This window comes from Pseudorhodobacter antarcticus (genome assembly GCF_900110135.1).
Taxonomy (GTDB): domain Bacteria; phylum Pseudomonadota; class Alphaproteobacteria; order Rhodobacterales; family Rhodobacteraceae; genus Pseudorhodobacter; species Pseudorhodobacter antarcticus.
On record NZ_FOCO01000014.1, the window covers coordinates 1 to 55,681 of the forward strand.

At 60.5% G+C, this 55,681-nt stretch carries 53 protein-coding genes, 1 tRNA gene and 4 pseudogenes (1 of these 58 cut by a window edge); 24 read left to right on the plus strand and 34 right to left on the minus strand.

From position 1 onward, the window contains the following. A pseudogene (locus BMY36_RS19455) lies at positions 1–158 on the plus strand (IS5/IS1182 family transposase); the annotation flags it as partial. A 301-nt stretch (positions 159–459) separates the two neighbouring features. Here the strand turns inward: BMY36_RS19455 and BMY36_RS19905 are convergent. The 7 genes from BMY36_RS19905 to BMY36_RS08850 are packed head-to-tail and all read right to left on the minus strand — an operon-like array spanning position 460 to position 5,939. Next, positions 460–657, minus strand: coding sequence for a hypothetical protein (locus BMY36_RS19905; RefSeq protein ID WP_156215275.1), 198 nt, complete (start codon positions 655–657; stop codon positions 460–462). A 2-nt stretch (positions 658–659) separates the two neighbouring features. After that, positions 660–1,586, minus strand: a complete 927-nt coding sequence (locus BMY36_RS08825; RefSeq protein WP_050520854.1) for an isoaspartyl peptidase/L-asparaginase family protein — start codon at positions 1,584–1,586, stop codon at positions 660–662. Then, positions 1,583–2,488, minus strand: a complete 906-nt coding sequence (locus BMY36_RS08830; RefSeq protein ID WP_050520855.1) for a polysaccharide deacetylase family protein — start codon at positions 2,486–2,488, stop codon at positions 1,583–1,585. Before BMY36_RS08830 ends, BMY36_RS08825 begins: the two co-directional genes overlap by 4 nt. Beyond that, positions 2,485–3,240 (minus strand): SDR family NAD(P)-dependent oxidoreductase, encoded by a 756-nt coding sequence (locus BMY36_RS08835; RefSeq protein WP_050520856.1) that lies wholly within the window; start codon positions 3,238–3,240, stop codon positions 2,485–2,487. Before BMY36_RS08835 ends, BMY36_RS08830 begins: the two co-directional genes overlap by 4 nt. Next, on the minus strand, positions 3,231–4,247 hold the full coding sequence (locus BMY36_RS08840) for a ketopantoate reductase family protein (RefSeq protein ID WP_050520857.1): 1,017 nt from the start codon (positions 4,245–4,247) through the stop codon (positions 3,231–3,233). Before BMY36_RS08840 ends, BMY36_RS08835 begins: the two co-directional genes overlap by 10 nt. After that, a complete protein-coding gene (locus BMY36_RS08845; RefSeq protein ID WP_050520858.1) occupies positions 4,244–4,945 on the minus strand; it encodes a creatininase family protein in 702 nt (233 codons plus the stop codon). The genes BMY36_RS08840 and BMY36_RS08845 overlap by 4 nt, the downstream gene beginning before the upstream one ends. Further along, positions 4,917–5,939 (minus strand): GntR family transcriptional regulator, encoded by a 1,023-nt coding sequence (locus BMY36_RS08850; RefSeq protein ID WP_050520859.1) that lies wholly within the window; start codon positions 5,937–5,939, stop codon positions 4,917–4,919. Before BMY36_RS08850 ends, BMY36_RS08845 begins: the two co-directional genes overlap by 29 nt. 178 nt (positions 5,940–6,117) lie before the next feature. Here BMY36_RS08850 and BMY36_RS08855 point away from each other — a divergent pair, with 178 nt between their 5' ends. From BMY36_RS08855 to BMY36_RS08880, 6 genes are all read left to right on the plus strand, one after another. Beyond that, positions 6,118–7,686, plus strand: a complete 1,569-nt coding sequence (locus BMY36_RS08855; RefSeq protein WP_050520860.1) for an ABC transporter substrate-binding protein — start codon at positions 6,118–6,120, stop codon at positions 7,684–7,686. A gap of 99 nt (positions 7,687–7,785) precedes the next feature. Continuing rightward, complete coding sequence (locus BMY36_RS08860) at positions 7,786–8,760, plus strand: ABC transporter permease (protein WP_050520902.1); 975 nt, start codon at positions 7,786–7,788, stop codon at positions 8,758–8,760. Then, on the plus strand, positions 8,760–9,680 hold the full coding sequence (locus tag BMY36_RS08865) for an ABC transporter permease (RefSeq protein WP_050520861.1): 921 nt from the start codon (positions 8,760–8,762) through the stop codon (positions 9,678–9,680). Before BMY36_RS08860 ends, BMY36_RS08865 begins: the two co-directional genes overlap by 1 nt. Continuing rightward, entirely contained in the window at positions 9,677–10,642 is a 966-nt protein-coding gene (locus BMY36_RS08870) for an ABC transporter ATP-binding protein (RefSeq protein WP_050520862.1), read from the plus strand. The genes BMY36_RS08865 and BMY36_RS08870 overlap by 4 nt, the downstream gene beginning before the upstream one ends. Continuing rightward, positions 10,639–11,661 carry an ABC transporter ATP-binding protein gene (locus BMY36_RS08875; RefSeq protein ID WP_050520863.1) on the plus strand — a complete coding sequence of 341 codons (1,023 nt, stop codon included), beginning with the start codon at positions 10,639–10,641 and terminating at the stop codon, positions 11,659–11,661. Before BMY36_RS08870 ends, BMY36_RS08875 begins: the two co-directional genes overlap by 4 nt. Further along, a complete protein-coding gene (locus tag BMY36_RS08880) occupies positions 11,658–13,136 on the plus strand; it encodes a carboxypeptidase M32 (protein ID WP_050520864.1) in 1,479 nt (492 codons plus the stop codon). The genes BMY36_RS08875 and BMY36_RS08880 overlap by 4 nt, the downstream gene beginning before the upstream one ends. Positions 13,137–13,206: 70 nt before the next feature. On the opposite strand, the pseudogene BMY36_RS19460 reads toward BMY36_RS08880, so the two are convergent. After that, a pseudogene (locus BMY36_RS19460) lies at positions 13,207–13,336 on the minus strand (IS5/IS1182 family transposase); the annotation flags it as partial. A 440-nt stretch (positions 13,337–13,776) separates the two neighbouring features. Between BMY36_RS19460 and BMY36_RS08885 the strand changes: the two are divergent. The 4 genes from BMY36_RS08885 (at position 13,777) to BMY36_RS08900 (ending at position 18,014) form a co-directional block, all read left to right on the plus strand. Next, complete coding sequence (locus BMY36_RS08885) at positions 13,777–14,994, plus strand: FAD-binding domain-containing protein (RefSeq protein WP_050520865.1); 1,218 nt, start codon at positions 13,777–13,779, stop codon at positions 14,992–14,994. Next, complete coding sequence (locus BMY36_RS08890; RefSeq protein WP_050520866.1) at positions 14,991–15,815, plus strand: methyltransferase family protein; 825 nt, start codon at positions 14,991–14,993, stop codon at positions 15,813–15,815. Before BMY36_RS08885 ends, BMY36_RS08890 begins: the two co-directional genes overlap by 4 nt. Continuing rightward, positions 15,805–16,509 (plus strand): bifunctional 2-polyprenyl-6-hydroxyphenol methylase/3-demethylubiquinol 3-O-methyltransferase UbiG, encoded by a 705-nt coding sequence (ubiG, locus tag BMY36_RS08895; protein ID WP_050520867.1) that lies wholly within the window; start codon positions 15,805–15,807, stop codon positions 16,507–16,509. The genes BMY36_RS08890 and ubiG overlap by 11 nt, the downstream gene beginning before the upstream one ends. A gap of 518 nt (positions 16,510–17,027) precedes the next feature. Beyond that, positions 17,028–18,014: an Aq_097 family APC-type transporter gene (locus tag BMY36_RS08900; protein ID WP_050520868.1), complete on the plus strand. Its 987-nt coding sequence runs from the start codon at positions 17,028–17,030 to the stop codon at positions 18,012–18,014. Here BMY36_RS08900 and BMY36_RS19465 read toward each other — a convergent pair. Next, positions 17,986–18,120, minus strand: a pseudogene (locus BMY36_RS19465) (transposase); the annotation flags it as partial. The gene BMY36_RS08900 and the pseudogene BMY36_RS19465 sit on opposite strands and share 29 nt — an antisense overlap. A gap of 81 nt (positions 18,121–18,201) precedes the next feature. Between BMY36_RS19465 and BMY36_RS08915 the strand changes: the two are divergent. Beyond that, positions 18,202–19,523: pseudogene (locus tag BMY36_RS08915) on the plus strand (IS3 family transposase). Between the two features lie 451 nt (positions 19,524–19,974). Here the strand turns inward: BMY36_RS08915 and BMY36_RS08920 are convergent. Beyond that, positions 19,975–20,058, minus strand: a tRNA-Tyr gene (locus BMY36_RS08920). A 174-nt stretch (positions 20,059–20,232) separates the two neighbouring features. Between BMY36_RS08920 and rlmB the strand changes: the two genes are divergently transcribed. Continuing rightward, on the plus strand, positions 20,233–21,021 hold the full coding sequence (gene rlmB, locus BMY36_RS08925; RefSeq protein ID WP_050520869.1) for a 23S rRNA (guanosine(2251)-2'-O)-methyltransferase RlmB: 789 nt from the start codon (positions 20,233–20,235) through the stop codon (positions 21,019–21,021). Positions 21,022–21,194: 173 nt separating this feature from the next. Next, on the plus strand, positions 21,195–21,614 hold the full coding sequence (locus tag BMY36_RS08930) for a CoA-binding protein (protein WP_050520870.1): 420 nt from the start codon (positions 21,195–21,197) through the stop codon (positions 21,612–21,614). Here BMY36_RS08930 and BMY36_RS08935 read toward each other — a convergent pair. From BMY36_RS08935 to hisA, 3 genes are read right to left on the minus strand one after another with little or no spacing between them, the layout of a single operon-like run. Beyond that, complete coding sequence (locus BMY36_RS08935; RefSeq protein ID WP_050520871.1) at positions 21,611–21,919, minus strand: phosphoribosyl-ATP diphosphatase; 309 nt, start codon at positions 21,917–21,919, stop codon at positions 21,611–21,613. The genes BMY36_RS08930 and BMY36_RS08935 overlap by 4 nt on opposite strands. Further along, complete coding sequence (gene hisF, locus BMY36_RS08940; RefSeq protein WP_050520872.1) at positions 21,916–22,677, minus strand: imidazole glycerol phosphate synthase subunit HisF; 762 nt, start codon at positions 22,675–22,677, stop codon at positions 21,916–21,918. Before hisF ends, BMY36_RS08935 begins: the two co-directional genes overlap by 4 nt. Positions 22,678–22,708: 31 nt before the next feature. After that, complete coding sequence (gene hisA / locus BMY36_RS08945; RefSeq protein ID WP_050520873.1) at positions 22,709–23,428, minus strand: 1-(5-phosphoribosyl)-5-[(5-phosphoribosylamino)methylideneamino]imidazole-4-carboxamide isomerase; 720 nt, start codon at positions 23,426–23,428, stop codon at positions 22,709–22,711. Positions 23,429–23,569: 141 nt separating this feature from the next. On the opposite strand from hisA, the gene BMY36_RS08950 reads away from it, so the two are divergent. Together BMY36_RS08950 and BMY36_RS08955 are read left to right on the plus strand one after the other, a co-directional pair. Continuing rightward, positions 23,570–23,962, plus strand: coding sequence for a DUF2147 domain-containing protein (locus BMY36_RS08950; RefSeq protein ID WP_050520874.1), 393 nt, complete (start codon positions 23,570–23,572; stop codon positions 23,960–23,962). A gap of 64 nt (positions 23,963–24,026) precedes the next feature. Continuing rightward, positions 24,027–24,938, plus strand: a complete 912-nt coding sequence (locus BMY36_RS08955) for a DMT family transporter (protein ID WP_050520875.1) — start codon at positions 24,027–24,029, stop codon at positions 24,936–24,938. Here BMY36_RS08955 and hisH read toward each other — a convergent pair. The 7 genes from hisH to BMY36_RS08990 form a co-directional block, all read right to left on the minus strand. After that, positions 24,935–25,573 (minus strand): imidazole glycerol phosphate synthase subunit HisH, encoded by a 639-nt coding sequence (gene hisH / locus BMY36_RS08960; protein ID WP_050520876.1) that lies wholly within the window; start codon positions 25,571–25,573, stop codon positions 24,935–24,937. The two genes, BMY36_RS08955 and hisH, sit on opposite strands and share 4 nt — an antisense overlap. Continuing rightward, entirely contained in the window at positions 25,574–26,161 is a 588-nt protein-coding gene (gene hisB, locus BMY36_RS08965; RefSeq protein ID WP_050520877.1) for an imidazoleglycerol-phosphate dehydratase HisB, read from the minus strand. It lies immediately after the preceding gene. A 67-nt stretch (positions 26,162–26,228) separates the two neighbouring features. Then, positions 26,229–27,137 carry a metal ABC transporter permease gene (locus BMY36_RS08970; RefSeq protein WP_050520903.1) on the minus strand — a complete coding sequence of 303 codons (909 nt, stop codon included), beginning with the start codon at positions 27,135–27,137 and terminating at the stop codon, positions 26,229–26,231. Next, on the minus strand, positions 27,137–28,030 hold the full coding sequence (locus BMY36_RS08975; protein WP_050520878.1) for a metal ABC transporter permease: 894 nt from the start codon (positions 28,028–28,030) through the stop codon (positions 27,137–27,139). Before BMY36_RS08975 ends, BMY36_RS08970 begins: the two co-directional genes overlap by 1 nt. Beyond that, positions 28,030–28,764, minus strand: coding sequence for a metal ABC transporter ATP-binding protein (locus BMY36_RS08980; RefSeq protein WP_414811691.1), 735 nt, complete (start codon positions 28,762–28,764; stop codon positions 28,030–28,032). Before BMY36_RS08980 ends, BMY36_RS08975 begins: the two co-directional genes overlap by 1 nt. Further along, positions 28,761–29,717, minus strand: coding sequence for a metal ABC transporter solute-binding protein, Zn/Mn family (locus BMY36_RS08985; RefSeq protein WP_050520880.1), 957 nt, complete (start codon positions 29,715–29,717; stop codon positions 28,761–28,763). Before BMY36_RS08985 ends, BMY36_RS08980 begins: the two co-directional genes overlap by 4 nt. Before the next feature lie 106 nt (positions 29,718–29,823). Then, complete coding sequence (locus tag BMY36_RS08990; RefSeq protein WP_050520904.1) at positions 29,824–30,315, minus strand: transglycosylase SLT domain-containing protein; 492 nt, start codon at positions 30,313–30,315, stop codon at positions 29,824–29,826. A gap of 258 nt (positions 30,316–30,573) precedes the next feature. On the opposite strand from BMY36_RS08990, the gene BMY36_RS08995 reads away from it, so the two are divergent. Then, positions 30,574–31,860, plus strand: coding sequence for an O-acetylhomoserine aminocarboxypropyltransferase/cysteine synthase family protein (locus BMY36_RS08995; RefSeq protein WP_050520881.1), 1,287 nt, complete (start codon positions 30,574–30,576; stop codon positions 31,858–31,860). Positions 31,861–32,064: 204 nt separating this feature from the next. Here BMY36_RS08995 and BMY36_RS09000 read toward each other — a convergent pair whose 3' ends face one another. Together BMY36_RS09000 and BMY36_RS09005 are read right to left on the minus strand one after the other, a co-directional pair. Continuing rightward, positions 32,065–33,270, minus strand: a complete 1,206-nt coding sequence (locus tag BMY36_RS09000) for an aminotransferase-like domain-containing protein (protein ID WP_197086086.1) — start codon at positions 33,268–33,270, stop codon at positions 32,065–32,067. Positions 33,271–33,362: 92 nt separating this feature from the next. After that, on the minus strand, positions 33,363–34,106 hold the full coding sequence (locus tag BMY36_RS09005) for an SIMPL domain-containing protein (RefSeq protein ID WP_050520882.1): 744 nt from the start codon (positions 34,104–34,106) through the stop codon (positions 33,363–33,365). 193 nt (positions 34,107–34,299) lie between these two features. Here BMY36_RS09005 and BMY36_RS09010 point away from each other — a divergent pair, with 193 nt between their 5' ends. Next, positions 34,300–37,653: a hypothetical protein gene (locus BMY36_RS09010; RefSeq protein ID WP_050520883.1), complete on the plus strand. Its 3,354-nt coding sequence runs from the start codon at positions 34,300–34,302 to the stop codon at positions 37,651–37,653. Between the two features lie 165 nt (positions 37,654–37,818). Here the strand turns inward: BMY36_RS09010 and hppD are convergent, their stop codons facing one another. Beyond that, positions 37,819–38,910, minus strand: coding sequence for a 4-hydroxyphenylpyruvate dioxygenase (hppD, locus tag BMY36_RS09015; RefSeq protein WP_050520884.1), 1,092 nt, complete (start codon positions 38,908–38,910; stop codon positions 37,819–37,821). 157 nt (positions 38,911–39,067) lie between these two features. On the opposite strand from hppD, the gene BMY36_RS09020 reads away from it, so the two are divergent. Together BMY36_RS09020 and BMY36_RS09025 are read left to right on the plus strand one after the other, a co-directional pair. After that, positions 39,068–39,499, plus strand: a complete 432-nt coding sequence (locus BMY36_RS09020) for an Lrp/AsnC family transcriptional regulator (protein ID WP_269430860.1) — start codon at positions 39,068–39,070, stop codon at positions 39,497–39,499. A gap of 18 nt (positions 39,500–39,517) precedes the next feature. Continuing rightward, positions 39,518–41,416, plus strand: coding sequence for a cation:proton antiporter domain-containing protein (locus tag BMY36_RS09025; protein ID WP_050520885.1), 1,899 nt, complete (start codon positions 39,518–39,520; stop codon positions 41,414–41,416). A gap of 96 nt (positions 41,417–41,512) precedes the next feature. Here the strand turns inward: BMY36_RS09025 and cobT are convergent, their stop codons facing one another. Next, on the minus strand, positions 41,513–42,523 hold the full coding sequence (gene cobT, locus BMY36_RS09030) for a nicotinate-nucleotide--dimethylbenzimidazole phosphoribosyltransferase (protein ID WP_050520886.1): 1,011 nt from the start codon (positions 42,521–42,523) through the stop codon (positions 41,513–41,515). An 81-nt stretch (positions 42,524–42,604) separates the two neighbouring features. On the opposite strand from cobT, the gene BMY36_RS09035 reads away from it, so the two are divergent. Next, positions 42,605–43,333 carry an adenosylcobinamide-GDP ribazoletransferase gene (locus BMY36_RS09035; protein ID WP_050520887.1) on the plus strand — a complete coding sequence of 243 codons (729 nt, stop codon included), beginning with the start codon at positions 42,605–42,607 and terminating at the stop codon, positions 43,331–43,333. Positions 43,334–43,385: 52 nt separating this feature from the next. On the opposite strand, the gene BMY36_RS09040 is transcribed toward BMY36_RS09035, so the two are convergent. From BMY36_RS09040 to BMY36_RS09060, 5 genes are all read right to left on the minus strand, one after another. After that, complete coding sequence (locus BMY36_RS09040) at positions 43,386–43,895, minus strand: CarD family transcriptional regulator (protein WP_050520888.1); 510 nt, start codon at positions 43,893–43,895, stop codon at positions 43,386–43,388. 268 nt (positions 43,896–44,163) lie between these two features. Then, on the minus strand, positions 44,164–44,502 hold the full coding sequence (fdxA, locus tag BMY36_RS09045) for a ferredoxin FdxA (RefSeq protein WP_050520889.1): 339 nt from the start codon (positions 44,500–44,502) through the stop codon (positions 44,164–44,166). A gap of 58 nt (positions 44,503–44,560) precedes the next feature. Further along, entirely contained in the window at positions 44,561–44,929 is a 369-nt protein-coding gene (locus tag BMY36_RS09050; protein WP_082224935.1) for an RNA-binding S4 domain-containing protein, read from the minus strand. A gap of 1 nt (position 44,930) precedes the next feature. Further along, the gene (locus BMY36_RS09055) at positions 44,931–47,930 is read right to left on the minus strand and encodes a helicase-related protein (RefSeq protein ID WP_050520890.1); all 3,000 of its coding nucleotides are present in this window, start codon (positions 47,928–47,930) and stop codon (positions 44,931–44,933) included. 10 nt (positions 47,931–47,940) lie between these two features. After that, on the minus strand, positions 47,941–48,492 hold the full coding sequence (locus tag BMY36_RS09060) for a tetratricopeptide repeat protein (protein ID WP_050520907.1): 552 nt from the start codon (positions 48,490–48,492) through the stop codon (positions 47,941–47,943). Positions 48,493–48,571: 79 nt separating this feature from the next. Here BMY36_RS09060 and BMY36_RS09065 point away from each other — a divergent pair, with 79 nt between their 5' ends. After that, positions 48,572–48,856: an SCP2 sterol-binding domain-containing protein gene (locus BMY36_RS09065; protein WP_050520891.1), complete on the plus strand. Its 285-nt coding sequence runs from the start codon at positions 48,572–48,574 to the stop codon at positions 48,854–48,856. Continuing rightward, positions 48,853–49,785 carry an alpha/beta hydrolase gene (locus BMY36_RS09070; protein ID WP_050520892.1) on the plus strand — a complete coding sequence of 311 codons (933 nt, stop codon included), beginning with the start codon at positions 48,853–48,855 and terminating at the stop codon, positions 49,783–49,785. The genes BMY36_RS09065 and BMY36_RS09070 overlap by 4 nt, the downstream gene beginning before the upstream one ends. Positions 49,786–49,789: 4 nt before the next feature. On the opposite strand, the gene BMY36_RS09075 is transcribed toward BMY36_RS09070, so the two are convergent. From BMY36_RS09075 to BMY36_RS09095, 5 genes are read right to left on the minus strand one after another with little or no spacing between them, the layout of a single operon-like run. After that, positions 49,790–50,701 (minus strand): NAD(P)-dependent oxidoreductase, encoded by a 912-nt coding sequence (locus tag BMY36_RS09075; RefSeq protein ID WP_050520893.1) that lies wholly within the window; start codon positions 50,699–50,701, stop codon positions 49,790–49,792. Then, entirely contained in the window at positions 50,702–51,424 is a 723-nt protein-coding gene (locus BMY36_RS09080) for a proteasome-type protease (protein ID WP_050520894.1), read from the minus strand. Between the two features lie 31 nt (positions 51,425–51,455). Continuing rightward, positions 51,456–52,265 (minus strand): transglutaminase family protein, encoded by an 810-nt coding sequence (locus BMY36_RS09085; protein WP_050520895.1) that lies wholly within the window; start codon positions 52,263–52,265, stop codon positions 51,456–51,458. Next, positions 52,265–53,215, minus strand: a complete 951-nt coding sequence (locus tag BMY36_RS09090) for an alpha-E domain-containing protein (RefSeq protein WP_050520896.1) — start codon at positions 53,213–53,215, stop codon at positions 52,265–52,267. The genes BMY36_RS09085 and BMY36_RS09090 overlap by 1 nt, the downstream gene beginning before the upstream one ends. 3 nt (positions 53,216–53,218) lie before the next feature. Then, positions 53,219–54,631 carry a circularly permuted type 2 ATP-grasp protein gene (locus BMY36_RS09095; protein ID WP_050520897.1) on the minus strand — a complete coding sequence of 471 codons (1,413 nt, stop codon included), beginning with the start codon at positions 54,629–54,631 and terminating at the stop codon, positions 53,219–53,221. Between the two features lie 208 nt (positions 54,632–54,839). Between BMY36_RS09095 and BMY36_RS09100 the strand changes: the two genes are divergently transcribed. After that, a protein-coding gene (locus BMY36_RS09100) for a M3 family oligoendopeptidase (RefSeq protein ID WP_050520898.1) crosses the window boundary here: on the plus strand, positions 54,840–55,681 show its beginning. 988 nt of this gene lie beyond the right edge of the window; 842 of the gene's 1,830 nt are visible here — the first part of the coding sequence; the start codon lies at positions 54,840–54,842; the stop codon falls past the right edge of the window.

Here is a 55,681-nt window from a genome sequence, read left to right on the forward strand (position 1 = left end):
TCGAGCATATTTTTGGCGCGCAAGCCAACGACATGGGCGGCACCCTCGTGCGCACGATCGGTCTGGTTCGGGCCAAGGCCAAAATCGGGATGAAGAATCTCACCTACAACATGCGCCGTCTCGCCCAACTGGGTCGCATCAACCCTCACCCAGCCTGAAACACGGGCGAACACAGACGCAGATCATGCTGCGCATCGCCAAAAACGGCCCTGAACCGAAGGTCCGCGAAGCGAAATGGGCAGCACATCATCAAACCCAAGGCAACACTCTGTCAGTTGAAGGTCGCTGACGCGCTTTGGGCGGAACCTGCTATCCCGTTGCCGCGAAAACAGTCAAAAATCGAGGTGCCCATGAGTTAAGAGACCGGAACGTAAGCGCGACAAGACCACTTCGTCCGACGGGCCATTTGCTGCCCCATAGTGTCCGCTATCCTAAGCGGACACTATCAATCACACTCTCTCAGCGGCAGAGCAGGCAGACCGGACGCTTACGAAGCGGTGACGGCGTGCGTGTTAATGGCGCTTCCGCGACAAAACTGGCCAATAAGGTTTTCTTCCATCCAAACGAAAGAGTCGCACCATCAAAACGTGGGATCAAACACGCTGTCTGAATTTGCGGCACGACTTCACCAATCCTGCGGTTGCCTTCATCAAACAAGATCAGCGGTAGATAAACGTCTCTAAATCACCTGCTTCGGTCACTTTCCCTCGATACATCCCTTCGCAGTTGAAAGGCATGGTGACGTTGCCTTGAGCATCCACCGCGATAAGGCCGCCGGACCCGTCATGCAGCGCCAAATCTTGCATCACCACATGATCGGCGGCCTGCGCCAATGATTGGCCAGCGTGGCGCATCCGGGCGGCGATTTCGGCGGCAGCGGTATAGCGGATGAACACCTCGCCATGCCCGGTGCCCGACACCGCGCAGGTGGCATTGTCGGCAAAGGTGCCTGCACCAATGATCGGCGTGTCGCCAATGCGCCCCGGCGATTTCGCGGTCATCCCCCCGGTAGAGGTGGCAGCCGCAATATTGCCGTAGCCGTCACAGGCCACCGCACCAACGGTGCCGTGGCGGCGGGCGGGGTCCGTATCCTCCCGCCCTGTTTCACGCATTTTAAGGGTGGATTGCAACGCATCCCAACGCGATTGCGTAAAGAAATAATCAGCATCGCCAAAGGGCAGGCCCGCGCCCCGCGCCACGGCCAAGGCATTTGGACCAATCAGCATCACATGGTCCGTCTTCTCCATCACAGCGCGAGCGGCGCGGACGGGGTTGCGGGGGCCAAAAATGCCACCCACGGCCCCTGCCGCCCGAGTGGCGCCGTCCATAATTGCCGCGTCCATTTCCTGCTTGCCGTCCGATGTGAACACCGCGCCGCGCCCGGCATTGAACAATGGCTCATCCTCTAGCACGCAAACGGCGGCAGTGACGGCATCGACGGCACTGCCGCCTGCCTGCAATGTGTCATGGCCCGCTTGCAACGCCGAGCGCAGGCCTGCGTGATACCGTTCCTCCAGTTCTGGGGTCAGGTTGGATTTCAGGATGGTGCCAGCGCCGCCATGAACAGCAAGAGAAAATTTGGTCATTTTGGTCCTTTATGGGTCAATCCGGCCTTTTCGGCGCAATAGCGCGCGATATCGGCATGGGTGGCTATCCACACGTCGCCTTTGTCGGTGATCCGTTCCAGCAAATGCTCCAGAATAAAAATCCGGCTGCGATAGCCGGTAACATGCGGATGCATCGTCAACAAAAACAGGCCACGTTCGGCATAGGCCCCTTCAAATTCGCGCAAGAAAATATCAAGCACATCTGCGGGCGGCGTATAGGGGCGATGTGCGCCAAACCGGTTCATCATGAAATAGACGGCATCGTCGCGGATCCATTCCACGGGCAGTTCCACCATGCCTGTGGGTTCGCCGTTTTGCAAAATCTCATATGGGTCATCATCGGCGAAAAGGGAGCTGTCATAGATCAGCCCCATCTCACACGCGATGGTCAACGTGTTGGGGCTGTAATCCCACGACGGCGTCCGCATGCCAACGGGGCGGGTGCCGCTGATGGTTTCCAAAGTGTCCGCGGCGCGCAGCATCAGGTCACGTTCGGTCGCCGCGTCCAGCCCGGTGTTCAGCTCGTGGATCCAGCCATGCAGGCCAATTTCATGCCCGTCCTGCGCCAGCGCGCGCTGCTCATCAGGGTGCAGCAAGGCGGCCACGGCGGGCACAAAGAAACTCGCCTTGGCCCCAAAGCGCTCCAACACTCGGCGGATACGGGGCACACCGCGCCGCGCGCCAAATTCTCCCCAACTCAGCCGCGCAACCGAATTGCCGCCATCCCGCAATTCGTTGGTTTCGTGGTCGCTGTCAAACGACAGGGCCACAGCACAGCGCGCACCACCTGGCCAAACGCTTGGCAACAGGCTGCGGCCTGCGCGAACCGCCTCCACCTTGGCGCGCCATGTGGCCTCGTCCCATGTGTGCGGGTCAGTCATGCGTGGCCTCCATCAACTTGCAGCGTTTGGCCTGTAATCCATTCCGCGTGATCGGAGCATAAAAACGTCACCGCCGTTGCAATATCTTGCACGCGGCCAAGGCGGCGCATGTGGATGTTCCCGATGATCTGGGCTTGGCGGTCGGGGCCAAACGCCTCCCACTGTTTTTGCGTGGCAGGGTTGGACAATACAAACCCCGGTGCCACCGAATTAACCGTGATCCCCGATGGCCCCAGTTCCATCGCCAGTTGTTTGGTCAACCCTATCAGCGCGTGTTTGGCACTGGCATAGGCTTGTATCCCCGTCAAACTCGCCTTCAACCCCGCCCCGGAGGAGATGGTGACAATCCGCCCCGCCCCGCGTGTTTTCATGGCGGGTGCAAGCGCTTGGGCGCACCACATCGCGGCATCGACATTGGCGGCAAATATCGCGCGCCAATCGCGTTCTGGTATCTCTTGCAGCGGGCGGCCAACCTGCCCCCGCACACCGCCTGCCGCAGTGATAAGCCCGTCAATATGGCCATGCTGGGCGACTGCTTGCGCGCACAGGGCATGGGCGCTGGCCTGATGCCCCAAATCGCCCGCGTGCAGGGTAACGCGGGGCAGGCCGGCCAGATGGTCCATCCCTACGGCGTCAACGTCCAAGGCCGCCACGCTGGCCCCCGCATCAACTAAACCGCGCACAATCGCCGCGCCAATGCCCATGGCAGCCCCCGTTACGGCAAATACTTTACCCTCAAGGTTCAGCTGCACAGCGGCACCATCAGGTCCAGCAAATCCATGGATTGTGGCCGTTTGCCGTCCTCAATATCGTGGATCAGGTCGCACAACATGGCCAGTGCGGGGGTCGATATGCCATGGCTGCGCCCAATATCCACCAGCACACCGATTTGCGCATCCACCTCGGTTTTGCGTTTGCGAATGGCAAGGTCGCGGTAAATGCCGGAATGGGTTTTTGCGGTTTCGCGGTTATGCGCCACCATCGCGTCCAGTGCGGCGTCAATCCGGGTTAAGTCGCGCGTGCGAAACGCCTCTGGGTCAAACCCGTTAAAGCCTAAGGGCGTCACCCCTTCCGCTGCCGCAAGGGCCATCACCTCGGCCCCCAGTTGGGCATAAACGCAGCGCGTGGCCGCAGGGTCCATCGCATCAGACATCGACGCAGGCGTAAGGGCGGTGCCAAACAACAGCGCGCCATAGCCGCATTTGCCCCAAAGATAGCCCCAGATATTGTCCGTCATCACCGCATCCGGTTCCACCAAGCGAAACAGCGCGTGCATTTCGCGCAAGCGCGGCGTGTCGCTGCCATCAAGTTCGCCCAAGGCCACAGCGGCGCGGTTGCCATAAAGGATGCGCCCCGGTTCCAGCCAATCAGCACCAAAGTTGACAAAGCAACCCAAGGTGCGATCCGCCCCAACGTGGGATGCAATCACCCGCTCATTCAAACCATTCTGGGCCGAAACCACATAGCCATCATCCGCCAGATGGGGGGTCAGCATCGCCAGCGCGGCTTCGGTATTATGCGCCTTAACCGCCAAAATAACCCGGCGAAACTTGCCTTGCAACGTATCCGGCGTATCGGCTGGCAAGCTTTGGGCAAACGCTTCTACCGGGCCTTCAATATGCAGGCCCGCACGCATGGCGATGACGTGTTCACCCACAATATCAACCATATGCACCGCATGTCCTGCGCGCGCGAAATAGGCTCCAAGGATGCCACCAATCGCTCCAGCGCCCCAGATTAGAATCGGATCATTCGTCATGCCCAATCGCCTTGCAACAAGGCGCGGGTCTCATCCACCGCGACATCCCAGATATTCAGCATATCGGCATCGGGCTTTTGGTAATGCCCGCCGTAATTGCCATCACCGATCAAGTTGCGCACACCCGCTGCGTTGCGGTCACGCAAGCGATCAAAATCGACATAGGGTTTTTGCTCGGGCGGGGTGGGCCGCCCCTCCAGCCGGGTCCAAGGGAAGTTTTCCATCCACGAGGCATGGGATGCAATCGGGTCCACCGCCTGCACCGCAGCCCATGTTTTGGGCGCGCGCCACCAGTCATGGAACCTGCACCGCGCCTCCGCCCGGTCCTGCATCCATTCGGCGCAAACGGGTTGCACGGGGCTGTTGCCGCCATGCCCATTGACGATCAAGATACGGCGAAACCCTGTGTCATACAGACTGTCCAAAATATCGCGCACCAAGGCGGCATAGGTGGTCAGTCGCAAGGAAACAGTGCCGGGAAACGCCATGAAATAAGGAGTCAAACCATAAGGCACCGCCGGAAACACCGGCACACCCAAAGGCCCCGCCGCATCATTGGCAATTTTACGCGCCAAAATACTGTCCACCGACAGGCTTAGGTGGGCGTGCTGTTCCGTGCTGCCCAAAGGCAAAACGCATCGATCATCGTGCTTAAGATAGGCTTCAACCTCAGCCCAATTGCTCTCTGTTATTTTCATCGCGATGTTCCTGTCTGGAGGCATTGGTTCGAATGGCGTCAACCATGGGCATCAACTCTGCCCGCACGGCGCTGCTGTCGGGGGTGTGGCGGTATTCAATCGCATGTTGGTCATGGCGCAGCGTGTCGCGCAAATGTTCGGCCCCGGTGGAATAAATCAGCACATCAACCCCCGCCAAAAATGCGGTCAACCCGTCAAACCCCAAAGGCAAGGTCGTGACGTGGCCAACATGCGGCGCAAAACGCGTCACCCCGCTTTTCAGCGTTGGCAAGAAATCATCGAAATACGATACCGCCGCCACGGTTGCATCAGGGGCGATGCCCGCAAGGGCGATGCGCGTCGGCTCATTCGGGATCAGGGTCAGGCCCAAAACGGGCAACAGCCCAAACAGCCGTGCGGCCCGCGCAGTAAGCGTGTGCGGGCACACCACCAGATCGGCTTTTGGGCAATTGCCTTGCGTGATCTGCTCTATGCTCACCGCTGTCACGCTGTCGCCGTCGGGCAAATACCGCTGCAAATCGGCGGCATAGGCGCTGGTCGCCCCCAAAAACGTGCCCAAAAACAAAACACGCACAGGCGTTGGGCGCGGTGGCGTTGTCATGGACAGGCGAAAGGCGATGTCTTGGCGCGACAGGCCAAGCTGTTGGCCTGCTTGAATAAGCTCTTTGATCTGGCGTTCAAACTCCGCCATTTGCAGCATGTTGGCGGCGGGTGGCGGCGCGTGGTTTGCAACAAATGTGCCCGACCCTATCCGCCCTTCAATATGCCCCCGCTCTTGCAACCCGGCATATACCGCACTTACGGTAACCGGCGACAGGTTCAACTTGGCGGCAAGCCGGCGCACCGAGGGCAAGCGCGTGTTGGCGGGAATATCGCCCGTTGCGATGCCGTATTCCAACGCGCCCCGCAACTGCACCGACATCAGCACCGAGGACGTGGGGTCCACGGCGGCTGAAATGCGGATCATAGCGATATCTGTATCTTGCTCTGTCATAGTGTATTAATGATATAGAACAGTTTTTCACTCAAGACCATTTTTTGCGCAGCGCCTCATTTTCTTGCTATACAGCAAATGTCGCCGCAAGATTTTGTGTTTATCACAGGATAATTTCTTGACCTTGGAATTTTCTGGGGCTTAGTGTGACAGCAGATCATAACAGTTGGAGGGAAGCATGTTGAAAACTACCTTAAGGTCGGGCGTTGCCGTTTTGGCGGTGCTGGCGGCTGCCCCGATGGCCCTATCGCAGGACCTAAGCTTGGGTCTGCGCGCTGGCCCCGATTCTATTGACCCGCATTGGTCCACGCTGGGCAGCCAAGCCGAAGCGTTGCGCCATGTGTTTGATACGCTGGTCGATGTCGATGAAACCTTGCAGCTGATGCCCGGCTTGGCCGTAAGCTGGACAGCAATCGACGACACGACTTGGGAATTTAAGATGCGCGAAGGCGTGAGGTTCCACGATGGAACAGATTTTGACGCCGAAGATGTTAAATTCTCCATCGAACGGATTCCCGTTGTGACCGGCCCAATGCCGATGACGCTCTACACCAAATATGTGGACAGCGTGGAGGTGGTCGATCCAACGACCCTACGCATCAAGACCAAAGGCATGGCACCGTCCCTGCCCAACGACTTCACCCGCCTATTTGTCGTCCCATCTGAAACCGGAATGGACGCCCGCAATGAGGAGTTCAATTCAGGCGCCAAAGCGATCGGCACCGGGCCTTATACCTTTATCAGCTGGGTGCCAAAAGGCGATTTGGTGCTGAAACGGTTTGACGGCTATTGGGGCGGCGCGCCTGCGTGGGAAAACGTAACACGGAAAGAAATTCCCGATGATGCCGCAAGGGTGGCCGCGTTGAAATCGGGGCAGGTTGATATGATCAACTATGTCCCCGCGACCGATTATCTGTCGATGAAAAATGACAGTTCGTTGGACACGTTCGTTTCCGACTCTGTTTACATCCTGAACATCGCACCCTCGGTCAAGGATGTGGAACCGCAGCCGATCAAAGTGAATGGCGTCGAAGTGGACGGCAACCCGTTGCAAGATTTGCGCGTGCGCAAGGCGCTGGATTTGGCCATCAACCGCGATGTGTTGGTCAATGTGGTGCTGGAAGGGTTGGGAACACCCGCAAACCAGTTAATGCCAGCAGGCTTCTTTGGCTTTTCCGCTGATCTGCCCGCAGCCCCCTATGATATCGAACAAGCCAAGGCGCTGCTCACCGAGGCAGGCTATCCCGACGGGTTTGAAATTGATTTCACCTGCACCAACAACCGTGTGCCCGGCGATGCCGTGGTGTGCGAGGCATTGGCGCAGATGTGGTCACGCCTTGGGCTGAAGGTGAACGCGCAAGCGCTGAACGGCACGGTCTATTTCCCTGCCGCCGCGCGCGAAGAATTCACCATGACCATGTCAGCATGGGGCACCCTAACGGGCGAGGCCGCGTATACTTACGGCGCTTTGGTCCATACCAAAGACCCGGAAAAAGGCTTTGGCAACTTCAACCGCTCCGGCTATTCCAACGCCGAATTTGACCGTGTTTTTGGCGAAGGCTCGCAAACCCTCGACCCCGAGGCGCGCCGCAAATTGTACGAGCAAGCATCGGTTATCGCGATGGAAGACCGCGCGTTGATCCCGACAGTGGTCTTGCAATCGGTCTGGGCGTCCAAAGCAGGCATGTTGAACCTGACACCGCGGATTGACCAGGAAACGCGGGCCTACGCGATCACGCCAAAGTAAGCCATACCGCGAAAGGCGGCGCGCAAATGCTTGCGCCGCCTTTTTTATGTGTGGCAAATTTTGGCCACAGCCTGCCTGCAACAAGCGCGAGGTTTTCGGATGTTTGGCTATCTTGTTGGGCGGCTGTCACAGGCTGTTGTCGTGGTTTTTGTGATGTCGGTGATCGTGTTTGTCGGGGTCTATGCCATCGGCAACCCGATTGACGTGATGATCGACCCCGGCGCGACTGCCGAAATTAGGGAAAACCTAATCCGGCAATATGGGTTGGATCAACCCTTGTGGCGGCAATATTTCACTTTTGTCGGCAATGTGTTCCAAGGCGATCTGGGGCGGTCGATGGTCTATAACATCTCGGTTACCTCGCTGGTGTTTTCGCGCCTGCCCGCGACGTTGGAACTGGTTTTGGTGTCCGTCACCATCGCCGCCGTGATCGGCATCCCCGCCGGGCTTTACGCGGGCTACCGCCCCAACAGCATCGCCGCCAAGCTGATTATGGCGCTTTCGGTGCTTGGCTTTTCGGTCCCAACCTTTTGGATCGGAATGCTTTTGATCATGGCCTTCGCGGTGGAACTCGGCTGGCTGCCCTCAGGCGGGCGCGGCGAGGTGGGCAATTTCTTGTGGTTCCAAACCTCACTCGCCACAACAAACGGCTGGTCGCATGTCATTTTGCCCGCGATCAACTTGTCGCTGTTCAAACTCGGCCTGCTCATCCGCCTCACCCGCGCGGGCATGGTCGAGGCGATGGGCGCCGAATATGTGCGCTTTGCCCGCGCCCAAGGGCTGCCGGACCGCCAGATCGTGTTCAGCCATATCCTGCGCAACATCTCCATCCCCGTGGTGACGGTGTTCGGGCTGGAACTAGGGTCCACGCTGGCCTTTGCGGTGGTCACCGAAACCGTGTTCAACTGGCCCGGCATTGGCAAGCTGATCATCGACAGCATCTTGCAACTCGACCGCCCCGTGATGGTGTCCTACCTCGTGATGGTCGTGATTTTGTTCGTCATCATCAACCTGACCGTGGACCTGATCTATGCGCGGCTTGACCCGCGCGTGCGGCTGAAAGGCGGTTCCTGATGGCAATGATCGATCACAGCACCGAAGCCGCCCCGCCACCCGAAACCCGCGCCATGCGGTTGCGCAATTTCTGGGCGGATTACCGGCAATCCTGGGTCGCAGTTGCAGCCCTCATCGTGATCGCGGCCTTGCTGCTCGGCTCATTCTTTTCCCCCTTTTGGGTGCCACAAAACCCTTATGATCTGGCGGGCTTGGATTGGTTGGATGCGTTCTTGCCCCCCGGCACGGTGGGGTCGGGCGGCTATGCGCATCTCTTGGGCACCGACAACGCCGGGCGCGATATGCTGTCGGCTATCCTCTACGGCCTGCGCACCAGCTTTTTGATCGGGCTTACGGCGGGTGTGCTGGCGCTGGCCATCGGCATCACCGTGGGCCTAACCGCCGCCTATTTCGGAGGCCGGATTGAGGCGCTTTTGATGCGCGTCGTCGATTTGCAACTGTCGATGCCCGCGATTCTGTTGGCGCTGGTGATGGTCGCCATGCTGGGGCAAGGAATTGCGCAGATTATCTTCGCGCTGGTCGTGGCCCAATACGCCTATTTCGCACGCACCACGCATGGTGCTGCATCAGTGGAACGGCGCAAGGATTATATTGAGGCGGCACGCTCCACCCCGCTGCCAACATCGCGCATCATGTTCAAACATCTGTTGCCCAATGTGCTGCCGCCCCTAATCGTGGTCGCAACCGTTCAGGTGGCCAGCGCAATATCGCTGGAGGCGACGCTATCCTTCCTCGGCGTTGGCCTGCCCTTGACCGAACCATCACTGGGCACGCTCATCTCCAACGGGTTCAAATATATTCATGCCGGGCGCTATTGGCTGTCCATCTATCCGGGGATTTTTCTGATGATAACGGTTGTGGCAATCAATCTTGTGGGCGACCAAGTGCGCAAGGTTCTGGACCCAAGGAACAGCCGATGACCGCTGCACTTGAACTGAAGGGTTTGACCACCCGCTTCCAAACTCGCACAGGCCATGTGACCGCGGTGAACGATGTCAGTTTTGCCGTGCAAAAAGGCCGCATCTTGGGGCTGGTCGGCGAAAGCGGGTCGGGTAAAAGTGTGACCGGCTTTTCCATTCTTGGCTTGATTGCCCCCCCGGGGGAGGTGTGCGCAGGCGAGGTGTTGGTGGACGGCGTTGATTTGCGCCAATTGCGTGAGGAGGAGATGCGCAAGATGCGCGGGCGCAAGGTTGCCATGGTGTTTCAAGACCCGATGATGACCCTGAATCCCGTCTTGCGCGTGGGTGATCAAATGGCGATGGCGGTGCGAGTACACCGCGCCATGTCCAAACCCGCAGCCTTTGAGGAGGCGCGAAAGGCGCTGGATGCTGTCGGCATCCCCGCCGCCGCCGAACGCCTGCGCGCCTATCCGCACCAACTGTCGGGTGGGATGCGGCAGCGCGTGGCGATTGCGATGGCGTTGCTGCACAGCCCATCCGTGATTATCGCGGATGAGGCGACGACAGCGTTGGATGTGTCCATCCAAGGGCAAATTCTGGCCGAGGTGCGCAAACTGTGCGACCAAACCGGAACGGCGATTGTTTGGATCACCCATGATCTTGCCGTGGTGTCCAGCCTCGCGGATGATATCTGCGTGATGTATGCAGGCCGCATTGTGGAACGCGGCACGGCCCAGCAAGTGATCGACTACCCCCGCCACCCATACACGCGTGGCTTGCTCGATTCCATTCCCGCGCGCCACGCCCCTGGCACGCCCTTGCCGCAAATTCCCGGCTCCACCCCGCAATTGTCGCGCCTGCCAACGGGTTGCCCCTTTCGCCCCCGCTGCCCCAAAGCCAGCGATATTTGCGCGACCCCGCCCCCAACCCACGCCATCGACGGACAAACCGTTCTGTGCCATCACCCGTTGGAGCGTTCATGACCAACCCCATCTTGCGCATTGAAAACGTCTCCAAACGCTTTACCCGTATGCCGGGGCTTGCCGAACGGTTGGTGGGCAGGCTGACGGGCGGCGGCAAACCCGTGGTCGTCCATGCGCTAACCGATGTATCGCTAGAGGTGGCGCAGGGCGAAGTGTTGGGGATTGTGGGCGAATCTGGTTGCGGAAAATCCACGCTAGGCCGCGTTGTGGCGGGCATCTATGCCCCCAGTGATGGCCGCGTCACGTTGCACGGCAAACCCATAGCGCGCGAACATAGCGGCAATATCGACAAGCTGACCACGCAAGTGCAAATGATCCATCAAGATCCGTTCGCCTCGCTTAACCCCCGGATGAAGGTGGGTGAAACACTGGCCGAAGGGCCGCGCTATCACAAAATCATTCCCTCCCGCGATGTGCAGGCCCGCATGCGCGCGCTGTTGGAAAAGGTGGGGCTGGAAGGTGCATATGCCGACCGTTTCCCACATCAGTTTTCGGGCGGCCAACGCCAACGTGTTGCCATCGCGCGGGCCTTGGCGATGGAGCCGGAGGTGCTGGTGCTGGATGAGGCGGTCGCCTCGCTTGATGTGTCCATCCAAGCGCAGGTGTTGAACCTTTTTATGGACCTGCGCCGCGATCTGGGGCTGACGGCGTTGTTTATCAGCCATGATCTGTCGGTGGTGCGCCATGTGTGCGACCGGGTGGCGATTATGTATTTGGGGCGTTTGGTGGAACTTGCCCCCGCAGACCAACTTTATGCCGACCCCAAGCACCCCTACACATCAGCGCTGTTTGCATCCGTGCCAACCGTCGGCACTGGCAAGCGCGTGTTTGAGGCGATCAAGGGTGAAATCCCCTCCCCCATCAACCCACCGCCCGGCTGCGCCTTTCATCCGCGCTGCCCGCTGGCAGGGCCGCGCTGCCGTATGGAGGTGCCGCGCCTGACGTGGGCAGGGGTGGGTCGGCAAGTGGCGTGCCATTTGAATGATGGCGGTGTGGACAGCAAAGGAGCACCGGCATGACACATAATCTGAAAACGCGTATTGGTCGGCTAAACGATGTGCTGTGTGCTGTAAATATGCTAAATTGGGATGCGCGCACGCAAATGCCCGCCGGGGGGGCACAAACGCGGGGCCATCAGGTGGCCACGCTGCTGGGAATAGCGCGCGACATGATCCTTGATCCCGCCATGCAGGCGGCGGTTGACGCAGGCGGCGATGACCCGGCGGCAGCCGTGGTGCGCGCCGCCATCGCGCATCACGCCCGCCTTCCGGCCGATTTGCTGCGCGCACAGGCAGAACAAGCAACCGTTGCCGGGGCCGTCTGGGCGCAAGCCCGCGCCACATCCGATTTCGCGCTGTTTCAGCCCCATTTGGAAACCGTGGTCGCCCTTGCCCGCGAAAGCGCCGCCGCTTTGGGTTCTGATGGCCACCCCTACGATCCCATGGTGCAAATATACGAGCCGGGCGAAACAGCCGCCAGCTTGTCAGCGTTTTTCACCCAATTGCGCGCAGGCATCTTGCCCGTGCTGGACCACGCACGCAGCCAACCCGCTCCGCGCACAGATTTTCTATACCGCGATTACGCGCCCGCGTTGCAGCAACAATTTGCAGCAGGCACCGCGCAGGCCCTTGGCTATGATTTTGCGCGTGGCCGCCTCGACACGGCCGTTCACCCGTTTGAGGTATCTGCAACCCGCAATGATGTGCGCATCACCTCGCGCTGGCCACGCAACTATTTGCCCATGTCGATTTTCGGTTGCATCCATGAGGTAGGCCACGCGCTTTATGAACAAGGCGTGGACCCGGCTCACACGCGCGGCGCGTTTGCGACCGATATGATCGGGCTTTACGCCGTGGGCGGCACCAGTTTTGGCATGCACGAAAGCCAATCGCGCTTGCTGGAAAACCATGTGGGGCGCACGCCCGCCTTTTGGGCCGTGCATTTTCCCCGCTTGCGCGACACTTTCCCTGACCAGCTTCGTGATGTCAGCGTGACCGAATTTGTGGCCGCGATCAACCGTGTGGAACCTGGGCCAATCCGAGTCCAAGCGGATGAGCTGACCTATGATTTGCACATCATGTTGCGGGTGCGCATCGAAATGGCCTTGATGGATGGCTCGCTGGCTGTGGCCGACATCCCCCAAGCATGGCGCGAAGGGATGCGCGACGATCTGGGGGTTGCGGTGACTGATGATGCGCAGGGCTGCTTGCAAGATGTGCATTGGTCGTCGGGCTATATCGGGTCGTTCCCCACCTACACAATCGGCAATGCCACCGCAGCACAGCTGATGGCGCATTTTGATGCAGCCCACCCCGCCATCCGCAGCGCCTTGAACAAGGCCGATACGGGGCCACTGCGCGCCGCCCTGTCAGATACGGTTTGGCAACATGGCCGCGCCCGAACCCGCGTCGAAATGCTGGCCGATGTCGGAGCATCTGCGAATGATCCGCAACCTTATTTGCGATATCTTTCCCTGAAGTTTGGCGCGCCTTAGGTGTTTAGCCTGCCGCGGCGTCGTGGCGTTAGTTACGCTTGAAGCGTGACGCCCCTTTGCCCCATTGGGCTCATGCCAAGCGTATGATGTCGGTGCTTCCGAGCACGTTGAAGCGGTTGATGAGGGCAATGCGTATCTCGGTTTCGGCAGTCTGGCTGTCTGGCAGCGATACGTTCTGCGAAGGCTTTCAAGCAGCGCATCCATCGTCCGGCAATGGTTTGCAAACAGGCCGTGCTTTTTGGCCTGCCATCTGTTACCCGGCAGCGGTTTGCCTTCAAACCACGAGAGGGCCCTATCGTGTCGAACTCTGCGAGAACTTGACCCAAGTTTCCGAAACTCTATGATCTGCTGATTGCTGAGTTCCGCGAGGGATTGACCCAGATTTCCGACACGCCATGATCCGCTCGTTTCAATAATTCAGCCGACTATTCATGAAATTATCATATTTCAGAGGGGTCAGCACCAAATGGAAAAAACGGGTCAATCCGAGACGAAAATCAACAACTGCCCACAAAGGCCCTTGATGAAGTGGTCGGGGGCTACATTTGGTTGATCAGTGCGGCACTCGGGAATTACAGAAATTACTGTTCCGCATTCGACTGCTCGGAACAGACATGAAGAATGAGAAAGAACGAATGCTATGACTGACTGGCTTGCAACACGCGCCGAAGCCGAAGAGCGAATGGCTGCTTTTGTCCCGCGGATGGGCAAACGCTATGCCAATGGGCGCAACACCGACAATGGCCCCGGGCGACACACGGCGGTATCGGTCCTTTCGCCGTACGTCCGGCGACGGCTGGTGCTGGAAGCTGACCTTGTGGCAGCGGCCTTGGCCGCGCATGGACCCGTGGCCGCCGAAAAGTTCATCGAAGAGGTGATCTGGCGCGGCTATTTCAAAGGCTGGATGGAACGTCGCCCGCAGGTCTGGGCCAGCTACCGCACGGGGCTAGAGGCGGATTTGTCCGCCCTTGACCGCGACCGCCGCCTGCGCCGTGATGTGACCCGCGCGATGGAAGGGCAGACCGGGCTGGAATGCTTTGACGCTTGGGCCGAGGAGTTGGTGGACACCGGGTATCTGCACAACCATGCGCGGATGTGGTTCGCTTCAATCTGGATTTTCACGCTGGGGCTGCCTTGGCGGTTGGGGGCGGATTTCTTTTACCGGCATCTGCTCGATGGCGATGCAGCGTCAAACACCCTCGGCTGGCGTTGGGCGGCAGGGCTGCACACGCGGGGCAAGCCCTATCCGGCGCGCGCCGACAACATCGCGACCTTCACGGCGGGTCGCTTTACCCCGCGCCACACCGATCTGGCCGAAGTGACCAAAGGGCTAGAGGCGACCGAGCCGGAGGGTCTACCCTCCGTTCTCCCCCTGCGTTCTGTCGTGCCGCCAAGGGCGGGGGCGCCCACAGCCCTGCTGATCACAGATGAAGATTGCCGGGTTGAGGATTTTGATCTGGCCGCCCTCGATATCTGTGCCCGCGCCACCCTTGCCGTGGGCGATCTACGCTCTCCCCTTGGCGTGGCTGACCCTGTGATGCGGTTTGAAAGGGCGGCTTTGGCCGATGCCGCCCTGCGGGTTGGGGGGCACTTTGATACGCTGCATGCGGGTGACCCCGACGCATTGGCGAAATGGGCGGCAGCGGCGGGGGCCACACAAATTGTAACGGCTTACGCCCCCACTGGCCCGCTCCGCGATTGGCTGGATCAAGCGGCCCCCGCAATGGCCGCGCGCGGCATCACCCTTTGCGAATGGCGCCGCGATTGGGACAGCGCCATCTGGCCCCATGCCACCGCTGGCTTTTTCAAGGTGAAACAGCAGATCCCGCGCCTGCTAGAGGCGCTGATCCCCGCATGAACCTGACCGATCCCCGCATTTCCCGGCTGATCACCTTGATCCGCGCCTGCCTGCCCCCGCCACCAGGGGCGCGGCGAATTGCCCTTGCACTGACCTTCGGCGTGGCATGCCATGCGATGTTTGCAGCGGGCGTTCTCGCGATGATCATAGCGATGTATTTCGGCCTGAGTGCAAGCTTTGGCACCGTGCCTTGGCCTTGGGCCGCTTTTGCCAATGCAGCACTAATTATCCAATTTCCGCTGGCCCATTCAGTGCTGCTAACCGGCCCTGGTGCGCGTTTTCTGGCCCGCGCAATGCCCGGCCCAAATGGCAAAACGCTGGTCACAACCACCTATGCCATCATCGCCTCGGCCCAATTGCTGGCGCTGTTTGCGCTGTGGACACCCTCGGGGATCATCTGGTGGCAGGCCGAGGGGGCGGCGCTTTGGATCATAACCGCGCTTTATAGCACCGCTTGGCTGTTGCTGTTGAAAGCCAGCTTTGATGCCGGGACCGAGGTGCAGTCAGGCGCACTTGGCTGGATGTCACTGCTCGCGCGTATCCGCCCGGTGTTTCCCGACATGCCGACCCTTGGGTTGTTTCGCATAATCCGCCAGCCGATCTATGTGGCCTTTGCATTGACCCTGTGGACCGTGCCGATCTGGACCCCTGACCAACTGGTGCTGGCCATCAGCTTCACCGCCTATTGCCTGCTTGCGCCCCAGCTGAAAGAGCGCCGCTTCGCCGCCCGCTATGGCGATAGGTTTGATCGCTATAAAAACACCGTGCCCTATGTGCTGCCGCGCAGCACCCGTGCAAAGGACAATTCTCGTGCGCAATGATCTGACTATCTATGACGAGGTTGCGGACCGCTGGTGGTCGGACGACATTCGTTGGGTGCGGACGCTGAAAAACCTTGTGCCCGGCCGGCTCAGTTGGTTCGATCGCCATATGGATTGGCAGGACAAAGAAGTGTTGGATCTGGGCTGCGCGGGCGGATTTATGGCCGAGGCGATGGCAGTGCGCGGCGCGCGTGTGACCGGGATCGATCCCGCCGCCGTCGCCATTGAGGCCGCACGAGGTCACGCGCGCAGCACAGGCCTGCACATCGACTACGACGTCGGGGTGGGCGAGGCCCTTCCTTACAAAAATGCCGGTTTCGATACAGTGGTTTGTGTCGACGTGCTGGAGCATGTGGCCGACTTGCACAAGGTTCTGGCAGAAGTCACCCGGGTCCTGCGGCCAGGTGGGCTGTTCTTGTTCGATACCATCAACCGCAATCCCTTGGCGCGGCTTGCCACCATAACCATCGCCGAAGATGTGTTGCGGCTGTTGCCGCGCGGCACTCATGACCCTGCGAAGTTCATCAAGCCTCACGAACTGTACCGCGCGATGGAAGGAGTAGGATTGGTGCCCGGTCCGGTCACGGGCCTTGGCCCCCGAGGCATAAACCGGCGCTTTGATTTGACCTTTGGTCCCCTGCCCCTGACAGCAGACCTCTACATGGGTATCGCCCGAAAACCGCTCACGATATGATCAATGTTTCGGCCTTTTTGATCAGGCGCTGATAGCGCGGCAATACTTTGGAGCACCATTCCTGACGGTTTCGGCGGATGAAACCCGTATCAGCAGACGCTGGTCCAACCCTGACGGCGCAGGCAGCGCCCGCCTGGGCGGCGTGCAGCACGCCGATATCATCGCGTTCAACTTCTCGGTCTTCGACCCTGCCACCAGCCGAACACTTTCGCAAAATGTCGAATGGCGGGTTTCACAGGATATGCTGCACCTCAGATCATCTGATCGGAAAGACCCATCAATCTTGATGTCAGATATAGAATTTAAACTATCCATCGTCGAATGATTTGGGATAGCGGGGCTGATTTAGGATCGGAAGGCGCGGACTGTTTTACTTCGGCTTCCCTCAGCAAATCCGCCTGCATGCTCAGGTCCGCATACATCCGCTTTAGCCGCCGGAACGCAACGAAAGGCTGCATAGAGCCCCGAAGGGTTTGGCAATCCTTTGTATTCCGCTGTAAGCAAACGTCAGAAACATCATGGGACCAATCACGCAAATGCTGAACGCAGCCATTTTGACAACAGTCTTGGCTTGCGGGGCGCTTCTGCTCTATCCAAAACTTGCAAATGCGCCATTGTGGCGGGCAACAATCACCCCGCTTGCGTCCATTATCGGCAGTAGGTTCCTTGTTCTGGGTCCGATTTTGGGGGTCAGTTTAGGGCTTTATGCGCCGCTTGTTATGCTGGCCCTCGTCGTGATCGCTTACGGGTTTGGTAGTGCAATTCGCTACAACATTGGCCGCATTGACGCCGTGGCGCACAGGCCAGCCTTGGTGGAGCAGATCGAACCTTTTGCCTCGATGGTCTTGGCCTTCGCCTATATCATCTCGGTTGGCTATTATCTCAACCTGTTCGGGGCCTTCGGCGTCAGCCTTACTGCTTTCGACACCCCCTATTATGCCAAGGTTCTAACCACCGCCGTTTTCCTCCTCATTCTCATCGTTGGCTGGACCAAAGGTTTTGCCGCACTTGAGCGGATGGAGCAAATCTCGGTCGGCGTGAAGTTGGCGATCATTGGTGGATTGCTGTGCGGCTTGGCCATCCATTTTGGGGATACGGCGCAAAATGGCGCGCTGACGTTTAACGCCGCAAGCGTCACGGGCTGGTCGGCGGTGACCCTGATATTTGGTCTGATCGTGACGGTTCAGGGGTTTGAGACATCGCGCTATCTTGGCCGCCATTATGATGCACAGACCCGGATCAGGTCGATGCGCTTGGCGCAGGTCCTCTCCACCCTGATTTATATGGTCTATATCGTGCTTCTGGCCTATGCGTTTGCGCCAGGGACAATCACGCTGGATGAAACCTCGATCATCGACATGATGGCAATCGTCGCGTCGATTTTATTTTCCTTCTCGACGTCCTCATGCGGCCCCGACATCAGATCATCGTGTCCCCTTTCGGAACATTGCCATGCAATGCCGTGTCGGGCAACGGATGCTGCTGGACCCACTTGTTCAGCGTAGAGACGCCAACACCCAAATCCGATGAAAGCCGCGGACGCGTTAAGCCGCTGGTCGTCGCCATCCGCACAGCATCACGCCGAAACTCGTCTGTGTATTCCTTTGCCATTCCATATCTCGATAATCCCCCCCGAAAGTAAGGGGCTGCATAAGTAGAATTTTCTCACCAAGATGAACGAGGATATTTCTAATGAAGACAAGCAGATACACAGAGGCGCAGATCATCGCCATCCTGCGACAGGATGAAGGCGGCGTGCCAGTGTCCGAGCTTTGCCGTGAGCATGGGATGATGCCCTTGCCCTGCAATGGTTTGCGCGCAAATCATGAGAGGGAACGCGTCGTTTTACAAATGGCGGGCGAAGTATTGCGGCATGGATGCGTCCATGATCAGCCAGATGAAGTCCATGGACCGAGCCATTGAGGCGCCATTGGTTCAAGCCCAATGGCGAGGGAGAACCGTCGCCTGAAGCGCATGTATGCCAATTTGAGCATGCAGGCTGATTTGCTGAAGGAAGCCTTTGGAAAAAAGTGACTGGGCCATCCGCTGCCCGGAAGGCAAATGCAAGCATTTGCTGTGGGTCAGCGCTGCGAGATGGCCCAAACAGCAGTGGAAAAGCGTGGGGTCAGCATTGCTTTGGCGTGTCGGGCCTTCGGAGTTAGCGAGACCTGCTACCGCTATGGCCCGAAGTTGCGTGCCGAGAACGATGTGATCGCCGATCTGCTGACCGGTCTGACGGATGCCCGCAAGACTTGGGGGTTCGGACTGTGTTTTCTGCATTTGCGTAACGTGAAGGGGCATCCATGGAACCACAAACGGGTTTATCGGATCTACTGCGAGCTGGAGTTGAACCTGCGGATCAAGCCCCGGAAGCGGTTGAAGCGGGACAAACCTGATGCGCTGGCCGTCCCAGACGCGCCAAATGTGACTTGGTCCATGCGTTGCCCGGTAGGCGTTTGTTTTCAAACGCCGTAAGGGGATTTCATGGCCGACCGGCTTGGTGATGGCCGTGCTTTCCGGCTACTGAACGTTCTGGATGACTTTAACCGCGAGGGCCTCGGCATCGAGGTAGACTTTTCCTTGCCCGCTGAGCGTGTGATCCGAAGTCTTGACCCGTCGCCGGGGAAACGATCCCCCGGATCGTTTCCTGACCCTCCTCCACATCGAATGGCGTGGCAAGCCAGGCACCATTCGGGTCGACAATGGGCCTGAATACATCAGTGAAAAGCTCCCTCTCGGCGATGCACGCATCGCCTGTCGGGCAACGGATGAAATGGGCCGCGAAACATAGGGTTAAAATCCAGCACATCCAACCCGGTCAGCCGCAACAGAACGCCTACATCGAGCGCTACAGCCGCACCGTCAGGCATGAGTGGCTGGACCAATAAATCATCGAAAGCATCGAAGAGGCCCAAGATCACGCCACGCAATGGCTCTGGACTTACAACAACGACCGACCCAACATGGGAATTGGCGGCATAACACCCGCTATGAAGCTGAAAATGGCCGCGTGAATTCTACGACAGCACCCCGTTAAAAATGGGGGGATTACCCCAGGACTAACCATGTAAATGCGATGAGAAGTTGGCAAAACCTTCGTCCTTAAATCTACTTGAACCATCGTGCTTAGAATCCCGAAATTACACCTATACATTGTAGCAGCATGTGACACCAAGTTTAGCGAAACACCAGCGCATCCCTACAAGCGAAAGGAAACAACAAAGTAGAAAACGTTATGCTTTGCCGAACCTAGCGTCGTTACTTGTAAATGGCCGCGCATTTGACGCGTGTCTGGCGATTTGGCCGCGAAGCGCATGGTCAAATTCGCGAATCCTTGATCGGCCAATAATTGAGGCCTCTTTCATCAAGTAGTTGACGGCCTTAGGCTATCCTTAGGCAACAGCCCCCTAGGGGCCACCACCCCCTTCGCAAGTCATTGATAATAAATGATTTTACGGAAGAAGATGGTGGGCGATCCTGGAATCGAACCAGGCGTGAGTCGCCTCGAGGGAGTTACAGTCCCCTGCCACACCTTGCGGCCTATCGCCCACTAAGCGGGGTCAATAAAGCGGGGCCTTGGGGGCGTCAAGCGCAAAGCGAAGGATTTTCCCCATCCCCCCTCATTCCGCGCCCCTCCGGTTTTCCCCTTGCACCCCCCCGCCCCATTGCCCATTCTTAACCCCAAACACGCCCCTCATTCTGGCCCCACAAAGGTGACCCCAAATGACCAACCAAAAACCCACTTGGGTCATCGACAAAGAACGCGCCAAACGCCAAGCTGCCAATGAAACCGTCTGGCTGTTCGGCCTGCACGCCGTCCGCGATGCCCTGATGAACCCTGCCCGCGAAAAGCTGCGGCTGGTCCTGACCAAAAACGCCGCCGACAAATTGGCTGAGGCGCTGGCCACCTGCGACCTACAACCCGAAATCGTCGACCCCCGCAAATTCGACGTGCCCTTGGACGAAGGGTCGGTTCACCAAGGTGCCGCCTTGCAGGCCCGCCCGCTGAACTGGGGCAACCTCGCCGATGTGGCGATTTCCGGCACCGGCGCGCCTCTCGTCGTCCTTTTGGACCGCGTGACCGACCCCCACAACGTCGGCGCAGTCCTGCGCTCCGCCGAAGTTTTCGGGGCCCGCGCTGTCATCGCACCCCACCGCCATTCCGCCCCCGAAACCGGCGCGCTGGCCAAAACCGCCAGCGGCGCGCTGGAACGCCAGCCTTACCTGCGCGTGGCCAACCTTTCGGACGCAATGGAAGAATTGCGCGGCATGGGCTTTTATCTAATCGGCCTTGCCGGCGATACCGAAACCGACCTGTCGGACGCCGTCGCATCCGCCCAAAGCCGCCCGATTGCCCTTGTTTTGGGGGCCGAAGGGCCAGGCCTGCGCGAAAAAACCCGCGAAACCTGCGACGTGCTGGCCCGCATCCCCGCGGCGGGCAGTTTCGGCTCGCTCAACGTCTCCAACGCCGCCGCCGTGGCCCTTTATGCCGCCACCAGCCGCAAAGTCTAATCACAAAACCCAATCACAAAACAGCGAGGGGCCTTTTCCATGACCAACCAGCCCCCATGTTAATAACAGGCAGCAGGTACGGAACCCCTGCAGTCCCTTTACTGTCCCTCGTTCCGCGACTTGCGCCCGGCCTTTTTGGCACGGGCGCTTTTTTTGGTGAAAGGCTCCCGTTGATGCCCCAAAATGACATTGCCCAAATCCTGCGGGATACGAAAATCATCGCCATGGTTGGTGCCTCCCTCAACCCCGACCGCCCCAGCCACGGCGTCATGCAATTCCTGCAATCCAAGGGCAAGCGCGTTATCCCCGTCAATCCCGGCCATGCGGGCGAAACCCTGCTGGGGGAAACCATTTATGCCAGCCTAAAAGACATCCCCACAGATTTCGCAGTCGATATGGTCGATGTTTTCCGCAAATCTGATGCGGTGGCCGCCATTGCCACCCAAGCCATCGCCGACCTGCCCCATCTGCGCACCCTTTGGCTGCAACTGGGGGTGTTCAGCGATCAGGCGGCCAGCCTTGCCGCCACGCATAACGTGGATTTTGTCCAAGATCGCTGCCCCGCGATTGAATGGCGCAAGCTGGGGCTTTAACGGCTCGCCTTCTCCGTAATCCCCGATTGCCCCTCACGCCGCGCCAATTCCGCCTCCACATCCGCCAGCGTCACATCGCGCGCGGCCAGCATCACCAGCAGATGATAGATCACATCCGCGGCTTCCGATGTCAGGCGCGCACGGTCGCCTTTGACCGCTTCAATGATCGCCTCCACCGCTTCTTCACCAAACTTTTCGGCGCATTTTTCGGGGCCTTTGGCCAGCAGCTTTGCAGTCCATGAACTGTCAGTGTCCGCCCCTTTGCGGGCGGCGATGGTGGCGGCAAGGCGGGTCAGGGCTGTCATGTCATCCTCATCGCAATACCAGCGGCGGCCATATGCGCCTTGGCCTGCCCAATCGTATAATCGCCAAAGTGAAAGATCGACGCGGCCAGCACCGCCGAGGCACCACCCACCGTCACCCCTTCGACCAGATGGTCCAAATTGCCCACACCGCCGCTGGCAATCACAGGCACCGATACCGCATCCGAGATCGCGCGGGTCAGGGGCAAGTTGAACCCCGCCCGCGTCCCGTCCCGGTCCATCGACGTCAACAGGATTTCCCCCGCCCCCTTGCCCGCCATCAGCACGGCAAATTCCACGGCATCAATCCCGGTTTCACGCCGCCCGCCATGGGTAAAAATCTCCCACCGGCCCGGCGCGACCGTCTTTGCATCAATCGCCACGACGATACATTGCGACCCAAACCGGTCCGCCGCCTGCGCCACCACATCAGGGTCCGCCACCGCAGCCGAGTTGAAAGACACCTTATCCGCCCCCGCCAACAACAGCGCGCGCACATCCAGATGCGTGCGCACCCCGCCACCCACCGTCAGCGGCATAAAGCATTGCTCCGCCGTGCGGGTGACCAGATCAAACATGGTGCCCCGGTTTTCATGCGTGGCGTGAATGTCCAAAAAACACAGCTCATCCGCGCCCGCCGCATCATAGGCGCGTGCCGCCGCCACCGGGTCGCCCGCATCGCGCAGACCCACGAAATTCACGCCCTTGACCACACGGCCATCGGCAACATCAAGACAAGGGATGATCCGGGTTTTCAACATAGGTTTTTCCTAAGCGTTCATCGCCACACGATCAAGCACCAAGCGCCGTGATCGCCGCCCCCAGATCAATCGCACCATCATAAAGGGCACGCCCCGAAATCGCGCCCGAAATCACGCCCGTATCGCGCAGCGCCATCAAATCCACTATCGACGACACCCCGCCCGACGCAATCACGGGGATCGACACAGCGCGCGCCAATGCTTCGGTCGCGGCAATGTTTGGCCCCTGCATCGCGCCGTCGCGGTCGATATCGGTATAAATAATCGCGGCCACGCCTGCATCCTCAAAGCTGCGGGCAAGGTCGGTGACCATCATATCGGTTTCATGCGCCCAGCCTTTGGTCGCCACGCGGCCCGCCCGCGCATCAATCCCCACGGCGACCTTGCCGGGAAAAGCCAGCGCCGCCTCGCGCACCAACGCGGGGTTTTCCACGGCCACCGTGCCCAAAATCACCCGCGCAAGGCCCCGCGACAGCCAGCGTTCAATCGTCGCCATATCGCGAATACCGCCGCCCAATTGGCACGGCACCTTGACCCGCGCCAAAATCGCCTCCACCGCTGCACCGTTCACAGGTTGGCCCGCAAATGCCCCGTTCAAATCCACCAAATGCACCCAAGCACAGCCCGCCGCCTCAAACGCCGCCGCTTGGGCTGCCGGGTCGTCGCCAAACACGGTCGCCGCGTCCATTTCGCCGCGCAGCAAGCGCACGCATTGCCCATCTTTCAGGTCGATTGCGGGGTATAGGATCATCACAGCCTCCGGGGTTTATCTGCGCTTGGTCTTTGGCACAGGGGGGCGGGCTTGCCAAGATGCGGCGCTACCCAACGTCACACTTGCGTGGTCGCAGTTTCCCCGCAAAGGTGCAGAAATAAGCTTTGGGAGGAGCATGAGATGAAGCAACTGATTTTGGCCGCAGCCCTGATTTTTGGCGCAAGTATGGCGCAGGCCGCCGACCCGGCCGAAGGCGTTTGGCAAACCAAAGCCGATGACAATGGCAATTTTGGCCATGTCCAAATCAAACCCTGCGGCGCGGCGCTGTGTGGCACTTTGGTGAAATCCTTTGACAACAAAGGCAAGGCCATGAAGTCCGAAAACGTTGGCAAGCAGATTATCTGGGATATGAAGGCCAAGGGCGGCGGGGCGTATGGCGACGGCAAGGTTTGGTCGCCGGACCGCAATAAAACCTATAATTCCAAGATGAAGCTGAACGGCAACAGCCTTGCGATCGAAGGCTGCGTGTTCGGAATTTGCCGCGATGGCGGCGTGTGGGCCCGCGTGAAATAACCGCAGGTTCCGGGTCGCAAGGGGGCTCCCGTGCTGATAGCAGGGGGCCAAACCGGAGGACCGCATGACCCCACAGACCCTAAAGATGAGCGGCCTAGATTGGCTGCTGCTGGCGACCCTGTCCCTGCTTTGGGGCGGGTCGTTTTTCTTTGTGCAGCTGGCGGTGGGGCATCTGCCTGCGTTTACCATCGTCTTTTTGCGGGTGTCATTGGCGGCGCTGGCGCTGGCAGGGGTGCTGGCGGTTACGCGCACCCCGTTCCCCAAAGGGCGCGCCGTTTGGGGCGCTTTGTTGGTCATGGGCGCGCTGAACAACGCATTGCCGTTTACGTTTTTCGTGCTGGCACAGGGGCAAATCGGCAGCGCGCTGGCCAGTGTTTTAAACGCCACCACGCCGCTGTTCACCTTGATCGTCGCCCATCTGTGCACGGCGGATGAGCGGTTGACCGGGGCCAAATTGCTGGGCCTTGGCATTGGCTTTGTGGGCGTGGTGGTAATGATGGGCGGGGCGGCGCTGACCGCAGGGGCGGCCACGGTGTTGGCGCAAGCGGCGTGTTTGGCGGCTGCAATCTGCTATGCCTTTGCCAGCGTATGGGGGCGGCGGTTCAAGCGGTTGGGCCTGCCGCCCCTTGCCACCGCCTTTGGGATGCTGACCGCCTCCAGCTTGATGATGCTGCCGTTGGTGGTGGGGGTGGACCGCCCTTGGACGCAACCGCTGCCGGGGGTGGTACCCATCGCCGCCGTGGTGGGGTTGGCGCTGCTGTCCACAGCGCTGGCGTATCAGCTGTATTTCCGGCTGCTGGCGCGGGCGGGCGCGGTGAACTTGGCACTCGTCACCTTCCTGATCCCGGTCAGCGCGATTGCGCTTGCGGTGTTGGTGCTGAATGAAACACTCGCCCTGCGCCACATCGCGGGCATGGGGTTGATCGCGCTGGGGCTGTTGGTGATTGACGGCAGGTTGGCGCGCAAAAAACCCTAAGGCGCCCAGCGCAGGAAATTGCCAATCATCCGCAACCCGTTGGCTTGGGATTTTTCCGGGTGAAACTGCATGCCAACAATGTTATCGCGTCCCACAATCGCCGTAATTTGATCGCCGTAATCCACATAAGCCAACCGCTGCGCCGGGTCCGCGACGCGGAAATGGTAGGAGTGGACGAAATAAGCGTGGTCGCCCGTGGCCAGCCCCTCCAGCACCGGATGATGTGACCCGATCACCAGATCATTCCACCCCATATGCGGCACTTTTAGCGCGGGATTGGCGGGTTTGATCGCCACTACCTCACCGCCAATCCAATCAAACCCTTTGGTATCGGTGTATTCGCGGCCCCAAGTGGCCATCATCTGCATGCCCACGCAAATCCCGAGGAAGGGCACGGCGCGGCGGGTCACGCCGTCTTCAATCGCCTCGAACAGCCCGGAATAATGCCCGAGTGCCGCGCGGCAGGCCGGAAAGGCACCGTCACCCGGCAGCACGATACGGTCGGCGCGGGCCACATCCTCGGCCCGGCTGGAGACAAGCACTTTGCCGCCATCCACCTCCACCGCCATGCGCTGAAACGCTTTTTCGGCGGAATGAAGGTTGCCGCTGTCGTAATCGACCAGAACCGTCAGCATTTACAGGCTGCCCTTGGTGGATGGGATAACCCCTGCGCGGCGCGGGTCGGCCTCCACCGCTGCGCGCAGGGCGTGAGCCACGGATTTGAACGCGGCTTCGGCAATGTGGTGGCTGTTGAACCCGTGGACCAGATCGACATGCAGCGTGATGCCGCCATGGGTGGACAAGGCTTGGAAAAATTCGCGCACTAATTCGGTATCAAACGTGCCAATTTTCGCGGTGGGAAAGGGCATGTTCCACACCAAAAACGGCCGCGCCGACAGGTCCAGCGCACAACGCACCTGCGCATCATCCATCGCTAGCGCAAAATGGCCATAGCGCCGGATGCCGCGCTTGTCACCAATCGCGGCCACCAAGGCCTTGCCCAGCGCAATCCCGCAATCCTCCACCGTGTGGTGGTCGTCGATGTGCAAATCGCCCGTGGCATGCACGGTCATATCAATCAACGAATGACGGGCCAATTGGTCCAGCATATGATTGAAAAACCCAATGCCAGTTTGAATGTCGGATTGCCCGGTGCCATCCAGATTGATCGCCACGGCGATTTTGGTTTCAGTCGTGTCGCGCGACAGGCTGGCGGTGCGCATGGCAATGCTCCGGGTGTTGGGGACGGTTGGCGCGGTTATAGGCGGGCGGGCACGGGTTGAAAAGGGTTTAGGACGCGCGGCGATGCGGGCCAAACAGCGCCGCCCCCGCAACCAGCAGGCCCGAGACAACCGCAATCATCCCCGCCGCCGAAACAGCCCCCGACAGGCCCAGCCAAATCGGCCCATACCCCGCCGCAACATAGCCCAAAATGGCGGAAATCGCCGCAAACCCCAGGCTTAACCACACTTGCACGCCCAAACGGTTGGTCAGCAACCGCGCAGCGGCGGGCGGGCAAATCAGCATGGCGATGGTCAGGATGGACCCCACGGCGGTAAACGCCGCCACCGAAGCGACCGCCGTGGCAACCACAATGCCCAGCGATATCACCCCAACAGGCAGTCCCAACACCGCCGCATGGCCCGCATCAAACGATGCCATCACAAGCCAGCGCCAAAACACCAGCAGCAACACCGCCAGTACCATGGCCACCAGCGCCAATTGCCCAAATTCGGGCGGCAAGCCCGCCAGTGCCACCGGGTCCGTCAAGGACGCCCACCCTGTGCCATCCAGCCAAATCAAGCTTTCCAAATTGCCATAAAGCGCGTGTTCCACATCCAGATGTACGCCCGACGCGCCCGACAGTTCCAACAGCAACACACCGGACGCGAACATGGTGGTAAAGGTCATCCCCATCGCAGCACCGGGGTCCACGCGCGCCAATTTGGTAATCGCTTCCACCATCAAAGCTGATACCAGCGCCGCCGCCCCCGCGCCTGCAAACATCACCCAGCCCGACACTTGGCCCGTCAGCAAAAATCCAACGATCAGCCCTGGCAGCACCGAATGGGCCATCATATCGCCCATCATGGCCTGCCGGCGCAGCAGCAAAAAATTGCCCGGCAACGCACAGGCCACCGCCGCCAAAACGGCGATCAGCAAGGGCACCAGCGACAAGGTGACAAAATCCGCGCCCATCACCGTGCCCACACCCGACCTAAAAGACCCCGGCGCGGCGCGATCACTGCCGACACCAAAAACGCGCCAAACGCCAGCGCCACAATCAACGCCCCCGTGGGCACCCCCGGCACCGCCGCCGAAATCGCCGCCCCGCCAAAGCCTGCCGCCCCGCCAATGGCCGCAGCAATCAACGCCATAAGCCCTGCCCGGTCGGTCCACATGCGCGCGGCAACCGCAGGCGTGATCAACAGCGCCACCACCAAAATAGCCCCCACCACGCGGATGCCCAACAACACCACCGCCAGCACCAACCCCATCAACACCGCATCAATCAGCGCCGGGCGCAGCCCTATGCCGAGCGCAAACCCCGGATCAAACGCCACCATCACCAACAACCGGCGCATCACAAACAAGGCGGCCAACACCAACAGCCCCCCCGCCCCAATCAAATACACATCCGCTTGCAACATTCCGGCGGTGGAGCCGAGCAAGAACCCCTCCAGCCCCGCTTGCCGCCCTGCGCCAAGCCCTTGGATAAACGTCAAAAGCACAATCCCCGCGCCGTAAAAGGTGGATAAAACGATGCCAATCGCCGCATCCTCGGGCAGCCGCGTGCCACGCACCAGCCCTTGCAACACCCACAGCCCCAGCAGCGACGACACCCCTGCCCCCAGCAACAGCCCCGGCAAAAACCGACCATCGCCGCCCAGCGCCACCATAATCAAAAACGCAATCCCCACCCCCGGCAAGGTCGCATGCGCCATCGCATCGGGCACCAAGGACCGGCGGCGCAAAAACAAAAACGACCCCACGGCCCCGGTCGCAAGGCCCAAAGCGCCCGCCCCCAGCGTGACCAGCGTGGCGTTATAACCCATGCGCAGGGTCAATGCGTCAAGGATAGCGGCGTTCATCAGGCGGCCAAAACTGGCGGCAGCGCGCCACCATAGGTTTGCTGCAGCAACGCAGGCGTAAACGCCTGCGCCACTGGGCCGCTGGCAATCACATGCCGGTTCAGCAACAGCACCCGGTCAAACCATTGCGGCACGGTGGCCAAATCATGATGCACCGCCACCACCGCAGCCCCCGCGTCCCGCAAATCGCGCAGCACGGTCACAATCGCCGCCTCCGTCTTGGCATCCACCCCAGCGAATGGTTCGTCCAACAAATACAGCTCCGCCTTTTGGGCCAAGGCGCGGGCCAAAAACACCCGCTGTTGCTGACCGCCCGACAGCGCGCCAATTTGGCGGGTGGCAAATTCGGTCAATCCCACCCGTTCCAAACACTCAAACGCAAATGCCCGGTTCGCCCGCCCAATCGGCCGCAACAACCCCAAGGTTCGTTGCATCCCCATCAACACCACATCAATCACCCGAATGGGAAAATCCCAATCGACCGAGGCGCGCTGCGGCATATAGGCGACCCGCGCGCGCGCAGCATCCAACGGCTGGCCGAAAAACTGCGCGGTGCCTGCGGCCATTGGCACAATCCCCAAAGACGCTTTGAGCAACGTTGATTTGCCCGCCCCGTTTGGCCCCACAATCGCAGTCATTGCCCCCATCGGCAGGCTGGCCGTGGCCCCATCGACCGCCGTTGTGGCACCATAACGGACCACAATATCATTAAAACTCAATGCGGTATCGGTCACGCCCGCCCCTCGGCCAATCGGCCATTCAGCCCGCGCGGCGGCGCATCCGCCCCCAAGGCCCGCGCGATCACGGTGATATTATGGTCAATCATACCCGGATAAGTGCCTTCATACGTCCCATCGACGCCCATCGCATCGGAAAACAATTCGCCGCCAATCACCACCTTATGCCCCTGCGCCGCGGCCCCTTCGACCAGCGCCCGCATGGCCCGGTCTGGCACCGAGCTTTCGACAAACACCGCGCCAATGTTGCGCGCGACCAGCATATCGACCAAATCGCCAATCCGCGACAGACCCGCCTCGCTTTCCGTGGAAATGCCTTGCAGCCCCTCCACCTCAAACCCATAAGCCCGCCCGAAATAGGAAAACGCATCATGCGCCGTGACCAAAACCCGTGCGCTCTCGGGCACTTGCCCCAACACATCGCGGGCATATGCGTCCAGCGCCGCAATCTCCGCACGGTAGATGGTCGCATTTGCGCTAAATTCATCCGCGCGCGCAGGCTCCAGCGTCACCAATGCGGCCGTTACCGCATCCACCGCCCCCAGCCACAGCATTGGGTCCATCCACACATGCGGGTCGTGCTGGTCAGGGTAGCCGTCCCATGACAACAAACGGTCGGGCGCAATCGCTTCGGCCACGGGCACCACCGTCACCCGGCGCGACAGATCGGCCATAAAATCAACCAATTGCGCCTCCAGCCGCAGCCCATGCCACAACACCAGATCGGCGCGCACAAGGGCCGCCACATCACTGCGCGTCTGGCGAAAACTGTGCGGGTCCACCCCCGCCCCCATCAGGCCCGTGACCGCCCCCCCGCTGATACGCCGCGCAGCATCGGCAATCATGCCCGTGGTCGCCACAATCTGCGGCGCGGTGGCCGCCGCAAGGCCATGCGGCAACGCAAACACAAAGGGGATTGCGGTCAAAACATCACGGCGCGACAGCCTCATTCCATACCTCCTTGGCGGGACCACTATGCCCACATGTACGGTAGATATTGCGAATGCTTCGCAAAGTCAAGAAAGTTGAGAATTATTCGCAACTGACGCGATGCGGTTAGGTGCGCAGGCCCGTTTCAACCAACATGCCCCGGCGCTTTGCCTCATAGTAATAACCGCGCGAATACCATTTTACCGCTGTGTCCTGGCTGCCATCGGCCAACAGCCACGCGCCACGCAAATATCGCACCGCATAGCGCAGGTTGGTTTCGGCATCCAAAAGGCCTGCATTTGGGCCAGTAAACCCCATGCCGCGCGCGGTGGCGGGCAAAATCTGCATCATGCCGTAATAAGGCCCGTTGCGCGTGCCGGGGCGGTGATGGCTTTCGCGGATGATGACACGGTGAACAAGGCTGCGCGGCACTTCGTTGCGATCAGCCGCTTCATTGATCAAACGGCGCAGTTCGGGAGTTTCATTGACATGCAGCGGCGGGTCAAACGCGGCGTTTGGCGCGGGGGGCGCATCGGGGCGGTTATTGCTTTGGGTTTTGCGGCCACCACAAGCGGATAGAAAGGCAACAAGGCCCAACAGGGCGGCGCGACGGGGCATGAGGGGCATCACAATCTCCTAACATCAACTGCGCTTCTTTATCTTTGTGCTGTAATTCTGGCAAACACTGGTTATGCGCGCTGGCTTTTTCCCGCCTATCAGATTGTAAGATCAGTGTTCCGCACGCAGCCTTTGGGGCGGAAAATTTGCCGCCTTGGGCACTTACGCGCGCCAAATCGGCCAATTGTGCTGGCGCAAACTTTGCCCTAACGTCGTGGGCAACACAGTATCACAAAGCAAAAACATCAGGGGAAATTCATGTCTGACGCAGCACCACAAGGTTTTGACACGCTTCAAATTCACGCGGGCGCGCGGCCTGATCCGGCCACAGGCGCGCGGCAAATTCCGATTTATCAAACCACAGCCTATGTGTTTCGCGACGCCGATCATGCGGCGGCGTTGTTCAATTTGTCCGAGGTCGGCTATATCTATTCACGCTTGACGAACCCGACCGTGTCCGCGCTGGCCGAACGGATTGCGGCGCTGGAGGGGGGTGTGGGGGCTGTGTGCTGCTCATCCGGGCACGCGGCGCAGTTGATGGCGCTGTTTCCGCTGATGCAGCCGGGCTGTAATGTGGTCGCCTCCAGCCGTTTGTATGGTGGGACGATCCAGCAGTTTACGAACACAATCCGTAAATTCGGCTGGTCCGCAAAGTTTGTGGATTTCGATGATTTGGCGGCGGTTGAGGCGGCGGTGGATGACAACACCCGCGCGATTTTCTGTGAAAGCATCGCGAACCCCGGCGGGTATATCACAGATATTCCAGCGGTGGCGAAGGTTGCCAATAAGGTGGGCCTGCCCCTGATCGTGGACAACACGACGGGCACGCCGTATTTGTGCCAGCCGTTGAAACTGGGCGCGACTTTGGTGGTTCATTCCACCACGAAATATCTGACAGGGAATGGCACCGTCACGGGCGGTTGCGTGGTCGATGGCGGCACGTTTGATTGGTCCACATCGGGCAAATTCCCCAGCCTGTCGGAGCCTGAACCTGCCTATCACGGCATCAAATTCCATGAGGCGCTGGGGGGTATGGCCTTTACCTTCCATTCCATCGCGATCGGTTTGCGCGACCTTGGCATGACGATGAACCCGCAGGCGGCCCATTACACGCTGATGGGGATTGAAACCCTGTCGTTGCGGATGGCGCGGCATGTGGAAAATGCCCAAAAGGTCGCGGAATGGCTGGAAAAGCACCCCAAGGTGGAAAAGGTCACTTATGCGGGGCTGGACAGTTCCCCTTACAAGCATCGGGTCGCCACGGTCTGTCCAAAAGGGGCGGGTGGGTTGTTCACCGTGTCCTTGAAGGCCGGGTATGAGGGCTGTGTGAAGCTGGTGTCGGACCTGCAATTGTTCAGCCATGTCGCGAATTTGGGCGATACCCGCAGTCTGGTTATTCACCCCGCATCGACCACCCACCGCCAGCTGTCAGATGAACAGCAAGCGGCGGCGGGTGTCTCGCCGAACACGGTTCGGTTGTCGATCGGGATTGAGGATGTGGCCGATATTATTGCCGATTTGGAACAGGCGTTGGCCAAGGGCTGATTTGGAAAGATCGCACCTGCCCCGGTTATGGGGCGGGTGCAAAATCGCGCGCGATGCGCGGGGTAAGGTGTTGATATGGTTATGGGTTGGTTTTTTTGTTAATTAAATTTTAACGGGTGTATCGCGGTTTTTGTTGGGCGAAAGTCGGGGTGAACCCCGACATACGATGCGGGTGTAGGGTGGGTACAACCCACCGCCCCTGTTTTAGCTGCGCAACAAGATGCCCAGACGCTTGATGCCTTCACCGATTGTCGCCTCATCCGCGCGGGAAAATGACAGGCGGATGGTGTTGCGCCCCGACCCATCGGCAAAGAACGCAGACCCCGGCACAAAGGCCACCTTTTGGCTTTGCAGCGAGCGCGCCAACAGGTCCGCGCCGTCCATGCCCACGGGCAAGGTTATCCAGATGAACATGCCGCCTTCGGGCCGGGTCCATGTGATGCCCGCGGGCATGTGTGTGGTCAGGGCCGCCAGCATCGCATCGCGGCGCGCGCGGTAGGCGGCACGGATTTTGGCAACGTGACCCTCGAACATCAACACCGCCACATCGGCGATGGCCATTTGGTTCAATGTGGAGGTGTGCAGATCGGCGGCTTGTTTCATCAACACCAATTTGCCAATCACCTCGCGCGCGCCACATATCCAACCCACGCGCAGGCCGGGGGCCAGTGATTTGGAAAACGACCCGCAATAAAGCGTGCGCGCCGCCTCGATACTGCCTTTTTGCGCGATTTCCAGCGCCAAAATCGGCGGCACCGCGTCACCATCAAAGCGCAGGGATTGATAGGCGGCGTCTTCGATGATCGCGATGTCGAGATCTTGCGCCAGTTGCAGCATGCCGTGGCGGGTGGCGGCGTCCAGCGTTTCACCCGTGGGGTTGGCGAAATCAACGGACATATAGGCGAATTTGACGCGGCCGCCTTTGGCCGCTGCCGTATCGGCGTAATCGGCGGCGGTGCGGTTGGTGTGGGGGTCCAGCCGGTCATATTCGGGTTCATAGGCGTTGAACGCGCCCAAGGCGCCAAGGTAGGTGGGCCAGCCCACAAGCGCCGTGTCACGCGGCGACAGGAACAATTTTCCTAAATAATCAAGTGCTTGTTGGCTGCCAGAGGTGATAAGGATGTTGTCGGCATCGCAGGGCACGCCAATGCGCGCCATTTGGCCTGCAATCCAGTCGCGCAGGGGTTTGTACCCTTCGGATACCGAATATTGCAACGCCGCTTCGGCCCGTGGGCCCGACAGAATATCGGCAATCGCGGATTGAAAAGCGGCGGTGGGGAACAGGGCCGGGTCCGGGATACCGCCTGCAAAGGACAGGATATCGGGCTGGTCCAGCAATTTCAAAAGTTCGCGAATTTCAGACGCTTTCATGCGGCTGGCGCGGCTGGCGAAAACCTGTTCCCATTTCATGATGGACCCCTCCCCGGGTGAATTTTCCGGGAAGGTGGCGCGCGTGTGGTGGTTAGTCAATAAGGCTGACGTAAAAAGGCTGGGGGGTAAATTTACTGCAACAGCTGCCATGTCATGGCGACGTTGACGGAAAACGCCAATTCCCCCGCCTGGACAGGCACCGCATCGGCCGAGGCGCGCATCATCATTTCGCCGCGCGGGGCGACCATGCCGCCGCCCTGTTCGGACATTTGGGTGATCGCGCCCAAGCGCACGCCCGCCGCGTTCACCATCACATCGGCGCGGTGGCGCGCATCAGCGACCGCGCGCAAACGCGCTTCATCCAGCAAGGGTGCCGGGTCTGACACGCCAAATTGCACATTGTTTAAGGTATTTGCGCCGTCTTTGACTGCTGCATCCAGCACGCCGCCCAGCGTATCCAGCGCGCGCACGGTCACGGTCACTTGGTTGGACGCGGTAAAGGATTTGGTGCTGGGGGTGTTGGTGGCCGCGTCCCATGTGGGTTGCAGCGACAGGCCGGAGGTTTGCAGATCGCGCGCGTCAATCCCCGCCGCTTTCATATTCGCCAGCACGCGGGCCAGTTCGGCGTTGGTTTGGTCCATCGCCCCTTTGGCCGTATCGGCGGTTTGGGTGACGCCCAGCGAAATGGTGGCCATATCGGGGGCGGCCTGCACGGTGCCTGTGCCTGTAACCGATATTTGGGCGGCGATTGGCGCGGCGGGTTGTTGGGTCATTGGCGGTATCGCATACTGTGCCAGGGCGGGGGTCATGAGGGCGGGGGTCATGGGGGTGAAGGCAAGAAGGGCTGCAAAAATCACGTTTGTTTGGCTGCGCATATGGATACTCCTAAGTTTTGCGTTGGTCTTAGACTGTTTGACGCGGCGCGAAACCAAATTCTTGGCGGAATTGGGCCGATTGGGCGGAAAAGTGGCGGGCTTTTTCTTTCAATCCGCAAAAAGCTGCTGTAGGGAAAGATTAATCCTAAGGCTGGACCTCCCCTGCTTTTCCCTTTTGTGCTAGATCTGTGCAATGAAACCAAATTTCGCCCTGAATATCACCGATGCCTCTATCGCCCTGTTGCACCGCACGCCGCGCGGTTGGCTGGAGGTGGGGAGTGCTGCGTTTGACAGCCCCGATCTGGAGGAGGCGCTGGGATATTTGCGCGCTTCTGCGCTTGGGTTATCGCCGCAGGGGATTACCACCAAGTTGGTGCTGCCCGCGTCACAAGTGCTGTATGTCGAGGTGGAAGCGCCCGGACCCGACAAGGCCACGCGAGAGGTGCAAATTCGCGCCGCGCTGGAGGGGCGCACGCCGTACGCTGTTGATGATTTGGTGTTTGACTGGTGGGGCAAAGGCGACAAGGTACAGGTCGCCGTGGTCGCGCGCGAAACTTTGGCAGAGGCCGAAGGGTTTGCGGTGGCGCACCGCTTTAACCCGGTGTCCTTTGTGACCATCCCCGCCGATGGGCAGTTTGCCGGTGAGCCGTGGTTTGGCGTGACCGAGATTGCGCCAACCGTTTTGCCCAGCGGCGAGAAGGTGACGCGCGACCAAGACCCGGTGAAAGTGATCAAGCGCGACGGGGGCAAAGCGGCCCCGGTGGTGGCTGCGGATGCGGCGGTTGCTGCCGCCGATGACGCGGCGTTGCGCGTCGCCGAGGCGGAGGCCGCCGCAGAGTTGGAAGCCGAAGCGCGGGCCGAGGCAGAAGTAGAGGCGGCGGCATCCCTTGCCAAAGCCGAAGTCGAGGCGGAGGCCGCGCGCAAAGCGCAGGCCGACTTGGCCGCCGCTGCTGCAGCCGAGAAGGCCGAGGCCGAGGCCCGCGCCGAAGCCGCGCGCCACCAAGCCGAGGCCGATGCCGCAGCGCAAGCCGCCGCAGATGCTGCTGCCACAGCAGCGTTTGTGCGCGATGAGCAGGAGGTGGCACGCCAAAAGGCCGAAGCCGCCAAAGCGGCAACCGAATTGCGCGCCCAAGAATTGGCGCAAGGTGAGGCCAAACGCTTGGTCGAGGAGGCCGAAAAGGTCAAATCCGCGATGGCCGAGCGCGACACCGCCCGCGCCGCTTTGATCGAGGCGGAGCGCAAACGTGCAGCGAGCCTTGAAGCATTGGACAAGGACGCGCCGGAGCCAAAGCGTGGGCTGAACGGGGTTGCGGCCCCGACGGTCACCGCGGCCCGCACCACCGACGGCCCTGCGGTGCAGGCGACCCCGTTTGCCAGCCGCCGCAGTGAAGCGGGTATGACGGTGGGGCGTGCGCCCAGCCTTGGTGGGGCGTCAAACACTGGTTGGATTTCGAACACGGGTGGGATTTCGAACACGGGTGGCGTGGGCAATACGGCACCTTCGGTTGTTGTGAAGCCGCAAAATGCGGGCGCGGCGGTTGGGGCAAAACCCAAAACCAGCGGACCTGCGACGCCAGTTGTGACCTCTATCACCACGTCACGCGCGGGGGGGGGGCCTGCGGAGGCGGCTCCGGTTGCGTCTGCGGCCAAGCCTTTGAACGGGACGGCGGCGTTTTCCCAAGGTTCCGTGCCGGGGTTGATGGCTGGGGTTGGAACGGGAGCTGGAACGGCGGCTGGGACGGTGGCGCAGGACGCGCTAAAATCGGCCAAAGGCGTGGCGGCGGCGATGGTCACTGCAGCACGGATTCCGGGCAAGGCAACTGCGCTGTCGCGGTTCAAATCCAAAGTGGCGACAAACCCGGCGCAGCCTGCGCGTGGCGATGCCAGTATGGGCAAGATGGGCGCAAAACTGGCCGCGCGCCGGGGCAAGCCGCGCTTTTTGGGGCTGATTTTGACGGTGGTGCTGCTGGCGGTTTTGGCCGGGGTGGCGGCATGGTCATCGCTGTATCTGTCGCGCAACACCACGGCGGAGCCAGACGCAATCCAGCAAGCGGATGCGGGCGGCGCGGGTGATGTGCAAGCGGCGGCGGTGCCCGAACCCGTTCTGGTGCCTGAACCCGTTCGGGTGCCTGAACCCGTTCGGGTGCCCGAGGCTGTGGTGCCAGAGTCGGTGCTGCCTGCGGCTGTAGCGCCCGAGGTTGTGGTGCCAGAGCGCGTGGTCACTGCGGACCCGGTGCCAGATGCGGCCCCGGCGGCGGTTGGCGATGATGTGGCCTTGCAAACGGCGGGGACAGTTACGGGTGCAACCGCAAATGCCGGCCCGCAAGATGAGATTGTGCTGGCGGGCACGGATGGCCAGCCCCCGGCATTTGATGCGGTGACCCTGCCCCGCCCACAATCGCGCCCAGATGGCGCGCCGGATGCGGCGACACCGCCGCCCCCCTTTGGCACACAATATGAATTTGAAGCCGATGGCAGCATCAAGGCCACGGCGAACGGCGTGGTGATGCCGGACGGGTTTTGGCTGATTGCCGCGCGCCCGCCGACCGTGCCACCTGCCCGCCCTGCGGCATTATCGGCCCCTGTGGTGCCAGATGCGGCGGTGGTTGCGGCCCCACAAACCACAGCAACCGCAGATGCAACCTTAGACCCGCCTGCGCTTGTTGACCCCGCTGCGGCGGGTGCCAATACGGCAGGCGCAAGCACGGCAGGTGTGGTGACGGAAGGGGGCGCAAGCCCTTCTTCTGTTTTTGCGCTGGACGCGAATGTTGAAGATCGCCGCCCGCGTGGCCGCCCTGCGGCCTTGACCCCGCCTGCGGTGGCGCCAGCACCCGCAACTGGCGCCGGAACTGGCCCCCCAACTGGACTGCCCGATGATGCGGCGCTGTCGCCAACGGATGTGCCGGTTGTGGCCCCCGTTGATCCGGCCTTGCAGCAATTTGCCGGGTTGCGCCCCAAAGCGCGGTCGCCCGCCTTTGTCGCCGCCGCTGCAAAAGCGAAAGAGGCCGCAGCCGCGGCACAGGTGGCCGCCGATACCGCCGCCGCCGCACAAGCCGCCGATTTGGCCGCAGCACAAGTGCAGCAAGCATCCTTGATGGCGGTGCCTGCATCGCCGCGCCCCACCGCGCGGCCCCAAGATTTGTCGCGGTCTGTGGCCGCCGCTGTGGCCGCCGCCACGCGCGAAACCACGCGCCGCGCTAGCACGGCGGCACCTGCGCCCGCGCCGCAAGCCAAAGCCCCTGAGACGGAGGAAGAGCATGACGAGCCGGAGCTGAAAGTTTCGGCCGCCCCGCGTATTCCGACCCGCGCCAATGTGGCCCAGCAAGCCACGTTCAAAAACGCGATCAACCTGTCGAAAACCAATTTGATCGGGGTGTATGGCAGCGACGGCAAACGCTATGCGCTGATCCGCACATCATCGGGGCGCTATAACAAAGTGCGCGTTGGCGATAAGGTGGATGGGGGCGTTGTAGCCGCGATCACCCGCAGCGAAGTGCGATACCAAAAGGGCGGCAAGATGTTGGTTTTGGCGATGCCCAACGGCTGATCTGGGGGCTGCGGGCGGAGCCTGCGGCGCAGGTATTTTTACCAAGATGAAGGGGAGCGCGGTTTTTCGCGCCCCGTTTTTTTAGGATTTTGGTGGGATGCAGTGAGGGCAGCGCGGGCTTTAAAGTGCCGCGCGGTTTATTTTGCGGTGAGGACACCGTTTGTTTCATTTTGCGGTGAGGACACCACGGGCGATCTGGTCTTGTTCGATGGATTCGAACAGGGCGCGAAAGTTGCCTTCGCCAAAGCCATCATCGCCTTTGCGCTGGATGAATTCGAAAAAGATCGGGCCGATCACGGTTTTGGAGAAGATTTGCAGCAAGATGCGGGTTTCACCACCGTCCACCACACCTTCGCCATCAATCAAGATGCCGTGTTTGGCCATGCGGCCAAGGGGTTCCATGTGCCCTGCGACGCGGGTTTTTGACAGCTCGTAATAGGCGGGGGGCGGCGCGGGCATGAACTTGAGGCCGCGTTCCGCGATGGCATCGACGGTTTGATAAATATCCTCGGACCCGACGGCGATGTGCTGGATGCCCTCGCCGTTATAGCGTTTGAGGTATTCGACGATTTGGCCCGCCTCGCCGCGATCTTCGTTGATCGGGATGCGGATGCGGCCACAGGGAGAGGTGAGGGCGCGGCTGTAGAGGCCGGAATGTTTGCCTTCAATATCGAAAAAGCGGATTTGTTTGAAGCCGAAGATGTTGGCGTAAAAGGCAAACCACGTGTCCATATTGCCTTTGTGGACGTTGTGGGTGAGGTGGTCGAGGTAATGAAACCCAACGCCTTTGGGCTTGGCGGGCGCGGTGAAGGTGAAATCGCGGTAGGGGTTTGGGTCGCCGTATTGGTCGGTAAAATAGATCAGGCTGCCACCGATGCCGACGATGGCCGGCAGGTTCAGGGTTTTGTCCGTGCCGGTGTAGGGGGTGGCGCCTTGGGCAGTGGCGTGTTGCAGCGCACCGTCAGCATTGGCGACGCGCCAGCCCATCGACGGCGCGCACGGCCCGTGATCGGCGACAAAGCGGGTGGCGTGGCTGCCAGGTTCGGCGTTCAGGATATAGGTGATGTCGCCTTGCTGCCACAGCTCCACTTCCTTGGTGTTGTGGTGGGCGGTGCGGATATAGCCCATGCGGGCAAAGAGATCGCGCAGGGATTGCGGGTCGGGGTGGGCAAATTCGACGAATTCAAACCCATCGGTGCCAGCCAGATTGGCGGGCGATTGGATGGATTTGGGGGCGGTGTGGGGGAAGGGACCCATGTGAATATCCTTATGGTTTAGTTACAAAAGTTTACCGCGTTTGTGATCGTAATTTTGCGCGTTTTTTGGTAGGGTTGCCCGGTGGAATGCGGAAGATACGCAGGATATTTAGAATTATTGCGGGGTTTGCGCGGTGCTGGATGATCTTGATTCGTGATTGCTGGCCGAGGTGCAGCGCAATGCGATGCTGACCGCGCAGGAATTGGGCGAGCGGTTGAACCTGTCGGCCAGCCAAGCAGGGCGGCGCAGGCAGCGGTTGGAGGCGGAGGGGTTTATCACCGGATATACCGCAAAGCTGGCCCCGGCGCGGGTGGGGTTGACGGTGCAAGCCTTTGTGCAAGTGCAAATGGCCAGCCATGCGCCAGAGGGCGCGCGGGGGTTTGCTGCCTTGATTGCGGCGCGGCCAGAGGTGATCAGCGCGTGGACCCTAACGGGGGAGGCGGATTATTTGCTGCGGGTGTGGTGTGCCGATTTGGGCGCGCTGAACCAGTTGATCCATGCGGTGTTATTGCCGCATCCGGCGGTGGCGCGGGTGCAAAGCCAGATTGTGATGGACCAGTTCAAACCGGATGCGCCGCTGCCGACGTGAATGATGTAAAGGATTGATATGGAAAGCTTTCTGCTCCAAGCCTCGATCTATTTGGGGGCGGCGGTATTGATCGTGCCGCTGGCGGTGCGATTGGGGCTGGGGTCTGTGCTGGGCTATTTGGCGGCAGGGATTTTGGTGGGGCCGATTTTGGGGCTGGCGGGGACCGAAACGGAGGATTTGCAGCATTTCGCGGAATTTGGCGTGGTGATGATGCTGTTCTTGATCGGGCTGGAATTGGACCCCCGCGCGCTGTGGGACATGCGCCACAAGCTGTTGGGCTTGGGCGGGTTGCAGGTGGTGTTGACCACGGCGCTGATTGCGGTGGTGGCGCATTGGCTGGGGTTAAGCTGGCAAGTGGGGCTAGTGCTGGGGATGCTGTTTTCGCTGTCCTCCACCGCGATCGTTTTGCAAACATTGTCCGAAAAGAACCTGATGCGCACGGGCGGCGGGCGGGCGACATTTGCAGTGCTGTTGACCCAAGATATTGCGGTGGTGCCGATTTTGGCGGTCATCCCGTTGCTGGCGATCAGTGGCACGGGCATGACGGCGGAAACCTTTGGCATCACGGATGGGGTGGCGAAAACCGAGGCGGCGACAGGCGCTGCCGAGCCGCTGTTAACGCTGGTGCAATCGCTGCCGGGCTGGGCCGTGACGCTGATGACCTTGGGAATTGTTGCAGGCATTATCCTTGCGGGGCATTTCCTGACGCGCCCGGTGTTTCGCTTTGTCCATGCGTCGCGACTGCCAGAAATGAGCACATTTATCTCGTTGCTGATGGTGCTGGGGATTGCTTTTTTGATGATGCTGGTTGGTTTGTCCCCGGCTTTGGGCACGTTTTTGGCGGGCGTTGTGCTGGCAAACTCTGAATTTCGCCATCAGTTGGAGGCGGATATTCAACCCTTCAAAGGTATCCTGATGGGGCTGTTTTTCATCACCGTGGGGGTTGGCATCAACTTTGGCATTCTGGCCGCCAACCCGGTCATGGTGCTGTCGCTGACGTTGGGGGTGATTGCGGCAAAGGCGGCGGTGCTGCTCCTCCTCTCGTTCATTTTCAAAATTCGCGGGCACAATCGCTGGCTGTTTGCACTGGGATTGGCGCAGGCTGGCGAATTTGGATTCCTAATCGTCAGTTTCGCGCGCAAACAATCCATTTTGCCGGGGTCGCTGGCGGAATTGGTGCTGCTGATCATCAGCTTGTCGATGCTACTGACCCCTGCCCTGTTCATCGGGTATGAGGCGCTGGCTCGGCGGATGAAAACGCGCGAGGTGGAGGATCCGGCAGATGTGATTGACGAAAAAGGCCTGATTATCATCGCAGGCATCGGGCGCTTTGGCCAAAACGTGAACCGTTTGGTGCGCATGAGCGGCCATTCAACCGTGGTTTTGGACAGCGATATGGCCGCAATCGAGCAAATGCGCCGCTTTGGCGCCAAGGGGTTTTTCGGCGACCCAACCCGCCCCGAACTGCTGGAGGCGGCGGGGCTGGCAGAGGCGTCTGTGCTGGTCGTCGCTGTCGACAGCCCCGAAAACGCGCTGAAAATCACCGCCTATGCGCGCAAACACCGCCCCGATTTGCACATCATCGCGCGCGCCTATGACCGCCCGCATGTGTTTGCGCTGTATCAAGCGGGGGCCAATGACATTGTGCGCGAAACCTACGACAGCTCCATCCGCGCCGGGCGCTATGTGCTGGAAAACATTGGGTTCACGGATTATGAAGCGGCAAAACTGGCCAAGACTTATTTCAAGGTGGAACGCGCCGCCCTGCGCGATCTGGCCGAACTTTGGGTGCCCGGCCAACCTGTGCATCTGAACGACGCCTATATCGCGCGCGCCCAACAGCTGGAACGCGATTTGGCCGCCGCCATGTCCGAGGATTTGGATGAAACCCGCCCCAACTTGACCGCGGCGCAGTAACCCCGTCATTCGTCTTGGTCCAAATACCTTCGGGGGGGCTGCTTTGCAGGGCAAAGCAGCCTTGGGGGCAGACAGCCCCCTGCCTGTTTGCCGCCCTCAGCCGCCCGCAACCCCTGCTTCGGCGAATGTCGCCATGCCAGAATGGCAGGCCACGGCCCCTTGCAAAATCCCAATCGCCAGCGCCGCCCCCGACCCTTCGCCAAGGCGCAGGTTCAAGTTCAGCAAGGGCGTTTTACCCAAATGGCGCAGCAGCGCGGGATGTGCGGATTCCGCGCTGACATGGCCCGCGATGGTGTGGTCCAGCGCGCCGGGGTGCAGTTTGGCCAGCACAGATGCCGCTGCACAGCAGATAAACCCGTCCAAAATCACGGGGATATGCAGCACGCGGGCGCGGGCAATCGCCCCGGCCATGGCCGCAATTTCGCGGCCCCCAAGGCAGCGCAGCACCTCTAGCGGCGCGCGAGATGTGTGCAGCGCAAGCCCTTGTGCGACCACATCGGCCTTGCGCGCAAGGCCAGCATCGTCAACCCCCGTGCCGCGCCCGACCCAATCCGCAGCCGTGCCGCCCCACAACGCACAGGCGATGGCGGCGGCGGGGGTGGTGTTGCCGATACCCATTTCGCCTGTCACCAGCAGATCGGCGGCGGGATTGACCGCATCCCAACCGGTTTGCAGGGCAATTAGCAGATCGGCGTCCGACATTGCCGGGGCGGTTGTGAAATCCTGCGTGGGGCGATCAAGGTCCAGCGCATGGACCGACATTTGCGCGCCGTAAAGCGTGGAGAGTTGGTTGATCGCGGCCCCCCCGTGTTGAAAATTGGCGACCATTTGCACCGTAACCTCGGGTGGGAAAGCCGACACGCCGCGCGCGGCTACGCCGTGATTTCCAGCAAAAATAAGGACTTGGGGGTGGGTGATGCGCGGGCGGTCGGTGCCGCGCCATGACGCATACCAGATTGCCAATGTTTCCAGATCGCCCAACGCGCCGGAGGGTTTGGTCAATTGCCCATTGCGCGCGGCGGCACCCGCAAGCGCCGCCTGATCCGCGCCGGTGCTGGTGGCGAGGGCGGTTTTGAAACCTGCAAGATCGGTGAAGGGGGGGGGCATGGTGGCTCGCTCCTTGTCGTTTGCGCCTGTCTTGGGTAGCTAGAACCAACGGCTTTGGCCAGTGCTGAAAGGGACGCAAGTATGAGGCAAAACGACATCATGGGCGATGTGGCGGGTGCACTGCGGTTGCTGACGCGGCTGCCCCTACCCCATTCGGCGCATATTCCGGGGCCGGGCGCGGCCTGGGCCTGGCCTTTGGTGGGGGTGGTTGTGGGGGGCATTGCGGCGCTGGTCGCCATGGTGCCTGTGGGCGCGGGTGTCGCGGCGGGGCTGGTGCTGGGTGTTCAGGCGATGCTGACCGGCGCGATGCATGAGGACGGTTTGGCCGACACCGCCGATGGGCTGTGGGGCGGCTGGGACAAAGCGCGGCGGCTGGCGATTATGAAGGACAGCCACATCGGGACATATGGCGTGATGGCGTTGTTGGTTGTGGGGTTGGTGCGGTGGTCGGCGTTGGTGGCCGTGATTGGTGCGGGCGCGTGGTGGGGGGTGGTGGTGGTCGCCGTGGTGTCGCGCGCGCCTATGGCGGTTTTGATGGCGGCGATGGAGTCGGCGCGCGGGGCTGGGTTGGCGCATGCGGTGGGCATGGTGCCGCGCCCGTCAGCGGGGGTGGCGGTGCTGATTGCGGTTGGATTTGCGCTGACGCTGGGGGCTGCGGGGGTGTGGCTGTTGGTTTGCGTTGGAGCGGTGGTTTTGGCGCTGGCGCGAGTGGCGCAGGCCAAGATTGGCGGACAAACCGGGGATATTTGCGGCGCGAGCCAGCAATTGGCCGAAGCCGCTGGTTTGGTGGTATTGGCGACCTTGGTATAAATGCAAAACGGCGGCCCGTTGGGACCGCCGTTTGCTGTGGTGACGCCGGCGATTAGGCCGCGCGTGAGGTCAGCACGTCATCGACGGTTTTTTGCGCGATTTTTTCATCAATGCTGGACACGGCGGCCACTTCACGGGTGAGGCGTTCCAAGGCCGCTTCATACAGCTGGCGTTCGGAATAGCTTTGTTCGCGCTGGTCATCGGTGCGGTGCAAATCGCGGACCACTTCGGCAATCGAGAGCAGATCGCCGGAGTTGATTTTCTGTTCATATTCCTGCGCGCGACGCGACCACATGGCGCGTTTCACACGGGCTTTGCCCTTCAGCGTGTCGAGCGCTTTGGTGATCATATCGGGGGAGGACAAAGAGCGCATGCCGATTTCGCTGGCTTTGTGGGTGGGGACCCGCAGCGTCATTTTGTCCTTTTCAAAGGAGATGACAAACAGTTCCAGATGCAGGCCGGCAATTTCCTGTTCTTCGATGGAAATGATCCGGCCAACGCCGTGGGCGGGGTACACAACAAACTCATTCGGGCGAAATTCGGGCTTTTTGGTCTTTGTCATCTGGCGGTATCCTCGGTTGGTCGCGCAGCATTTTCGGACGCGAAAAACCGCACGCGGCCGATGAGGCCCCGACGATTGAAAAGCATATCCGAAAAGTCCCATCGCGGCTGGCAGCACTGGGTGTGGCGTGGCGATCTTTGTTTAGCTCTGCGCAACACATAACACAGAATCGGTCTGATTCCAACAGGGGAACAAAAAGGCGGAGCCACGCGCCCTGCCCCTGCAAATCAAGGTTATTCGCGATGTTTAGGCGACCGCTGCGCGCGAATCAGCCGCCTTGGCCGGGCAATGGCGAAAAGTATTTGGTCATTTTGTCTTTTTCACCGTCACGCGCTTCGTAATCTGGCAGCGGGTCTTGTTTGGTCACGATCACGGGCCAAGCGATGGAATATTTGCGGTTAAATTCCACCCATTTTTCCATATCTGGTTCGGTATCGGGGCGGATTGCATCGGCTGGACATTCGGGTTCGCACACGCCGCAGTCGATACATTCATCGGGGTGAATTACCAGCATGTTTTCGCCTTCATAAAAGCAATCCACCGGGCACACTTCGACGCAGTCGGTGTATTTGCAAGCGATACAGTTGTCGATCACCACATAGGTCATTGCTGGGCTTCTTTCGTTTGGGCGCGTGTTGGGGCATGGGATAAATCACCCGGGCCAATCATTCAAGCGGGGATAGGGTCGCATCTGGGGGTGGAGCAAGGTCGGTGTAGTGGCTTTGCGCCTCCGCTGCGGGGCCACGGCGGGTGGCGATGCTGCCCACACGGATCACGCGGGTTTCTTTGGCCATGGGGAAGGTTAACGTATCACCGGGGCGCACGGCATGGCCGGGTTTGGGCTGACGCTGGCCGTTGATGCGCAAGCGGCCTTTGGTGATCATTTCGGTGGCAAGGCTGCGGGTTTTGAAAAACCGCGTGTAGAACAGCCATTTGTCGATGCGGCAGCTGTCGGGGCTGTCGGTGTCTTCGTCTGGGCTGCCGTTTTGGTTGGGGGCAGCAGTGCCGCCCCCTTTCTTTGCACGTCTGGCCAAATCAGATCTTGCCTTTGAGCGCCATCAAAGCGGCGAAAGGGTTGTCTGGGTCGATCTTTTTTTCCGGCCTTGCAGGGCGCGATTCGTATTTTTGCGGGGCGTTGTGGGCGGGTTTGCCGCCGTCCTTGCCTTTGCCCTTATAGCCGCCGCCATCGCGCTTTTCGCCGCGTGGGCGATCACCTTGCGGTTTGTCGCCACGGGGACGGTCGCCACGGGGTTTGTCGCCAGCAGGTTTGTCACCTCGGGGGCGATCGCCACGGGGACGGTCGCCGCGTGGTTTGTCGGCAGCGGCCCCTTCGCCATCGGCGGCGGGGGTTGCGGGTGCAGCCTCGGCACGGCGGTGATGAACTGGGCGGGCGGGACGTGCACGGGGCGCCCAAGTGAAGGTGATGAATTGCTCCATATCGACCACGGGGGCGTCGACCACTGCCGCGTCTGGCGCTGGGGCGTCGGGCGCAGCGGTTGCATCGGTTGCATCGGCCACCACGGCGTCCGCTTGTTCTGCGTCCGCAGTTGCTGCCTCAACGGCTGCTGCGTCATCTGGCACGATGATTTTTGCGGCGGCTGCGGCGGCGGCGGCGGCGGCGGCCACATCCTCGGCGGTCAATTCCTTTGGGGCGCGGGATTTGGCCTTGGGGCGTTCGCCCTTTTCGCCTTTGTATCCCAAGCCCGCCATCAAGTCGGCGAATTGGTCCAGCGTCATACCCGTGATCGACAGCATGTCTGGCACCGCTTCAAACCCGCTACGGCTGTCTTGGCCACGAAGCAGGTCCGCGAGGCGTTCCAGCATGTCGATGCGGATCGCGCGGGGGCCTGCGGGGCGGTAGCCGGCAAGGGTGTAGTGCTGCATCGGTACATCTGGGATGTTTGGAATCGTCACCAAACCGGGGGGCGGGCTTTCTGGAAATTCCTGAAGGCCGTTCATCAAGGACCACAGCACCAAGCGCAAACGGGTCGGCGCAGGTTTCAGCAAAAGCTGCTGGAAAATGGTGTATTGGCCAAAGCGGATGCCGTGCTTGCGCAGCTGGCCGCGTGCCTCTTGGTCCAGCGCCTTGACGGCGTCGGCGACGTTTTCGCGGCTGATGATGCCCATCGCCTCAACCATTTGGAACGCGAAACCGCGCGCCATACCGGTCAGGGTTTCATCGCGGCTCATGTTCAACAAGGGTTCAAACAAGGTGGCGATTTTGCGGTCGATAAAGTGCTGCAAGCGGCGCTTTACCTTTTCGGCAATCTCGGGCCCCGCATCTTCATCGACGAACGCATCGACGCTGGGGCGCAGCGCATCGGCACCTGCGACCAATTTGCCCACCGCAGAATTGCCCCACATCAGGCCACCCTGCTCGGTGAAATCCAGCTCCGTGTCCGGGGCATTGTAGAATTTATCTGCGCGCAGATGGAATTCCGGTTTCAGCGCCTGCACGGCTGCCATGCGCAGCGTGCGCGCCTCGTCCACCGTGGCGGTGGCGTCTTGGCGGAACCGGAAGCCTTCCAGTTTGCCGACAAATTCACCCTCTACCGTCACTTCGCCTTTGTCATTCACCTCGGCCACAAGGCTCTCCTTCTGCTTCAACCGCCGCATGAGCACAGAAGTGCGGCGATCAACAAATCGTTGGGTCAGCCCGGCATGAAGCGCGTCTGACAAGCGGTCTTCTACAGCCCGTGTCTCTTGCCGCCAATGGCCTTCGTCTGCAACCCAATTTTTGCGTTGCGCGACATAAGTCCATGTGCGGATAAAGGCGAGGCGTTTCGAAAGGGTATCAATGTCGCCTTCCGTTCGGTCAATGCGCTTGATCTGGGTCGCCATAAAATCGGCGGGAATGTGCCCTTTGCGCAGGTATTCAAAGATACCTTGCAGCAGGCTGGCGTGTTCAGTGGTGGAAATGCCGCGAAAATCGGGGATGCGGCAAACGTCCCACAGCAAGCGCACATCCTGCGGCGATTTGACGTGATCGTGGATTTCGGGCAGCGCCCAGAGGGTTTTCAGCGCTGTCACATCATCAGCGTCGCGGGCGCGCGATAGCCATTCATCGTCGGTGTGGCGTTCCAACGCACCGATCAAGCGGGGGACGGTGCCAAATTCCAACTGTTCGTTGCGCCATGACAGTTTGCGGACGGGTTGGAAGCGGTGGTTTTCGATATCATCGACCACTTCGTCTGACAGCGGCCGCGCCTCACCCGTGACGCCAAAGGTGCCAGAGGTCATGTGGCGGCCCGCGCGGCCAGCGATTTGCGCGAGTTCTTGGGGGAACAGCGCGCGCATGCGGCGACCATCAAATTTCACGGTCGAGGAGAAAGCGATGTGTTTGATATCAAGGTTGAGGCCCATGCCAATCGCATCGGTGGCGACCAGATAATCCACATCGCCGTTTTGGTACATTTCCACTTGGGCATTGCGGGTGCGGGGGGAAAGGGCCCCCATGACGACCGCGCAACCGCCCTTGGTGCGGCGGATCCATTCGGCGATGGCATAGACATTTTCAACAGAAAAACCGACGATTGCGGACCTTTCGGGCATCCGGCTTATCTTTTTCGAACCTGAATAGGTCAGTTCGGACAATCTGGGGCGCGCCATGAACTGCACGCCCGGCACTAGGGCGGCAATGGCGGGGCGCATGGTATCGGCCCCAAGGAAAAGCGTTTCATGCAGCCCGCGCGCGCGCAAAAGGCGGTCGGTGAACACATGGCCGCGTTCGGCATCGGCGCAGAGTTGAATTTCGTCAATCGCGATGAAATCGGCACCGATTTCCAGTGGCATCGCCTCTACGGTGCAGACCCAATATTGGGTGCGGTCGGGGACAATGCGTTCTTCACCCGTCACCAGCGCCACGATGTTGGGGCCGCGCAGGGCCACGATGCGGTCATACACCTCACGCGCCAGCAAGCGCAGCGGCAGGCCGATGACCCCGGTGCGGTGGCCAAGCATGCGTTCAATCGCGTAATGGGTTTTGCCGGTGTTGGTCGGTCCCAGAACCGCCGTCACCCGCGCGGTGCTCCGCATAACCTTGGCCTTACATTTCCTGCCCGGATGCCGCTGTTTGCAACCGCTTCACCGCATCCTCTATCCCGGCGAGATGGGGATGTATAGCGAGGGCGGCCTGGTACATGGTCAGCGCGCGGTCGGGTTGATCCGTATCCTCCAATATGCGGGCGAAACCGGACATGGCCCCGAAATGGCGCGGGTTCAGGGTAAGGACTTGGGCGATATCGGCAACCGAGGGGCCGAATTGGCCTGCTTGGAAATAGGCGGTGGCGCGGCTGTTCCACCCTTCGGCAAAATCGGGGGCGTGATCGATCAACGCGGTGAAATGTTCAATCGCAATGGCCGTATTGCCCGCCTCCATCGCGTCGCGGCCACGTTGCAGCAGCAAGTCCATCGCAGGGGAGCCGGATTTCGACCATTCGCGCCAGATTTTGCGCTCCAACCGCCCTGCGGCGGGCCCTTCGGCGGTTTGCAATTGTGTGAACATTTCGTCCAGCGTTTCTGCGCCCGCTGGAAAAGCGAGGGCGATTGCGAAAAGGGACGCAACGACACGATTGTGAAAGGGCTTGCGTGGTTTCATATTGCAAAGTGTAGCGTGCGCGGCGGGAAAAGCCATATGCCCCAAGCGCAAATTGATGTGAGATTTGAAAGGAATTGCGATGAGTGCGGTGATTGATGCGGCGGTGGCACGGCTGTCGGCCAAGGTGCAAGGCTTTGACGGCGTTGCGAAATTTGTGGTGACGGGTGAAGGCGCCATTATGATTGACGACACCGGCGTGCGCGCGGGCGATGAAGAGGCAGATGTGACATTGACCGCGAATGCAGAGGTGTTTGAGGCGATTCTGGAAGGCGAGATGAACCCGACGACCGCATTTATGACCGGAAAATTGTCGGTGGACGGGTCGATGGGCATGGCGATGAAGCTGGCATCGGTTTTGTCGTGACCGAAAATGCGCCCCTTTTTAATGATCTGGCGACCGGGCCAGAGGGGGGGCGCGCCTTTTGGGTGACGGCGCGTGACGGCCTGCGGCTGCGGTTAGCGATTTGGCCTGCGGGGCCGCGCGGGTCGGTTTTGATATTGCCGGGGCGGACGGAGTTTGTCGAAAAATACGGCCGTGCGGCGCGCGACTTTGCTGCGCGCGGGTATGGTGTGATAACGCTGGATTGGCGCGGCCAAGGGTTGGCGGATCGACCTGTGGGAAAACCCATGCTGGGTGATGTTGAGGATTTTCTGTTTTATCAATGGGACTTGCAAGCCGTTCTTGAGAAGTTGGATGAGCTTGGCATCGCCCCGCCGCAGCATTTGGTCAGCCATTCGATGGGCGGTTGCATTGCTTTGCGGGCGCTGGTGGCTGGGTTGGCGGTTAAGGCGGCGGTGTTTTCCGCGCCGATGTGGGATATTGAATTTGGCCATTTCGCGGGCATTGTGCGCGGCGTTGCGCGCGGGGGCACAGCACTGGGGTTGGGGCCACGCTTTGCGCCCGGCACATCGGATGAGACCTATGTTTTAGGGCAGAAATTTGCGGGCAATTTGCTGACGCGCGATGCCGAAACCTATGGCTGGTTGCAAGCGCAGGCGCGGGCACGGCCCGAGCTGAATTTGGGGGGGCCAAGCCTGCAATGGCTCGATGCCGCGTTGCGCGAATGTCGGGATTTGGCGCGGTTGCCCAGCCCGGATGTGCCTGCGCTGTGCGTGCTGGGCGGGGCGGAGCGGATTGTGGCCCCGGCTGCGATCCATGCGCGAATGGCGCGGTGGCCGGGCGGCACGTTAGAGGTTATTCCCAATGCCGAACATGAGGTTATGATGGAAATTCCCGCCAGCCGCACACGGTTTTTTGACGGGGCGGCGGCGCTGTTTGCAGCGCACCCTTAGGCGGTTAGCGGGGCAACAGCCTGTGTTCGGCGCGCAAGCAGCCGTTGAAATGATCTAGGATATTTTGCGCGGCCATCATGCCCATCGCGCGAAACGAGCCATCAGACAGGGCGGCTGCGTGGGGCGTTAGGATGATATTGGGGGCACAGCGCAACGGGTCGGTTTCGGGCAAGGGTTCGTGCGCTGTCACGTCCAGCCCTGCCCCGCCAAGGTGGCCGTTTTGCAACTGGGCGATCAAGGCGGATTCGTCAATCAAACCGCCGCGCGCGCAGTTGATGACCAGCGCGCCGGGGGGCAACAAGGCCAAGGTTTGCGCGTTGAGCATGCCGCGCGTGGTATCTGTCAGGGGGCAATGCAGGCTGACGATATCGGCATAGGGCAAGGCCGCTGCAAGGTCGGGTTCCACCGCAAAACCCGCAGCGCGGGCGGGCGAAAGAACGCGGGAATTGATGGTGACTTTGACCCCCAACCCTTTGGCATGATTGGCCAGTCGCTGACCGCTGGCACCGTAACCCACGATCAACAAACGCTTGCCATCAAGGCCCGGCACGCGGGGGGCTGCACCGCGCGCCGCGCGTTGACCATCCAGGTTGCGGGCCAGCGCTAGCATGAGCAGCAGCGCCTGTTCGGCCACGGCGGTGGCGTTGGCGCCCGGCGTGTTGGTGACGGTGATCCCTGCGGCGCGGGCGGCATCCATCGGGATATTATCCACCCCCACCCCGTGTTTGGAGATCATTGCAAATTGCGCCACATCGGCGGCAGTCAGCGCGCGAATGCGGACCAAAAGCGCATCGGCGGGGTGCAGATTTGCGGGGGCGAGAGTGGTGGGAGGGCCGATCACCTGCCAGCCCGCATCCCGCAACAACGCCAGCGCATCGGGGTGGACGGGTTCGGTGACGACGACCCGGCGGGCCATTCAGAGGTCGATCTGCGAAAACCCATCGCGCAGGGCGGTGGACCACGCATCGGACATGGCGCGAAACGCCTCATCCCCCGCCTCAATCCGGCGGCGGTCGGTGACGCGGCAAGTGTCGCGTTCGATCACCGCCAAATCCAGCGGCATCCCCACGGAAAGGTTGGAGCGCAGGGTGGAATCCATCGACAATAAAACGGCTTTTTGGGCGTCACGCAGGCTGGTTTGCGGGGTCACGACACGGTCCAGAATGGGTTTGCCGTATTTATGTTCACCGATTTGCAGGAAGGGGGTATCTTCGGTCGCCTCGATGAAATTGCCTTCGGGATAGATAAGAAACATGCGCATTTCACCGCCGCGCCGCTGGCCTGCCACGATCATAGAAGCAGAGGCCCCTTGGGACATCGACATTTTTTCATCAATATCTATGCGCACTTGGGCGAGCATGGAGCCGACGATATCGGCCACTTTCAGCATGGTCGGCGCTTTCATGATGTTGTGGTCGTCGCCGCTGTCGGGATCATCGATCACCTCGCGCAGGCGCGCCATTGTGGTTTGCGTGACCGACAGGCTGCCTGCGGTCAAGATGGTGACAACGCGTTCGCCCGGCTGTTCAAACACGAACATTTTGCGGTAGGTGGAGATGTTATCAAGCCCCGCGTTGGTGCGCGTGTCAGATAGCAAAACGATGCCCGCGTTCAATAAAAGGCCAACGCAATAGGTCATGGTCCGCTCCGCTTGATGGGTTTTGTTATGCTTACTGGCCCGATTGCTGGACCGCAAGGTGGACATCAAGCTGTTCGGTGCCCGGCCCGCGCGCGATGCCTTTGATCGGGGCCGCGTCCATCGCATCAAGGCCAGAGCCGAGGCGGATGTAGCGGTCATCGGGGCAGCAGCGGTTGGCGGGATCAAAACCGACCCAGCCCAGATCGGGGAGGTGGAGTTCGGCCCAAGCGTGGGCGGCCTCGTGCAACGTGCCATCCTCGGTCGCGTGCAGATAGCCGGAGATGTAGCGCGCGGGGATGCCGGCACGCCGCGCAATGGCCAAAAGCGCGTGGGTTTGATCTTGGCACACGCCCTGCCCCAGCGCCAACGCCTCGGCGGCGGTGGTGGCGGCGTGGGTGGCGCCGGGGGTGTAGGCGATAGTATCGGCGATAAGGGCAGACAGGCGGTGGGCGGCGGCAAGATCGCCCGCACCCGCATTGGCGCTGGCGGCAAGGTCGGCAAGCGCCATGTCCGCATCGGTCGCATGGGTGGATTGCAGATAGCATTGCGGCGGAGTACGTTCGCGGTGGCCGCGCAAAACCCCAACCAAATCCGTGGTTTGCACGCGGCCCTGCACGGTCACGGTGATTTCGGACACCGGGCCTTGGATGGTCCAGGCCTGCACATGATCGCCCGCGCCATCGCGAAAATGGCCGCCTTTGATGCCATCGGTGACGGTGATCTGCCAATCCAGCACGGTTTGGCCATCAAACGCGGTGGGCTGCAAGCGGTGGGTTTGCACCACGCCGCGCACTGGCTGGCTGTAGCGGTAGGTGGTGACGTGATCGACGGTGAGCAGCATCAGCGGATATCCCCGTTCAAATAGCTTTCGCGGATTTCATGGGCGAGCTTGCCGGTTTCCTTGATGAAACGAGTCAGAAATTCGTGCAGCCCTTCTTCAAAAATATCCTCAACGCGGGCTTCGGACAGTTCGGCCAGCAGCGCGCGAGCTTGAGTGCGCGCAGAGGTTTGGCGTTTAAGGCTGCGATCCATGCGGTCCAGATGCGTGACCAGCCCATCGGCGCAGGTGATCAGCGAGCGAGGGCATTGCGGGTTGAGGATGAGAAAATGCGCGATTTTGGACGCCGTCACATCGCCGCCATAGGCCCAATGAAAGGCGCGGTGCGAGGACATGGCGCGGAGTAACGTGGTCCATTGGTAGTTATCAAGGCCGGAGCCAACGTATTCGATGCGGGGCAGCAGCACATAGTATTTCACATCCAAAAGCCGCGCGGTGCTGTCAGCGCGTTCCAGATAATAGCCCGTATTCAAGAAATTATAGCCATCACCACGCAACTGCGTCGCCTCAATCGCGCCGCGCATCATGGCGGTGTGGCGCATGGTCCATTCGGTAAGGCGCGACAGGTCCATCTCGGATCTGGGTTGACGCTCCATTTGGCGTAGTTCTTGGAAGGCGGAATTGATCGCGTCCCAGACCTGCGAGGTGAGGGCGGTGCGCACGATGCGGGCGCTTTCGCGCGCCGCCGTGATGCAAGACACCACCGACGACGGGTTATCGCGGTCGAAAAATAAATGGCTTTCCACATTGCGCTGCACGATGTCGCCATATTTTTTGTTAAACGCGGCGGAGGTGCCGATGGCGCGCAGCAAGCTTTCCCATTCGCTGCGATGCCCTTGGGATGAGGGGATCAGGGCGTTGCGCGCGCCGACTTCGAGCAAGCGGGCGGCGGTTTCGGCCCGTTCCATATAGCGGGCGATCCAGTAAAGATTATCGGCGGTTCTGCTGAGCATAATTTATCCTGCCAATACCCATGTGTCTTTGACCCCGCCCCCTTGGGAGGAGTTCACGACCAGCGACCCTTCGGTCAGGGCGACGCGCGTCAGGCCGCCGGGGACCAGTTCAATCCGTTCGCCCACAAGGCAATAGGGGCGCAAATCGACGTGGCGGGGCGCGATGCCCTGTTCGACGAATGTGGGCGTGGTGGACAAAGCAAGGGTGGGTTGCGCGATGTAATTATGCGGTTTGGCCTTGATGCGCAGCGCAAATTCCGCGATTTCGGTCGCCGTGCATTTGGGGCCAACCAACATGCCGTAACCGCCCGAACCATGCACCTCTTTGACCACCAAATCCTTTAGGTTTTCAAGGACATACTTGCAATCATCGGTCTTTGCGCATTGCCATGTCGGCACGTTGTTCAGGATGGGTTCCTCGCCCAAATAAAAGCGGATCATTTCGGGGACAAAGGTGTAAACCGCCTTATCATCGGCCACGCCTGCGCCGGGGGCCGAGCAAATGGCAACGCCGCCAGACCGGTACACATCCATCAAACCGGGGACGCCCAGCATACTGTCGGGGCGGAAGCACAACGGGTCGATATAGGCATCATCCAAACGGCGGTAGATCACATCGACGCGGCGCGGCCCTTCGGTCGTGCGCATATAGACGTATTCCCCTTCGACAAACAAATCTTGGCCCTCCACCAACTCTACGCCCATCAGATCGGCGAGGAAGCTGTGCTCGTAGTAGGCGGAATTGAAATGGCCGGGGGTCAGGATGACAATGGTGGGTTCGCCGTTACATTTGGTGGGCGCGACAGAGGCCAGCGTGCGGCGCAAAAGGTCGGGGTAGACATCGACCGGTTCAATCCGGTTGTCGCGGAAAAGCTGGGGGAACATCCGCATCATAATCTCGCGGTTTTCCAACATGTAGGAGACGCCGGACGGGGTGCGGCAATTATCCTCTAGCACGAAAAAGTCTTCGGGGCCGGTGCGGACCAGATCGACGCCAACGATATGAGAATACACGCCTTTTGGCGGCAAGATGCCCACGACTTCTTTTTCATAAGCGTCATTTTGATAGACGAGTTTGGCGGGAATGCGGCCTGCGCGCACAATTTCACCGCGCCCATACACATCGGCCAAAAAGGCGTTCAAGGCACGCGCCCGCTGTTTTACGCCGCGTTCCAGTTTAGACCATTCAAGGGCAGAAAACACGCGGGGGAACATATCGAACGGGATCAGGCGGTCGGGGTCGCCACCTTCGCCATAGACGGCAAAAGTGATGCCGATGCGGCGAAACAGGGCCTCTGCCTCGGCCTGTTTCATTTGGCGCAATTCGGCGGGCATGTTGCGCATCCAATCGTCCAGTTGCGCATAAGGCAGGCGCACCTCACCGCCTTCATACATTTCGTTAAAATACTGGGTCATATGGGGTTTTCCTGTCGCGCGGGGCGTCTGATGCGCCCGATTAAGGATATGTTACGCAGAGGGCGGGCCAGATAGAAAGCCCCGCGCGCGGATTCTGACGGATTTTGGGGGAAATGCCTTGAATTTGGGCAATGCGGCGGCGCACAGGGTTGCACCTGTGGGGGGCGCGGCCCTAAGTATGGGGAAATGAATTGGAAGGGTTTTCGCCATGACGCTGAATGATCGCCGCCCCGTGTTTGATGCCAATGCGCAAGGCGCTGGTGGGTTGGGAAAACTGCCCGATTGGGATTTGACCGACCTGTACCCAAGCCCCGATGCGCCCGAATTTGCGCGCGATATGGCGTGGCTGGAAAGCGAATGTGCCGCATTTGCCGCCAAGTATGAAGGCAAGCTCGCGGATTTGGACGCGGGCGCGATGCTGGCCTGCGTGCAAGCCTATGAGGCGATTGACGTGATCGCGGGGCGCGTGATGTCCTATGCGGGCTTGCGGTATTACCAAAACACGATGGACAGTGAGCGGGCCAAGTTTATGGCCGATGCACAGGACCGCATTACCACTTTCACCACGCCATTGGTGTTCTTCACGCTTGAATTCAACCGGTTGGAGGAGGCGCATCTGTCGGGCTTGCTGGCGGCCAATAGCGATTTGGCACGGTACAAGCCGGTGTTTGACCGCTTGCGCGCGATGCGCCCGCACCAGTTGTCTGATGAAATGGAGCGATTTTTGCACGACCAATCCACCGTGGGGTCCGCCGCGTGGAACCGCTTGTTTGATGAAACCATGGCGGGGTTGATGTTTGAGGTCGCGGGGGAGGAGGAGGCGCTGAACCTTGAGGCCACGCTGAACCTGTTGACCGACAGCGACCGCACGAAACGCGAGGCGGCGGCGCGGGCGTTGGCTGTGGTGTTTGACAAGCATATCAAGCTGTTTTCGCGCGTTCACAACACGTTGGCCAAGGAAAAAGAGGTTGAGGATCGCTGGCGCAAGATGCCCAGCCCGCAATCAGCCCGCCATTTGGCCAACCATGTGGAGCCGGAGGTGGTGGAGGC

What these genes read in the sequence shown, in the direction of transcription:
- BMY36_RS09040 (WP_050520888.1), bottom strand. Translation starts at nt 43,895, where the DNA reads ATGACAAAGACCAAAAAGCCCGAATTTCGCCCGAATGAGTTTGTTGTG.
- hisB (WP_050520877.1), bottom strand. Translation starts at nt 26,161, where the DNA reads ATGCGCACCGCCAGCCTGTCGCGCGACACGACTGAAACCAAAATCGCC.
- BMY36_RS08930 (WP_050520870.1), top strand. Translation starts at nt 21,195, where the DNA reads ATGCCCCAAAATGACATTGCCCAAATCCTGCGGGATACGAAAATCATC.
- BMY36_RS09065 (WP_050520891.1), top strand. Translation starts at nt 48,572, where the DNA reads ATGAGTGCGGTGATTGATGCGGCGGTGGCACGGCTGTCGGCCAAGGTG.
- rlmB (WP_050520869.1), top strand. Translation starts at nt 20,233, where the DNA reads ATGACCAACCAAAAACCCACTTGGGTCATCGACAAAGAACGCGCCAAA.
- BMY36_RS08990 (WP_050520904.1), bottom strand. Translation starts at nt 30,315, where the DNA reads ATGCCCCGTCGCGCCGCCCTGTTGGGCCTTGTTGCCTTTCTATCCGCT.
- BMY36_RS08985 (WP_050520880.1), bottom strand. Translation starts at nt 29,717, where the DNA reads ATGAGGCTGTCGCGCCGTGATGTTTTGACCGCAATCCCCTTTGTGTTT.
- BMY36_RS08840 (WP_050520857.1), bottom strand. Translation starts at nt 4,247, where the DNA reads ATGACGAATGATCCGATTCTAATCTGGGGCGCTGGAGCGATTGGTGGC.
- BMY36_RS08885 (WP_050520865.1), top strand. Translation starts at nt 13,777, where the DNA reads ATGACTGACTGGCTTGCAACACGCGCCGAAGCCGAAGAGCGAATGGCT.
- BMY36_RS08880 (WP_050520864.1), top strand. Translation starts at nt 11,658, where the DNA reads ATGACACATAATCTGAAAACGCGTATTGGTCGGCTAAACGATGTGCTG.
- BMY36_RS08900 (WP_050520868.1), top strand. Translation starts at nt 17,028, where the DNA reads ATGGGACCAATCACGCAAATGCTGAACGCAGCCATTTTGACAACAGTC.
- BMY36_RS08845 (WP_050520858.1), bottom strand. Translation starts at nt 4,945, where the DNA reads ATGAAAATAACAGAGAGCAATTGGGCTGAGGTTGAAGCCTATCTTAAG.
- BMY36_RS08855 (WP_050520860.1), top strand. Translation starts at nt 6,118, where the DNA reads ATGTTGAAAACTACCTTAAGGTCGGGCGTTGCCGTTTTGGCGGTGCTG.
- BMY36_RS08970 (WP_050520903.1), bottom strand. Translation starts at nt 27,137, where the DNA reads ATGGGCGCGGATTTTGTCACCTTGTCGCTGGTGCCCTTGCTGATCGCC.
- BMY36_RS09010 (WP_050520883.1), top strand. Translation starts at nt 34,300, where the DNA reads ATGAAACCAAATTTCGCCCTGAATATCACCGATGCCTCTATCGCCCTG.
- BMY36_RS08870 (WP_050520862.1), top strand. Translation starts at nt 9,677, where the DNA reads ATGACCGCTGCACTTGAACTGAAGGGTTTGACCACCCGCTTCCAAACT.
- BMY36_RS09095 (WP_050520897.1), bottom strand. Translation starts at nt 54,631, where the DNA reads ATGACCCAGTATTTTAACGAAATGTATGAAGGCGGTGAGGTGCGCCTG.
- BMY36_RS08865 (WP_050520861.1), top strand. Translation starts at nt 8,760, where the DNA reads ATGGCAATGATCGATCACAGCACCGAAGCCGCCCCGCCACCCGAAACC.
- BMY36_RS09005 (WP_050520882.1), bottom strand. Translation starts at nt 34,106, where the DNA reads ATGCGCAGCCAAACAAACGTGATTTTTGCAGCCCTTCTTGCCTTCACC.
- BMY36_RS09000 (WP_197086086.1), bottom strand. Translation starts at nt 33,270, where the DNA reads ATGAAATGGGAACAGGTTTTCGCCAGCCGCGCCAGCCGCATGAAAGCG.
- BMY36_RS08850 (WP_050520859.1), bottom strand. Translation starts at nt 5,939, where the DNA reads ATGACAGAGCAAGATACAGATATCGCTATGATCCGCATTTCAGCCGCC.
- BMY36_RS09060 (WP_050520907.1), bottom strand. Translation starts at nt 48,492, where the DNA reads ATGAAACCACGCAAGCCCTTTCACAATCGTGTCGTTGCGTCCCTTTTC.
- BMY36_RS08860 (WP_050520902.1), top strand. Translation starts at nt 7,786, where the DNA reads ATGTTTGGCTATCTTGTTGGGCGGCTGTCACAGGCTGTTGTCGTGGTT.
- BMY36_RS09075 (WP_050520893.1), bottom strand. Translation starts at nt 50,701, where the DNA reads ATGGCCCGCCGGGTCGTCGTCACCGAACCCGTCCACCCCGATGCGCTG.
- cobT (WP_050520886.1), bottom strand. Translation starts at nt 42,523, where the DNA reads ATGCCCCCCCCCTTCACCGATCTTGCAGGTTTCAAAACCGCCCTCGCC.
- BMY36_RS08890 (WP_050520866.1), top strand. Translation starts at nt 14,991, where the DNA reads ATGAACCTGACCGATCCCCGCATTTCCCGGCTGATCACCTTGATCCGC.
- hisH (WP_050520876.1), bottom strand. Translation starts at nt 25,573, where the DNA reads ATGCTGACGGTTCTGGTCGATTACGACAGCGGCAACCTTCATTCCGCC.
- BMY36_RS09085 (WP_050520895.1), bottom strand. Translation starts at nt 52,265, where the DNA reads ATGCTGCTCACCGTCGATCACGTCACCACCTACCGCTACAGCCAGCCA.
- hisF (WP_050520872.1), bottom strand. Translation starts at nt 22,677, where the DNA reads ATGTTGAAAACCCGGATCATCCCTTGTCTTGATGTTGCCGATGGCCGT.
- BMY36_RS08830 (WP_050520855.1), bottom strand. Translation starts at nt 2,488, where the DNA reads ATGACTGACCCGCACACATGGGACGAGGCCACATGGCGCGCCAAGGTG.
- BMY36_RS08975 (WP_050520878.1), bottom strand. Translation starts at nt 28,030, where the DNA reads ATGAACGCCGCTATCCTTGACGCATTGACCCTGCGCATGGGTTATAAC.
- BMY36_RS09025 (WP_050520885.1), top strand. Translation starts at nt 39,518, where the DNA reads ATGGAAAGCTTTCTGCTCCAAGCCTCGATCTATTTGGGGGCGGCGGTA.
- BMY36_RS08935 (WP_050520871.1), bottom strand. Translation starts at nt 21,919, where the DNA reads ATGACAGCCCTGACCCGCCTTGCCGCCACCATCGCCGCCCGCAAAGGG.
- hppD (WP_050520884.1), bottom strand. Translation starts at nt 38,910, where the DNA reads ATGGGTCCCTTCCCCCACACCGCCCCCAAATCCATCCAATCGCCCGCC.
- BMY36_RS08955 (WP_050520875.1), top strand. Translation starts at nt 24,027, where the DNA reads ATGACCCCACAGACCCTAAAGATGAGCGGCCTAGATTGGCTGCTGCTG.
- hisA (WP_050520873.1), bottom strand. Translation starts at nt 23,428, where the DNA reads ATGATCCTATACCCCGCAATCGACCTGAAAGATGGGCAATGCGTGCGC.
- BMY36_RS08875 (WP_050520863.1), top strand. Translation starts at nt 10,639, where the DNA reads ATGACCAACCCCATCTTGCGCATTGAAAACGTCTCCAAACGCTTTACC.
- fdxA (WP_050520889.1), bottom strand. Translation starts at nt 44,502, where the DNA reads ATGACCTATGTGGTGATCGACAACTGTATCGCTTGCAAATACACCGAC.
- BMY36_RS09080 (WP_050520894.1), bottom strand. Translation starts at nt 51,424, where the DNA reads ATGACCTATTGCGTTGGCCTTTTATTGAACGCGGGCATCGTTTTGCTA.
- BMY36_RS08995 (WP_050520881.1), top strand. Translation starts at nt 30,574, where the DNA reads ATGTCTGACGCAGCACCACAAGGTTTTGACACGCTTCAAATTCACGCG.
- BMY36_RS08950 (WP_050520874.1), top strand. Translation starts at nt 23,570, where the DNA reads ATGAAGCAACTGATTTTGGCCGCAGCCCTGATTTTTGGCGCAAGTATG.
- BMY36_RS08825 (WP_050520854.1), bottom strand. Translation starts at nt 1,586, where the DNA reads ATGACCAAATTTTCTCTTGCTGTTCATGGCGGCGCTGGCACCATCCTG.
- BMY36_RS09055 (WP_050520890.1), bottom strand. Translation starts at nt 47,930, where the DNA reads ATGCGGAGCACCGCGCGGGTGACGGCGGTTCTGGGACCGACCAACACC.
- BMY36_RS09035 (WP_050520887.1), top strand. Translation starts at nt 42,605, where the DNA reads ATGAGGCAAAACGACATCATGGGCGATGTGGCGGGTGCACTGCGGTTG.
- BMY36_RS09090 (WP_050520896.1), bottom strand. Translation starts at nt 53,215, where the DNA reads ATGCTCAGCAGAACCGCCGATAATCTTTACTGGATCGCCCGCTATATG.